This is a genomic window from Desulfovibrio intestinalis, from assembly GCF_014202345.1.
Taxonomy (GTDB): Bacteria; Desulfobacterota; Desulfovibrionia; order Desulfovibrionales; family Desulfovibrionaceae; genus Desulfovibrio; species Desulfovibrio intestinalis.
Genome location: NZ_JACHGO010000001.1, coordinates 169,733 through 227,403, shown reverse-complemented (window position 1 = coordinate 227,403; position 57,671 = coordinate 169,733). Strand labels below are relative to the sequence as shown.

Annotated in this window: 40 protein-coding genes (2 of these 40 running past the window's edge); 13 read left to right on the top strand and 27 right to left on the bottom strand. The window is 55.9% G+C overall.

Features of this window, described 5'->3' with window-relative positions:
• The 21 genes from HNQ38_RS00990 to hutW form a co-directional block, all read right to left on the bottom strand.
• On the bottom strand, positions 1–405 hold the 5' portion of the coding sequence (locus HNQ38_RS00990; RefSeq protein ID WP_183717379.1) for an MptD family putative ECF transporter S component. Its footprint begins 162 nt before the window's first position; only the first 405 of its 567 coding nucleotides appear in the window; it begins with the start codon at positions 403–405; its stop codon lies off the left edge, out of view.
• A gap of 116 nt (positions 406–521) precedes the next feature.
• The gene (locus tag HNQ38_RS00985) at positions 522–1,133 is read right to left on the bottom strand and encodes a prepilin peptidase (RefSeq protein WP_183717378.1); all 612 of its coding nucleotides are present in this window, start codon (positions 1,131–1,133) and stop codon (positions 522–524) included.
• 482 nt (positions 1,134–1,615) lie between these two features.
• Positions 1,616–3,805 carry an HlyD family efflux transporter periplasmic adaptor subunit gene (locus HNQ38_RS00980; protein ID WP_221277759.1) on the bottom strand — a complete coding sequence of 730 codons (2,190 nt, stop codon included), beginning with the start codon at positions 3,803–3,805 and terminating at the stop codon, positions 1,616–1,618.
• Complete coding sequence (locus HNQ38_RS00975; RefSeq protein ID WP_183717376.1) at positions 3,802–5,235, bottom strand: efflux RND transporter periplasmic adaptor subunit; 1,434 nt, start codon at positions 5,233–5,235, stop codon at positions 3,802–3,804. Before HNQ38_RS00975 ends, HNQ38_RS00980 begins: the two co-directional genes overlap by 4 nt.
• Positions 5,232–6,089, bottom strand: coding sequence for an efflux RND transporter periplasmic adaptor subunit (locus tag HNQ38_RS00970; RefSeq protein WP_183717374.1), 858 nt, complete (start codon positions 6,087–6,089; stop codon positions 5,232–5,234). The genes HNQ38_RS00975 and HNQ38_RS00970 overlap by 4 nt, the downstream gene beginning before the upstream one ends.
• Positions 6,090–6,207: 118 nt before the next feature.
• Positions 6,208–8,118: a TolC family protein gene (locus tag HNQ38_RS00965; protein WP_183717372.1), complete on the bottom strand. Its 1,911-nt coding sequence runs from the start codon at positions 8,116–8,118 to the stop codon at positions 6,208–6,210.
• 146 nt (positions 8,119–8,264) lie between these two features.
• Positions 8,265–19,610, bottom strand: a complete 11,346-nt coding sequence (locus HNQ38_RS00960; protein ID WP_183717370.1) for a beta-propeller fold lactonase family protein — start codon at positions 19,608–19,610, stop codon at positions 8,265–8,267.
• A 96-nt stretch (positions 19,611–19,706) separates the two neighbouring features.
• On the bottom strand, positions 19,707–21,347 hold the full coding sequence (locus HNQ38_RS00955) for a hypothetical protein (protein ID WP_221277758.1): 1,641 nt from the start codon (positions 21,345–21,347) through the stop codon (positions 19,707–19,709).
• 4 nt (positions 21,348–21,351) lie between these two features.
• Entirely contained in the window at positions 21,352–21,930 is a 579-nt protein-coding gene (locus tag HNQ38_RS00950) for a TadE/TadG family type IV pilus assembly protein (RefSeq protein ID WP_183717368.1), read from the bottom strand.
• Positions 21,931–21,933: 3 nt separating this feature from the next.
• Positions 21,934–22,431 (bottom strand): TadE/TadG family type IV pilus assembly protein, encoded by a 498-nt coding sequence (locus HNQ38_RS00945; protein ID WP_183717366.1) that lies wholly within the window; start codon positions 22,429–22,431, stop codon positions 21,934–21,936.
• A gap of 40 nt (positions 22,432–22,471) precedes the next feature.
• A complete protein-coding gene (locus HNQ38_RS00940; RefSeq protein WP_246387948.1) occupies positions 22,472–23,503 on the bottom strand; it encodes a tetratricopeptide repeat protein in 1,032 nt (343 codons plus the stop codon).
• Positions 23,503–24,420 (bottom strand): type II secretion system F family protein, encoded by a 918-nt coding sequence (locus tag HNQ38_RS00935; protein WP_183717362.1) that lies wholly within the window; start codon positions 24,418–24,420, stop codon positions 23,503–23,505. The genes HNQ38_RS00940 and HNQ38_RS00935 overlap by 1 nt, the downstream gene beginning before the upstream one ends.
• A gap of 8 nt (positions 24,421–24,428) precedes the next feature.
• The gene (locus HNQ38_RS00930) at positions 24,429–25,403 is read right to left on the bottom strand and encodes a type II secretion system F family protein (RefSeq protein ID WP_183717360.1); all 975 of its coding nucleotides are present in this window, start codon (positions 25,401–25,403) and stop codon (positions 24,429–24,431) included.
• A gap of 1 nt (position 25,404) precedes the next feature.
• The gene (locus HNQ38_RS00925; RefSeq protein WP_246387921.1) at positions 25,405–26,898 is read right to left on the bottom strand and encodes a TadA family conjugal transfer-associated ATPase; all 1,494 of its coding nucleotides are present in this window, start codon (positions 26,896–26,898) and stop codon (positions 25,405–25,407) included.
• A 20-nt stretch (positions 26,899–26,918) separates the two neighbouring features.
• Complete coding sequence (locus HNQ38_RS00920) at positions 26,919–28,145, bottom strand: CpaE/TadZ family protein (RefSeq protein ID WP_183717358.1); 1,227 nt, start codon at positions 28,143–28,145, stop codon at positions 26,919–26,921.
• 5 nt (positions 28,146–28,150) lie between these two features.
• Complete coding sequence (locus tag HNQ38_RS00915; protein WP_183717356.1) at positions 28,151–28,861, bottom strand: CpaD family pilus assembly lipoprotein; 711 nt, start codon at positions 28,859–28,861, stop codon at positions 28,151–28,153.
• Between the two features lie 21 nt (positions 28,862–28,882).
• The gene (locus HNQ38_RS00910) at positions 28,883–30,415 is read right to left on the bottom strand and encodes a type II and III secretion system protein family protein (RefSeq protein WP_221277757.1); all 1,533 of its coding nucleotides are present in this window, start codon (positions 30,413–30,415) and stop codon (positions 28,883–28,885) included.
• Positions 30,416–30,463: 48 nt separating this feature from the next.
• Positions 30,464–31,393: a Flp pilus assembly protein CpaB gene (gene cpaB, locus HNQ38_RS00905; protein ID WP_183717352.1), complete on the bottom strand. Its 930-nt coding sequence runs from the start codon at positions 31,391–31,393 to the stop codon at positions 30,464–30,466.
• Between the two features lie 33 nt (positions 31,394–31,426).
• Entirely contained in the window at positions 31,427–32,062 is a 636-nt protein-coding gene (locus tag HNQ38_RS00900; RefSeq protein WP_183717350.1) for an A24 family peptidase, read from the bottom strand.
• A 157-nt stretch (positions 32,063–32,219) separates the two neighbouring features.
• Positions 32,220–32,423 (bottom strand): Flp family type IVb pilin, encoded by a 204-nt coding sequence (locus tag HNQ38_RS00895; protein WP_183717348.1) that lies wholly within the window; start codon positions 32,421–32,423, stop codon positions 32,220–32,222.
• A 99-nt stretch (positions 32,424–32,522) separates the two neighbouring features.
• The gene (gene hutW, locus HNQ38_RS00890; RefSeq protein ID WP_183717346.1) at positions 32,523–34,082 is read right to left on the bottom strand and encodes a heme anaerobic degradation radical SAM methyltransferase ChuW/HutW; all 1,560 of its coding nucleotides are present in this window, start codon (positions 34,080–34,082) and stop codon (positions 32,523–32,525) included.
• Between the two features lie 354 nt (positions 34,083–34,436).
• Here hutW and HNQ38_RS00885 point away from each other — a divergent pair, with 354 nt between their 5' ends.
• From HNQ38_RS00885 to HNQ38_RS00850, 8 genes are all read left to right on the top strand, one after another.
• The gene (locus tag HNQ38_RS00885; protein ID WP_183717344.1) at positions 34,437–34,952 is read left to right on the top strand and encodes a metal-dependent transcriptional regulator; all 516 of its coding nucleotides are present in this window, start codon (positions 34,437–34,439) and stop codon (positions 34,950–34,952) included.
• A 523-nt stretch (positions 34,953–35,475) separates the two neighbouring features.
• Positions 35,476–36,798 carry a 2-hydroxycarboxylate transporter family protein gene (locus HNQ38_RS00880; RefSeq protein ID WP_183717342.1) on the top strand — a complete coding sequence of 441 codons (1,323 nt, stop codon included), beginning with the start codon at positions 35,476–35,478 and terminating at the stop codon, positions 36,796–36,798.
• A gap of 104 nt (positions 36,799–36,902) precedes the next feature.
• Entirely contained in the window at positions 36,903–37,991 is a 1,089-nt protein-coding gene (locus HNQ38_RS00875; RefSeq protein ID WP_183717340.1) for a nucleotidyl transferase family protein, read from the top strand.
• Positions 37,992–38,038: 47 nt separating this feature from the next.
• Positions 38,039–38,311: a citrate lyase acyl carrier protein gene (gene citD, locus HNQ38_RS00870; RefSeq protein ID WP_183717338.1), complete on the top strand. Its 273-nt coding sequence runs from the start codon at positions 38,039–38,041 to the stop codon at positions 38,309–38,311.
• Positions 38,311–39,165, top strand: coding sequence for an HpcH/HpaI aldolase/citrate lyase family protein (locus HNQ38_RS00865; RefSeq protein WP_183717336.1), 855 nt, complete (start codon positions 38,311–38,313; stop codon positions 39,163–39,165). Before citD ends, HNQ38_RS00865 begins: the two co-directional genes overlap by 1 nt.
• A 12-nt stretch (positions 39,166–39,177) precedes the next feature.
• Positions 39,178–40,584, top strand: a complete 1,407-nt coding sequence (gene citF / locus HNQ38_RS00860; protein WP_183717334.1) for a citrate lyase subunit alpha — start codon at positions 39,178–39,180, stop codon at positions 40,582–40,584.
• A 66-nt stretch (positions 40,585–40,650) separates the two neighbouring features.
• The gene (citX, locus tag HNQ38_RS00855) at positions 40,651–41,187 is read left to right on the top strand and encodes a citrate lyase holo-[acyl-carrier protein] synthase (protein ID WP_183717332.1); all 537 of its coding nucleotides are present in this window, start codon (positions 40,651–40,653) and stop codon (positions 41,185–41,187) included.
• A gap of 254 nt (positions 41,188–41,441) precedes the next feature.
• Complete coding sequence (locus HNQ38_RS00850; RefSeq protein ID WP_183717331.1) at positions 41,442–42,476, top strand: triphosphoribosyl-dephospho-CoA synthase; 1,035 nt, start codon at positions 41,442–41,444, stop codon at positions 42,474–42,476.
• A gap of 98 nt (positions 42,477–42,574) precedes the next feature.
• Here the strand turns inward: HNQ38_RS00850 and HNQ38_RS00845 are convergent, their stop codons facing one another.
• The 5 genes from HNQ38_RS00845 to HNQ38_RS00825 are packed head-to-tail and all read right to left on the bottom strand — an operon-like array spanning position 42,575 to position 48,326.
• The gene (locus tag HNQ38_RS00845) at positions 42,575–43,213 is read right to left on the bottom strand and encodes an ABC transporter ATP-binding protein (protein ID WP_183717329.1); all 639 of its coding nucleotides are present in this window, start codon (positions 43,211–43,213) and stop codon (positions 42,575–42,577) included.
• Entirely contained in the window at positions 43,210–43,986 is a 777-nt protein-coding gene (locus HNQ38_RS00840; protein WP_246387920.1) for an ABC transporter permease, read from the bottom strand. Before HNQ38_RS00840 ends, HNQ38_RS00845 begins: the two co-directional genes overlap by 4 nt.
• Positions 43,976–45,115: an ABC transporter substrate-binding protein gene (locus HNQ38_RS00835; RefSeq protein ID WP_183717327.1), complete on the bottom strand. Its 1,140-nt coding sequence runs from the start codon at positions 45,113–45,115 to the stop codon at positions 43,976–43,978. The genes HNQ38_RS00840 and HNQ38_RS00835 overlap by 11 nt, the downstream gene beginning before the upstream one ends.
• Positions 45,112–46,197: a class I SAM-dependent methyltransferase gene (locus HNQ38_RS00830; RefSeq protein ID WP_183717325.1), complete on the bottom strand. Its 1,086-nt coding sequence runs from the start codon at positions 46,195–46,197 to the stop codon at positions 45,112–45,114. Before HNQ38_RS00830 ends, HNQ38_RS00835 begins: the two co-directional genes overlap by 4 nt.
• 2 nt (positions 46,198–46,199) lie before the next feature.
• Complete coding sequence (locus tag HNQ38_RS00825; protein WP_246387919.1) at positions 46,200–48,326, bottom strand: TonB-dependent receptor; 2,127 nt, start codon at positions 48,324–48,326, stop codon at positions 46,200–46,202.
• Positions 48,327–48,403: 77 nt separating this feature from the next.
• Here HNQ38_RS00825 and HNQ38_RS00820 point away from each other — a divergent pair, with 77 nt between their 5' ends.
• Together HNQ38_RS00820 and HNQ38_RS00815 are read left to right on the top strand one after the other, a co-directional pair.
• Complete coding sequence (locus tag HNQ38_RS00820; protein WP_183717323.1) at positions 48,404–49,333, top strand: helix-turn-helix transcriptional regulator; 930 nt, start codon at positions 48,404–48,406, stop codon at positions 49,331–49,333.
• A 442-nt stretch (positions 49,334–49,775) separates the two neighbouring features.
• Positions 49,776–50,348 (top strand): GNAT family N-acetyltransferase, encoded by a 573-nt coding sequence (locus HNQ38_RS00815; protein WP_221277756.1) that lies wholly within the window; start codon positions 49,776–49,778, stop codon positions 50,346–50,348.
• A 338-nt stretch (positions 50,349–50,686) separates the two neighbouring features.
• Here HNQ38_RS00815 and HNQ38_RS00810 read toward each other — a convergent pair whose 3' ends face one another.
• Positions 50,687–51,382 (bottom strand): translation initiation factor IF-2, encoded by a 696-nt coding sequence (locus tag HNQ38_RS00810; protein ID WP_183717319.1) that lies wholly within the window; start codon positions 51,380–51,382, stop codon positions 50,687–50,689.
• A 404-nt stretch (positions 51,383–51,786) separates the two neighbouring features.
• Between HNQ38_RS00810 and HNQ38_RS00805 the strand changes: the two genes are divergently transcribed.
• The 3 genes from HNQ38_RS00805 to HNQ38_RS00795 form a co-directional block, all read left to right on the top strand.
• The gene (locus HNQ38_RS00805; protein ID WP_183717317.1) at positions 51,787–53,850 is read left to right on the top strand and encodes an elongation factor G; all 2,064 of its coding nucleotides are present in this window, start codon (positions 51,787–51,789) and stop codon (positions 53,848–53,850) included.
• Between the two features lie 461 nt (positions 53,851–54,311).
• Positions 54,312–54,560: a helix-turn-helix domain-containing protein gene (locus HNQ38_RS00800; RefSeq protein ID WP_183717315.1), complete on the top strand. Its 249-nt coding sequence runs from the start codon at positions 54,312–54,314 to the stop codon at positions 54,558–54,560.
• 381 nt (positions 54,561–54,941) lie between these two features.
• Positions 54,942–57,671, top strand: partial view of an ABC transporter permease gene (locus HNQ38_RS00795; RefSeq protein WP_183717313.1) — the 5' portion only. Its footprint extends 33 nt past the window's final position; only the first 2,730 of its 2,763 coding nucleotides appear in the window; the start codon lies at positions 54,942–54,944; the stop codon falls past the right edge of the window.

The following is a 57,671-nucleotide window of genomic DNA, read 5'->3' as shown; positions in this document are numbered from 1 at the left end:
CTTGCCCGCCACTTCCAGAAAAAGAACGCCTGCCATAAGATTAAAGGCCCGGTGGTATCCCCCCAAGGCGTAAATAATGAATTCGGCCAACACACATGTCAGCAGTGCGCCCGGCGTGTGCAAAACGCCCTGCCCCATAAGCAGCAAAGAAATGAGACTCGACACCAGCACGGCCAGTGTGAGTGTCCACGGTTTTTGCACCTTATGGGCCAGTACCAGCATCAAGGCCGTATAGACAAAATTTTTCAGGGCCAGCGACAGTGGATTCATGCCGCCCCCCACAAAGGCAATGCCCAGTGCAGCCGCCTTGGCCACAGCGGCAAAAATGCCGATAAACACAAGGTCGCGTACCGTAAAATGTGGTTGCATGCCCTCAGGCAACCATGCAAAGGAAGGCTTGCTCATGCCCGCCCCCCCTGCATATGTGGTCCATTTTCTTTTGCCGACATAACACACCTTCCTTGTGCAGATTTGGCCGCCAAGGCGGCCCTGCTGTTTACGATCACTACTGGCATACCAATTCAACTCAGGTAATGGGCATAGGAAATGACGCCAAGTCCAGCCATAGCCAATGGCGGACCAAAAGGGACCTCGGCTTTCAAAGCTTGTCGTGCTCCACGCCAGTTCCAACCATCCCCGTCTTCATTTGCATCTGCCCCCTTGCGCTTCCTGCCCTTCAAAGCCAGCCCCAGAAGAAAAAACAGCACCACGCAGAGTGATGACACCATCAGGATAAGGGGCAAGGCACGCCAGCCTCCCCAGGCTCCAAGCAGGGCCAGAAGTTTGAGATCGCCGCCGCCAATGCCTTCCCGGCCCATGAGGGCGTGATACAATCTGTTAAAACTGAAGAGCAGCAGGTAGCCCGCCACGCAGCCGATCACGGCCTGACCAAATGGCACAATGGCATCAACACAGTTGACAGCCAGACCAAGGGCCATCAGAGGCCAGGTCAGCATGTCCGGCAAAATGCGAAACCGGGCGTCTGCCATTGAAAGCGCCAGCAATCCCCAGCCAAAAGGCAGAAGGATCAGGCCACTCCAGCTGGGTAGAAACAGCCAGACAAGCAGCACACTGCCTGCGGCGCAGCCATAAGAAAGCAGTTTTTCCTGCATGCCGCCGTGTAATTCCGGCATTACAGTTCTCTCTGGCCTGGCGGTACCTGTCTGCTCCAGCTCTGACGCAGAAGCAGCAGTCCAATCAGACGCTGTACTGGCGTATGCGGATATTGCGGCAGATCGTTTGCTTTTATGCCTTTTGCGCATGCCAGATGAAGAAAATGCGGAAAAACCAGATGCCATTTCGTATAGCCAGGGTCCGGCCACCAGAGTGTGCGTCAGACGGCCTGCCAAGAATCCACAAACGGCAACAATACACATAACAATTTGAACATACTGAAGAATACACATAGTAATTTGCAACCTGTAACGTCAGATACAAACCAGTGGTTCAACAAACAAATGCCTAAGGAAGCGCTGATTAAAGAGCCTCCTGAAAACGCGCAGTCATTTCGTTTGGCAAGGCGCGATTTTTTTTGAAGCAGGAGTGGAATCTTTCGTCCTCGGCTGTTTCAAAAAAAGTGAAGCAACGCAGCCAAACGGAATAAATCAGCGTTTCCCTAAAACCCCGTTTCTCGCATAAACACGGCCAGCGCATGCTGCCCAATCCGTCCGGCGGCACTCTGCCGCTCCCCTTCAATTACGGCTGTGCCGCGCAAAACCTGCGGCCGCGCATCACCCATAACCTGCTGCCACCCTTCGGCTGCTCGCAACAAAACCCTGTACTCCCCTTGCTCCGGCACCCACACGCTGCCGTCTGCCCCCAATGTGGCCGCTGCAGCTTCAGAGGCGCGCACTGCGGCTATGGCGCCGCCATTGGGAGAAGCCAGTTCCGGCGCGGATGTCAGGTGACGGCTGGCCGTACGGGCCAGATAGGTTACTTCCAGCGGAATGGAGGGTAACCCCGGGTCTTCAGGAACAAATCTGGCGGCATCTCCCACGCGCAGGCGATGAAGATCCCTTTCATTGACATAGGCCGCCACCTGAAGCCCGGCTGGCTGCGCAAGCGTACCCAGCCATTCCCCGGCGCCGACCCATTCGCCCTTTTCCAGAGGTCTCGCCATTTCAACCATACGGCCTTCAAAAGGGGCACTGATGGCGAGTTGGCGCTCCTGCGCCTCAAGCATGGTGAGCCGCTGCAAGGCCGCCTGCTGCTCCTGCTGCGCCACGGGCACGTCGCTCGCCGTTTTTCTGAGGATAAAAAGAAAGGAAAGCCGCCATTGCAATATAGCTAACTGCTGCCGCAAGCGTTCGATTTCATGTTGCAATTCTGGCGAACGCAGCTGAAACAGCAGGCTACCCTGCCGCACATTCTGCCCGTCTGTTGCCTCAATACTCACAAGCTGTGCGCCCACTGGCGCAAGAAGTTTTACCTGTTGCGCGGCCTGAAGCAGGGCCGGAGCCCTTACAGAAGCGCTCAAAGGCACAAAGGCCATACCAAGCAGAAAAATAGCCGTGGACACAACAAGCACAGCGCGCCTGCTGAATCCATCTGAACGCAGGCGCACGAACCACTCCTTTATTTCCTTATAAATAGGAAGGGCAATAAAAACGCCCATTTCTACGCAAAACAATGCTATGCCAAGGGCTTTGAAAAACATGTGGTAAACAATGAGCGCAATGCCCATAAACAGAAAAAATCTGTAAACCCAGGTGCCAAAAGCGTACGCCACAAGAACACGCTCGCGCCAGGGTTCAAACGTTTCCGGCGGCGGATCGGTAAAAGCGAAAAGCCATTGCCGTATTTTCCATCTGGCCAGTGCAAAGGCCCGGGTTTGCAGATTGGGCACATTGAGGGTGTCAGCCAGCAAAAAATACCCGTCAAAGCGCATGAACGGGCTTAAATTAACGGCCAGGGTCATTATCCACGTGGTTGTGGCAAGCATGAAGGCGGCACTGCGAAAAGGCCCGTCTGGTAAAAAACTCCAGAGCAGGGTGGCCCATGCCGCCACAGACAGTTCAGCCAGCATGCCAGCCGCGCACACAAGAAGCCGCATGCCCTTTTTCCGTAACCGCCACACGCTGGATGTATCGGTGTACAACAGAGGCATCATGACCATAAAAGCCAGCCCCATGCTCGACACCGGGCAGCCAAAACGCCGGGCAGTGTAAGCGTGCCCCATTTCGTGCAGAATTTTTGTGAACCCCAGAGTGACTGCGGCCAGAGCCGCCCCCTCCAGAGTAAAGAAATGCAAAAAGGTATTCTTGAAAGTATCCCACTGCCGGGTGACCAGAAAAAGCCCGGTCACAGCTGCGGCTATGGTAAGCAGCGCAAAGGTGCGGCTGAAAAAGACGCGGTCCACCCACGGAAGGGTGCGCCGCAAAAAAGCATCTGGCCGCAGCAAGGGAATGCGGAAAAACAGATAGTTTCGCAGCAAAAATTTGCCCAAGGGCTGTTGCGTGCGTTGCCTGTGTTCGCGCACAAGGCGCTCCACCATGCCGCTGTCGCGCACAAGGCTGTTGGCTGCCAAAAATTTGCCAAACCGCTCCACTGTTTCAGTGGTGACCGAAAGCGTTGTGCGGGCAGAAATATCCCCGGCAATGGCTTCGGCCCCGGCAAGATGCCAGCAGGCAAGCATTTCAGCCTCAAGCCAGCCCACCTGAAAGAACAGGTTACGCCCCGGGTCTTCCAGCACCCAGGCAGGTGACCCGTCATGCCGGTCAGGGGCGCGGTGCAGCAGCACCTCTTCCCGCAGTGGCGGGAGCACAGCCGTGCCCTCCATCCTACCAGCCAGAGGCGCGCTACTCATAATCCCAGCCAGAGGCGCGCCGTGGCCAACGGCCTGCGCAAAAGATAAGACAACAAAAGGGTGCGCTGCCCGTACAGTTTCGCAGTGCCTTTGAGCCCTATGCGCAGCGTGGATTTTTCGTCTGTTGAAGCGCTGTCAAAGGTTGCGCGGGTTCTGTAGGCCAAGGTTCCGTCCGCTACGGGCACAGCCCGGTACCCCACCCGCTCCAGACTGGCATCAACAGGCGAGGCGGGCGCAGCATTCATGAACAGGCGAACCTCAGCCCCCGGATGCAGAGGAATGGCGTCAGCAAGAGCCACATGGGCCTCAAGTTCCACATCCTGAGGATTGGCTATGACCATAATGCGCTCGCCAAGCGCCACTGGTCTGCCGCTCCACTCCTGCGGATCGTCAAACACGGCAATGCCCGGAACTTCGGCGCGAATCTCCGTGCGCTCCAGCATGCTTTCAAGGTAAATAACATCACTGGCAGCCTGATCTTTTTGCCCTCGCAAAATACCCACCGTGGCCTTGCTGCGCTCGTCAAAAAGAGCCTGCTGTTGTGCCTGGCGCAGTTCGGCCTGAGCCACGGCCAGACTTTGACGGGCAGCCTCAAGCTTTCCCTTGATATCCTGCGCGTCCAGCAACACCAGCAAATCGCCTTTCTGCACGGGAGCATTGGGCTGTACGGTAATGCGGTCAACTACTCCGTGCAGGGAGGCGCGCACGGTGGAAGGATTGCGCGGCACGATCTCGGCAGGAGCCAGCACAGACTGCCGCACGGGAAAAAACGAAACCAGAAGCAAAACCAGAGCCACGGCCAGCTTCCAGCGGGAATGACGCGCCTTTCGCGCAAGGCCTCTCCAGCCAGACTCCATAAATCCGCCGCCCGAAGTGCCACGCAGGGCCAACCATGCGTGAGCGTAGGCGTCTGCCAGAGGTGTCAACAACGATATGTCCTGCTGGGTCCAGGGCTCTTCCCTGCACAGCACAAGTGCCGCCAGCGGAATGGATTTTTTTGTGGCTGCCCCTGCATCGTCACTGGCCTTTGCCTTGAAAGGCAAGGGAAGCCACAAAGCATGCTCTGGCAAATACTGGCGCCACATTTCCTTGTCGCCAGCCTGCGGAAGCAGAAGAGCGGCGCTGTTGTCATTGGCTCTGGCCGCGTTCGATGCTGCTGCGTGGCGGCACAATACTTCTGAAAGCCACATGGTGAAGGGCGCATTTTGTGCAGGATCCGCCAGGCCGGACAAGGCCCGGACAGTAGTGCCTTCCACTCTGCCGTCCACGATCTCTCCCGTCCACAGGACCGCTTGCCTGTAGGCGACGAGGGAATTTGTCTCATTGACCATAACAAAGCCCAGAGCAAGCCTGTCTTCGCAATGGCGGGCGCGCTGCTCCAGTTTCAGGAGCAGCGCCAGCCTGTTGGCCAAATCTGGCTGCATGCTCATGGCCGTTCGCTGCTTTCCTGATTATTGTCGTGTGGCATATCAATTAATATTGTGCCGCTCATGCCGGGCATAAGAGGAGCCTGTCCTTCCGCAGGGGCTTCATTGGCAAGCAGGGCCACTATTTTAACAGACTGGCTCACAGGATCGACCACCCCGGCGATTCGCGAAACAGTGGCAGCGTAGCGCCCCCCGGTTTCGTCCACGGCAATGGTCAGGGCATACCCGGGCCGAAGCCAGGCCAGCCAGCCAGACGGCACGATGGTTTCCACTTCAAAGGCGCTGTCGTCGTAAATGGTGAGCAACTTTGTGCCCTCGGATACGTGTTCCGCAGCCCGGACAAAGGTTTCACCTACACGGCCGGAAAAGGGAGCCGTAATGCTGCAACGGTCCATCATAACGCGCTCTACGCGGGTTTCGGCAGCGGCAACGCCCAGACCTGAACGTGCCTGCTCATAATCGCCCGTACTGATGGAACCAAGCTTGTTCAGGTCACGAGCCACACCGTATTTTTTTGCCGCCGCTGATTCAGCTTGCGCCGCACGGTCAAACCGCGCCTTGAAAAGAGCGCTGTCGAAAGCGATGAGCACATCTCCCTTGTTGAAACGTTCCCCTTCCCTGAAACGCACGGAAGTTATCCTTCCGGCAAGTTCGCTTGAAATGACGGCCTGATTGATAGCCACAAGCTGTGCCCGCTGCCCTTCACCGGGTGTGGCAGCCTGTGCCGGATGCGCCACAGCAATCATTATGACCGCCAGCATCAACGCGGCAGCGTGAATATACGCATACCAGCGCTTGAACGTTGGCGTTGAAGCGGGCATTGAGGCGGATGTGCCGCTGAAAAAAGAAAACGTCATATCTTGTCCTGTTTAATGGTGTTTCGGGCCGCCGCAGCCAGACGGCTGACTGCGGCGGCCCTGCGGACGGCGGGTCCACACTCCGGGCAGGAGGACTTTTACGAAACGTGGATCGGCCTCAAGGATGAGCCGAAAGTGAACCGAGGCTGTCCCACGGCTGACCACGCACCAGATGTACAGCGGGATTCATGTTGGCGTTGGCTGCGGCAGGAGCCACAGACGGCACAGGATAAGCCGTGGCAGCAGGTTGGGGCATTGGCGGCTGATACCCTGCAGGCTGCATTGGGGGATATGTGTTCCCCGCTGGCAGGGATGTTGCCACAGGAGTGACCGGGGCGGCCTGATACGGTGTGTACACAGGGGTAATCCCGCCCACAGGGGGCATATGGCTGGCGGCCACAGGCCTGCCGGTTGCAATGGGTTCAGGCAATGGCACGCCCACAATGGCGGGCTTGTCTTGTTCAGGCTTGCCAACATTGGGAGTTTCCGCCGCCGCATAGGGCTTTTCGGGCAAGGCCGGAACGTACAGGCGGCCTTCTTCGTTCTTGCGGCCCTGTTGGGCAATGGCCGTGGCCAAACCCTGCAGGGAAAGGTCAGCCACCTTTTCGGGAATGCTGTCCATACCCACGGCCTGATATATGGCGTCCTGGGCATTCTGCATTTCTGCATAGCTGAGATCGCGCGCCCGGCGGGCCAGAAGGGTTTCAACCTTGGTGCGCACCAGTTCCAGCTGGGTTTCGGCCTTGCTTGCGGCCGCATTGCTCACCTGGCGGTCAATGGCGGTTTGCAGGCTGCTCATTTCATTGGCTCTTTCAAAAGCCTTTTGGGCATACAGGCGCTGATGCCACGCCACATGCACCTGCGAAAGCACGGTCATGCGCATGGCCTGACGGCGCAGTTCGCCCACGGCTTCCCGCGAATCTCCGGCCTTGAGCACAGAGGGCAGCGAGAACAGATTCAGCAGATTCCAGCTCACCTGCGCGCCCGCGCTGGCCCAGTTGGGATTGACCAGAAACTTGTTGCTGCTGTGGTGCAACCCGCCGAACAGGGAAGCGTTGGGGAACATCTTGAGGATGGACATTCTGGTTTCCAGCACGGTATTGCGGGCCAGGTAACTTTCTTCGCGCAGTTCGGGACGGCGGATCATGGCCAGCACTTCCAGATCTTCAAGCGAATAGGCCAGTTCAGGCTTGCGCAGGCCGTCCGGGGCAGCGGCAAGGGTAAATTCTGTACCGGGAGCAAGATTCATGAGCGCGGCCAGCTGGGCCTTGGCCTTGGCAAGCTCGTTATCCAGCTGTTCAATCTGGCGCAGCAGATTCAACAGGTCACGCTGGTAGCGCAGCGCGGCTACGGGAGCCAGCAAACGGCGCTGCTGCGCTTCACGCGACTGGGCCAGTGCGCCGTTGGCCTGCACAAGGGTTTCGGCAACTTCATTGCGCATTTTTTCTGCTGAAATGGCAGCCCAATAGGCCGCGCGGGTCTGGCGCACAATATCGCCAATGGCGCGGCGGCGGCGTTCCTCCGCTGCAAGGGCCTTGTTGCCCTGCGCCTTGGCTTCCACATAGCTCAAGCCGAAATCCAGAATGCTCCAGGTCATATCCAGGTCAGCCGTGGTTTCTTCTTTCTGACGGCTCTTGGACGGCTCCAGAGATTGCTTGCCTGTGTAGATGGATTCGCTGGACGAGGCGTCTTCGTTGTCACGCACCTTGTAGCCTGCGCCCGCCACCAGCTTGGGCAGCATGCTGAAGCTCTTCACGTCCGAAAGATCATCTTCAAGAGCTTTTTCCATCAAGGCCAGACGGTGGCGCAAGTTGTATTTCACAGCTCTGGCTATGGCCTCGTCCTCTGTAATAGGACCAGAAATCGCTTCCTGATTGCTGTACATAGCAAGCTGGTCAGATTTGGTCAGGGCCATGAGGTCGTCATTGGTCAGGGCTGGCGGCCGGGCCACCGAGCAGGCAGACATGAGCAAGGCCAGCAAAACCGCCATGACGGGGCGCCGCAATCCGGCAGTGGATGGAATCTTCATTATCTTCCTTTCACCAAGATTAAAGGTTGAAACAGCTTGCCGCAGCTCTGCCGGGACCACCCGCCGCACCCGGCCTTTATGGGGCCGGGCGAACTTGTCGCGTGGCTGAAATATTTGTGGTCCCGCAGAGGTTCAGTGCCGCATGCCTAGGCGCTCAAAACTTCAGGAGCAGCCCTTACGGCATCGCGTGAAGAAGCCGCTGACTTGTCAGCAAGGGAATTATCAAGGCTCATGCGCAACAGGCTTCCGAGGGCTGGTTTGCCAATGGCTTCAGCCGTCTGCCCTGCTGCTTCTACAGAAAACCGAAAACTTTCACTGATGGCCGAAGCCGTGTCGGCCTGCGATACACCAAACAAGGCTGTGTGCCCTTGTACGCCAGATTCTACTGTGCCGCCCCCGGCTTCTCTCTGCCCCGCTAGGGGCAGCGCTGTTGCGCCTGATCCGGCCATTTCAGCAGCCACTGTGGCAGCCGAAGCCACTACGGACGTAACAACAGGGGCACGGTCAGCCGTGCCAGTAACAGCGGGAGCCGCAGGAATACCCAAGGCATGCGTCTGGCTTTTCACCTCAACCGGAATGCGCACGGTTTTGCCGTCCACAGTGGTGACCACGAGCAGCAGCCGCACATGGCCGGGGGCCTTGAAGCCCGGTGAAACCAAAGCCCATGCGCTGGCGTCAAACCGGAACTCGCCGCTGGCATCCTTGCCTGAATCTGCGTAAACCAGCGTATATCCGCTGATTTCTCCGTTTATGGCGCGGTGTGCGGCCTGCGGCAGGGCTGCCAGGTAGCGGTTACCGGCAACGTCGTACCCCCAGTTGGAACTGACCTGACCCGGCATGATTTTTTGTGCGGCAGAAGCGTCCGCATGGGTGTCAGCACGGCTTTCACGGGCCCGTGTATCGCCATAGCCCTGACGCCGGGCATCTTCGTTCCACATGGCGTCTACAGTGGCCCAAACATGTGCCACGTCACTCATAACGGCACTGCTCTGCCACTCTTCATCAAATATGCCGGAAGGTTCCGTAGCTGCCGTTACGCCGGAACCCGGAGCAAGCGAGCCGCCACCGTCAACGGAATATTCCGCTATAACGGGTATTACCGTGTTTTCGCTGGCTGGCGGCAGAACCGTCACGGGGGCGGCTTCCACCACCAAAGTCACCGTACGGCTTGCCGAGGCAAGCGAGGGGTCAGTAGCTGTAATGACAATGGTGAAAGTTCCCGAACCTGAAGGCGTGCCGCTGATGCGTCCCGTGGCAGGATCAAAACTGAGCCCCTCAGGCAGGCCGGAAACACTCAGGCTGAGGTTGTCGCCATCCGGATCGGTAAAGAGGTTCTCCGGCAGGGTCAGAGAATAGTTTTCGCCTTCAGTGGCTTGTGGTGGCGTGAATGAAACGTCCGAAGCTGCAGGCAGGCCGTTAGCCTCAACAGTAAGCTCAAAGGTGTGGCTGACCGACTTGCCATACGCGTCTGTAGCCGTGACCGTTATGCTGTTGGAGCCCGTCACCAAAGGCCTGCCTGTGATGGTTCCAGTAGCAGGGCCAAAGGCAAGACCTTCGGGCAGTGAAGTTACCGAATAGGTGAGGGCATCGCCATCCGCATCAGTAAACACGTCATTCAACCGCAAGGTGTAGGGTGCACCTTCACGGGCAGGTGCAAGCGGAACATCCGAAGGAACTGGCGCGGTATTGTCACGCACGGTCAGGGTAAGATTGTGGCTGGCAGAAGCGCCGTCAGGGTCTGTAACCGTTATGGTGATTGTTACGGCTCCGGTTGCATTCACTTCTGCCGGAGTGCCCGAAATGGCGCGGGTGACAGGATCAAAGCTCAACCCCTCAGGCAGGCCGGAAATACTCCAGATGAGCGCATCGCCGTTGATGTCCACAAACATGTCAGCGGGCAGGACTATGGGGGAATATGCCGCGCCTTCAACTGCCTGAGGAAGCTGATACCCGGCATAGTCAGCGCCATTAAAGGCAGGTGCGCTGTTTTCAACCGTAAGCGTTATTGTTTTGGTGGCGGAACCGGGATTGGCAGAATCAGAATCCGTCACAGTTACTTCAAATGTATAGGTGCCGCTTGTGGTGGACATACCGCTGATGGTTCCGTCCGCATTCAGGGTCAAGCCTGCGGGCAGGGAAGTACCACCCGTGAGCGCCCAGGTAAGCGTATCGCCGTCAGCGGGGTTATTCACCAGATCATTCAGATCAACCGAGCCTGTTGCCCCCTTGGGCAAAGGCGGCAAGGTTGTTCCATCCACAAATGCTGGCGGCAGGTTTGCTACAACAAGAGTAACCTCGTGCGTGGCTGTTTTGGGCGCGTCCGAGGCTGCATCGGTGACTGATACAGCAAACGTAAGTGTGCCCGACAAGGAAGGCGTTCCTGAAATGATGCGCGTGGTGGCATTAAAACTCAGCCCGGCCTCAGCCAGCGAAACAAATTCCGTCCCGCCAGACAGTTTAACCATTACACTCCAGGTCAGACTGTCGCCATCAGGGTCACTGAACAAGCTTTCAGGCAATGTGACAGAGTAGGCCGTGCCTTTGTCTGCTGTGGCTTTTTCGCCCAGAGTGTAGGCGGGATCTGCAATTACTGGCGCACGGTTGGGCACATATACGTTAACCACAGAGCTGATATTGCGCGTTGTTGTATCTGTGGTGTCAGACAGGCTGGCCAACGTCACAGTGACGCTTTCGCGCACAAGATTTTCCGCACTGCGGCTGTAGCGCATGCCCTCGACCAACGTCTTTACGGCGTCGACTGACGCGCCGTTCAGCGAGATAGTTATTGTGGCCTTGCCCTCAACTACGGAAACTACGCAGCTATAACCATTGCTGGTGACAAGGCTGTTGTTATTGGTAAGGGCCACTGCCGTGCCGTCGATCACGATGGTGTGCGCCGAACCGGATTTGTCTACCGTAACTACCAGATCTTTCAGGGCTTCATTATCGTCGCCAAGGCCTATCTTGACGTTGTCAAAAAGTTTGGCGCTCTCTGCGGGGGGCGTGCTGCTTTCATCAAAGGCATAGGTGCCGCCGGAAGGGCTAGCCTTCAAGCTTGGGGCAGCATTGGACTCAACCAGAGCAATGGAGCTGGAAACGGATTTTTCACCGTCGCCCACAGTAATGGTCAGCGACGTAAAGGTATTGCTGGTGTTTTTGTAGGTAACCTGATGCAGAACATTGTTGACCACAGTTCCGTTCACCCCGGCCTGGGCCGAGAACGTTATCATAAGTTTGCCATCAGTGACCGTGAATGTGGCTACTTCCACCCCACTGAGCAGTATCTTCCCGCTGTCGAGCGTAAGATTATTGGCTGCCTGAAAACCGAACACATCGTCGAAACTGGCCCCGGAGCCTCGCTCAAAGCTGATGCTCAAGCCGGAATAATCGCCCGTTTTGTCAAAATCCGGGTCGGATATGGTCATATCTTTGCCGATGAGCACTTCCGAGCCGGAATACTTCACTCCGGGCATGGCCGTACCCGCACTCACCCCGGGGAAGAAGCTGTAGGTTCCACTATACAGACTCAAACCGTCAGAGCTGACCGCCAAGTGAGCGCTGCCGCCAGTGCCTGTAACCGCAAGTATGCTGCTGAGGGTCAGCACCCCGCTGTCTTCGTCTATGGAGCAAACCAGAAGATTGCTGCTGCCGTAGGTGCCAACGTACAGATATTTACCGTCAGAGCTGACCGCAAGGTCGCGCAGCATGATGCCGCTCAGCGAACCGGCATTGAACGATTGCACATAGGTAAGATTGCCCGATGCCGGGTCACGGCTGAAAACTGAAACAAGACCCATCGTTCCAGAGGCCACATAAACGAATCCGCCGTCCGGAGTGATGACAATGTCCTGCAACGATTCAAGGTAACGTGTTTCGCCGGGCTGGCTCCCGCTGTTGCTGTCTGCATCAATGGTTGTCTTGTTGATGACGCCCATATACGTCAGCGCCCCGGTATCCGTATTGCGCGAGAATACGCCTATGGATGATCCGGAAGCATTGGCTACGTAAACATTTTTTCCATCGGATGAGATGATGAGCCCGCTGGGATTGTAAACAGCCGGTGTGCCGCTGCCCCCCGTGTAGACACCCACATAGGTCAAGGTGCCATCGGCCTTGACGCTGAATGTTGTGAGATCAGACTGCCCGGTGGTGCCGTGTATGGCTGTGGTGCCGTTAACTGCGTAGAGGGATTTGCCGTCGGCGGAAAGAGCAATGGAGGAAACCGCAGCGTCAAGGCCATTCACACCGCTTACACCTTGTGAAGCCACAATGCCCACGGCCGTAAGAAGGCCAGTATCAGCATTACGTGTGAAGAGGGTGATGGAGTAGGCCGAGGCAGAGCCATTGGCGGCGTATCCGGCCACATAAAGTCTGCCGCCGTCCGCCGACATGGTCATAGTCGATATCTGGTTCAGACCGTTGACTTCAATGGTTGCGGTTGCGGGATTATCGCTGACGCCCTGGGTAAAGGTCTGCAACAGGCTCAGCTTGCCTGTCTGCACATCGCGGGCGTAAACCATAAGTGAACTCGAACCATTGTTATTACTGTCACTGTTACCGCTGACGATCACCGTCTTGCCGTCTTCAGAAACAATAATATCGGTCACATATCCGTTATAGCCTTGCAGCGTGCCGTCACTGTAATAATAACCACTGTCGGGGTCGTTATTGCCCGCGTCCAGCTCAGGCGGCAGATTTATGGCCACATTGACTGTGGACGCGATGGAAAGGTCTGCGCTGTCAGCGCCGCCGCCTGCCGTTCCTCCATTATCCTTGATGTGGGTAATGGTGAAGGTTCGCGTGCCGGAAGCAGCGTCAGCGCTGGTAGTGCCGTAAACGATGCCGTCCACCAGGGCGGCCACTGCCTTGACGCTCATCCCGCTGGCGTGGCCTATGGTCAGCGTTCCAGTACCGCCAGAAACGGTATAACTGTAGGTGTAGCCGCTTGCGGTTGTGCCGCTCGCATTGCTGCCCAGGCTGATGGTTACTCCGTCCACCTTGATATATTCACCCGCAGCGCTTCCAGAGATACCGCTGACAGACATATGCAGTTCAGCAATGCCCTGCCCGGTTTCGCCTGCATCTACAGAAGTTTTGGTAAAGACCTGCACTTCTCCGCCCACGGTAGTGTAGGTACCGTTGTTCTTGGGAGTTGTTGTCAGTTCAGGAGCGGTATTGGTGCCAAGCAAAAGCGTAATGCTCAAAGGAGTGCTGGATTTTTCTCCATCGCTGGCTATCAGAGTCAGCGACACGGCATTTTCAGATGCAGAAGCGCTTTGATTGCGATAACGGCACTGCTGCAAAATAGCGTTGGCATCGGCCTTTGTGACCTCACCGACGAACGTCAGGGTCAGCACGCCGCCACTGCTGCTGAAGGTGGCGACCTTTTCGCCGTTTTTCATAATGTCGCTGCCATTGAGCGTATAGCCGCCGCCCTCCTTAAATGAAAAGACGTCGTCGTTGCTGGCAGTGCCTTCCCGCTGAACAGTCACGCTTGCGCCGTCATACTTGCCTGTGCCATTGTTCAGCAGGTCAAGATTAGCGTCGGAAAGCGTTATTCCATCGGCAAAGGAAATGTCTTCGCCATACAGGCCCATGCGCGTGGCGCTCAACAGGGCTATACCCTGCCCGCCCACCAAAATATCACCGTCACCCGAAAGGCTCAGAGAGCTGGCTCCGTCAAGGCCGGTTATTGTGCGCGTAAGCGTCAGCGCACCGCCCGTATCCACGGAATAAATCCGCAGTGTTCCGTCTGAAAATCCTGCATAAAACGTTTTGCCATCTTCGCTTACCTGCATGCTTGCCAGATCAGGCATGGACGCTTCACTGAGAAGCGTCAGGCGGCCCTCGGCAAAGGAATACACAAAAACCTTGCTGTCGCCGTCAGAAATGTACCCTGCAAAGAGAGTGGAGCCGTCAGCCGAGGCTTCAAACTTGAAGTCGGGCGACCAGTTCCACATATCAATGGCCACGCTGTCCACAATGCCCAGCGTACCGTCAGTAGCGCGCTTGTACACGGTGATTGTAGATTCAAAACCACCGGCTGCGACAAAAACATAGCCTCCCCTGGAATACACGGAAGTCACGTTGGTATTGTCGTCCAGATACTGAATCGCAATCAGGGCGCTGGCGTCATCCACCTTGAAGATGTACAGACCTTCATATGAAGTGGTTACATAGACCTGAGCGCCATCATCGGACACCACAAGCTTCAAGCCCTGAGTCGAAGCTTCGTATCCGTCCGGATTCCACTCCGGCGTTTTAAGAATGCTGACGTCCACACTCTGCGCATCGCCAAGTTTTCCATCTGCCCCGATTTTCAGCACCACAATCTTGTCGCCGCTCATGACATAAAGCGCTGATGCAGTGTCATTGACGGCCATGTCAGTGAATCCATCAAGGTCCGGCACACCAGCCAGACTCTGTATTTCCTTGAGCTTACCGTTGTCACCCACTTCAAACACGCACAAATTGCCATTGCTGTCAGCCGCGTAGGCGTATTTGCCGTCGGCTGACCAGGCCACCTCGCGCACATCACTGAGTCCGGTTCCGTAGATGATCTGGGCCAGATCAAGGCTGCCCTTGTCCACCACATCGGGAGGCATGTTAAATTCACTGGCAACGGTAACTTTGGCCGTGATATCCAGACGGGTAACGTCCTCTGCGCCGCCAGTGGCAGAATCGCCGATGTCGGACAGGCTGGTCAGGGTCACGCCGATGACGCCGCTCTGTATTTTCGTACCGTCCAGAGCGCGATAGGCCATGCTGTCGATAAGGTTTTGCACGGCGGCCAGATCATCACCTTTCTCGTAAAGATCAATGGTTATGATCGCCTTGCCGCCCTGAATGGCAACGCTGTAGCCGTAGTCCCCTATCTGTGTGAAATCCTTTGCAGTCAGGGACACGACCTGCCCGTTAATGCCCAGGGAATGCTCCGCGCCGTAGGTGTCTACGGTGACCACAAGCTTGCTCAGGCTCTGGTCTGAGGTATCTTTTGTAATGCTGACGTTTGCGAACAGATCAACGTCGTTACCTGTGGGTGTGCCGCCCGCATTGATGGGGTAACTGCCGCCCACTGCATCCGCGCTGAGGCTGGGGTCGGTGGGACTGCTGATTCTGATTTTGACAGTATGGCTCGCTTCAAGGCCGTCCGGCTCCGTCACCTTTATGGTTACTGTATACAGGCCGGACGCGGTGGGCGTGCCGGAAATGACGCGAGTATCGGCATTGAAGCTCAGGCCGTCTGGCAGCCCGCTTACGCTCCAGGCAAGCTTGTCATTATCGGCATCGGTGAACAGGTCTGCAGGCAAACGCACGCTGTAGGCTGTGTCCACATCGCCGCTGCCGACCGTGTAGGCAGCATTGCCGAGCACTGGCGCGCTGTTGGGGCCTTCATACATGACGGCGAATTTGCCAGAAGCGGATTTACCGGGCGCATCCGTCACGGTGACAGTAAAATCAGTACGGGCAAGGGTTGTACTGCCCTTGTAAGTGATCTGGTGCAGAACCTGATTGGCAACCTCGCCCGCTACACTGCCAGCAAAGGCCAGGATGAGTTTTCCGTCAGTGACGGTAAATGTGGCTACTTCCACATTGTTATACAAAATTTTTCCGCCATTGAGCTTCAGCGATGTGCTGTCCGTAAAGCCGAAATCATCCGCAGTATTGGCCCCGGCGCTACGTTCAATGGTTACTGTGGTTCCGGCGTAGTTTCCGGCAGTGTCGTAATCCGGGTCGGATATGGTAATACCGCTGCCGATGACCACTTCCGAACCATCGAATGCAATCACGGGCATGGCGCTGGCGATCTGGAGCCCTGAGCTAATATTGTATGTGCCGCCGTAGATATTTTTTCCGTCAGGGCTGACCACTATGTGCCCTGCCTGACCACTAAGAGCCAGCGTACTGGAAAGATTCAATTTACCGGTATTGGGATTGATGGAGTAAAGTTGAATGCTGCTTGCCCCATAGCCGCCAACATACAAGGTCGAATTGTCGGCAGATACAACCAGTTCGCGCACAAAGGTAAACCCTGTCACCACAAAGGATTCCACAAAGTGCAGCGCGCCTGTATCCGCATCACGGCTGAAAACAGATATTTTGTTGCCGCCGTTTACCGCCGCGCTTACATAGACAAAATTTCCGTCTGGTGTGATGACTATGTCCTGCAAGGTGGAAAGAGAACCGCTCACCCACGCGGAGCCATCGCTGTCTGCATTGATATACGCTTCATTGACAGTTACTATGTAAGTCAAATCACCAGTAGCGGAGTTGCGTGCAAATATGCCAATGCAGTTTCCAGAAGCATTCGACACATACGCATAGTTTCCATCAGAAGACAGGACAATATTGCTGGGATTATATATACCCGAGGCCGCATTGCCTCCAGAGTGCATACTTACATAATCTAAATACCCATCTGCGGCATCAACGGAAAAAACTGCAATAGCGCTTTGGCTGGCGCTGTTATGGTTCATAAGCAGGCCATTGGCTGTATAGAGGAATTTGCCGTCGTCAGAGAGCACCAGCTCGCTAATGACCTTTCCAAGGCCGTCTACACCGTCTACCCCCTGCTGTGCCTGTACTCCCTTGAAAACAAATTCACCTGTTGCTGTGTCACGGCTGAAGAGAAGAATAGCCGCCGAAGTGGACGGGTAGTTGACAGCTCCCCAGCTGCCGTCCTGAACTTCGCACGCAGCCACATACAGGGTTTTGCCATCCTGTGAAATGACCGAACTTGTGAATGACGTCAGACCGTCCACATTCAATCCTGACGCACCCAGCGAAAACGTTTGCACAAGCGTCAGTTCGCCAGTGGCAGCATCGCGCGCAAAAACATACAAAGTGCCACTGCCACCGCCATTTCCACCGCTTGTGCCGCAGACAACCACGGTTTTGCCGTCAGCAGAAATATCGATTTCGTTCACATAATCGTTGAAGCCCGCAAGCTTGCCGTCGTTGTAAAAAACCGCAGAATCTGTGTTTCCGCTGTCGATATCCAGCACGGGCGCGCTGTTGACAGCCAGGGTAAGGGTGGAAGCTACATCAAGAACCTTACTGTCCTGTCCGCTGTTGTCAGTGCCGCCAGTATCCTTGATGTGTGTGACAGTAAAGGTTCGCGTTCCCGCAACCCCGTCACTGCCCGAGTAGCCGTACTTCAAGCCGTTAACCAGCGCAGCCAGGCCCGAGGCGCTCATGCCTGAAGCCTGCGTGATGGATAGGGTGCCTACCCCGCCGGAAATCGTATAGGTGTAAACGTAACCGCCGCTGGTGGTTCCACTGGCATTGGCGTTCAGCGCAATGGTGCTGCCGTCCAGCTTGATATATTCACCAGCAGCCACTCCGGAAAGGCCGCTTATGGAGAACTGTAACTCCGCAAGCGTTTGCCCGGCCTCGCCAGCATTGACCGCAGTGTTGGTGAAAAGGTTTACCTCAACGCCAGACGATGTGTATGAACCTTGCGACACAGGGTTTGTCGTCAGTTCTGGGGCGGTATTGACGCCGAGCCTTAAGGCCACTGTAATGGCCTCGCTGTCTGCCTTGCCGTCGTTGGCCACAATTTTCAGGATCACGGCAGTGCCACCTTCAGCCACCGTATTGTTGCTGTAGCGCCACTGGTGCAGAATGGCATTGGCCTGCCCTTTGGTGACTCCGTCGGCAAAGGCTACGGTCAATTTTCCGCCAGCATTGGTTACAGTGGCGAGCGTTTTGCCTTCACTGTCCTGCACGGTAGTGCCGTTGAGCGTATAGCCGTTGCTGCTGGCAAACGCGAAAATGTCTTCAGGATTGGCTCCGCCCGCGCGCTCAACGGTGATTTTTGCCCCACCATAGTTACCCAACCCGCTGTTCAGAACATCATAGTTGGCGTCTGAAATGGTGAGCCCGTCGGCAAAAGAAATCTCACTGCCGTACAAACCTGTCTTGTGCGCAACCAGCAAGGCTATGTTTTTTCCGCCCACCAGCACATTGCCGTCACTATCAAGGCTCAGGGCAGCCGCACCCTCCAGGCCTGCAGCCTGCCCAGTCAAAGAAAGACTGCCGCTGGCATCCACCGTGTAAATATGCACTGAGCCGGAGGATGTGCTTATATAGACGCGATTTCCATCACTGCTGATTTCCATATCAGTGATGCCCGTGGCGCTTGTTTCGCCAAGCTTGGTCAACTGGCCGCTGCTGAAAGCATATGTGACTATTTTATCGCCATAGGCCACAAAAACCTTTGTTCCGTCGGCCGAAGCCCGCATGGCAGTTGCAACCCCAGAAACACCTGTGCTTAGTTGACTGATAAGGCTCAACTCACCTGTGGCGAGGTTGCGGGAATAGACCCACATGCTGCCAGAGCCTGTGGCGAACAGGTACTCCCCGGATGTTGTCACTGTTGTTTGCCGCCCTACGCCACCTTCGTCGAAATGTCCGCCGTCATAAGTAAGCAGCCCACTATCATCGACATTGTATACATACATGCCGTTATACTGGCTGTTCTGATAAACCTGCTTTCCATCGTGCGACACGTGGATTTCATAGGCTTGAGCCTGAAGATTTATTGTCTGCTTGTATTCCAACGTACCGTCGGAGCGAACGTCCAGCACCACAAGCTTGCCGCCATTGACCGCATAAAGTGTTGACCGGGCTTCGTTGAGAGCCAGACCACTCGCGCTGCCAAGATCGGCCACTCCGCTGAGTGACTGAATTTCAGTCAGTTGCCCCCCCGAACCCACACTGAAGACCGAAATGTGACCGGAACTGTCAGCCGCGTAGGCGTATTTTCCGTTAGAGGAATAGGCTACGTCCACCGCGCTGCCGAGGTCGGTTCCATACACGGTTTCTGAAAGGGTAAGCTCATCCTTGTTGCTCAGGTCAGGAGCAATATTGAAACTGCTGTTCACGGCGATGGCAGAGGAAATATTCAGTTCAGCAGTGTCGCCGCCAAAATCGGACAAGCTGGTCAGGGTCACATTGATAGAACCGCCCGCCACCTTGGAGCCGTCAACGACCCTGTAAGAAATACCGTCGATCAGGCTGGCTACGGCCGCAGGCGAGTAATTGAGCCCATTATCCAGATAGATTGTGATATTGGTTTTACCGCCCGTAACTTCCACCGAATAGGTGTACTCGTTGCTGGTGGAGCCAAAGCCTGACGTGGGTGTCAGGGCGATGACTGTGCCGTCAATGACCAGGGCATGGCCGTCGCCGTAGGTATCCACAGTGATTACAAGCGTTGAAAGATCTTCGTTATTGCTGTCAGGGATGACCGACACGCCGCTGAAAAGATCGACATCAGCGGCAGCTGTGCCGTGTTCATCAATACTGACTGCGGGATCATTGCCCGTAGCCGAAACACCCGGCGCGTCGGCGCTGTTTGCGGCCTGAGCAACCGGTTCCGCCTGCGCAGCCACCTCGGCAGCTGTGGACACGGCTGCTCCGTCAAACATCATTCGCGGTTCCAGGGCCAGCGCCAAACCAGAACTGGTGGAAAGTGCGGATTTTTTCATATTGTTGCTCCTGTTACGGATTATTTCAGTATACGGCTTGAGGATGATTCCGGTGCTGCGCTGCGCCGCTGTATCTTCAATGGCGCGCGTCAATTGCTATTCCACCAGCCGCGCAAAACTGCTTTTGTTTTCAAGGCTGGCGGCAATCTTTTCCAGCCTTTCCCTGATATAGCCCTCGCCGGAAGCGAATGAATCGGCGTTCACAAACCCCACATCGCCGGAGCTGCTTTCGCAGTACAGCAGGCCGGGATACCCGTGCTTGCCAAAAATGGCGCGGCCATAATCTTCAGGGTCGCCCGGGCGGACGCCAATGAAGTAAAAAAGAATGTCTTTCTGGCGAAAGCTCTGACAAAGACTTTTGAAGCGCTTTGCCACAGGGCCATAAACCTTGGCTTCTGTATTGCCCTCATCTGTAGGGTCGCCTGTAGAGGTATCGTCGGGGTCGGTTGAACCGCTCTGACTTGAACTCTCGCTGGCAGAACTTTGCCCCACGTAGAAATTATAGGCGTCGGAATCGAACCAGTTGCCCATCGTATTGGCCAGCATGACAATGGCCTTGATGTTTGTGTTGGTTTTGCTGCTGAAATCCAGAGGATGTTCCAGATCACCCCAGCCGCCTGATCCTCTAAAGGCAGGTGAAAGCGCCATGGCGCCCCAGCCCATTGCGATGGCGTAGTTGACGTTGAACTGGCTTTTCATTTCGCCAAGGCGCGTGATGATAGCGTTCATATCATTGGTCAAAGGCAACAGCGGCGCGGCAGGGCAGCCCTTGTCCGCCACAATGTAGCGGGTGTCGGATGTGCCGGTGGCCTCACCGAAGTCAGGATTGGGGCCTGTCCATTGAATATAGGGCATCTGCGGCGCGTTGATGGGCAGATCATGCCTATAGTGTACCTTGAACGAAGCGGCGGGCGGTTTTGTCCAGAAATAGTTGTCGCCGATATTCAGGCCACGGTAGACAGCCAGCAGTTCTTTTTGCAGGTCAGGCATACGGCGGCTGGCGAGGTTGCTTATGCCGTAGCTGTTGCGCATAAACAGGGAGGTCAGCTCCACGGGCTTGAGCGCAGCTGATTCAGCCCATTCACGTATGCGGTTGGTGTTTTTACGGTCATAGACGTTGACGGTCTGGCTGTAAGGCACAAGGGCCATCCAGCGGTCAGGCCTGTCTTCAATAAGCTTTGAGGCAAATTCTTTGCTCAGGCGGCGCAGCACAGCCAGTTCGCCCGCGTCTTCTGCGGAAGTATTTGGCAGAACCAATGCTATTTCCAAAGGATTATACACTGCCACTGCGGCCGAAGACACTTCAACGGGAGTAGTCTGCCCCCCCATTGCCACCGGCTTTGCCTTAAACACGGCGGTGACCCTGAAACCGTCGTATTCTTCCCAGGTCATCGGGGTGACGCTGATTTCCATATCCTTGCCGAGCTGGCTGGAATCCATACCCAGATTGGCCTTGATGTACCGCTCTGCCATCTCATTCACATTTGTTGTGGGATCCTTGGCATAAGCCTGGGCAACGGCCATAGCCGCGGCATCGGTAGCGTGCTTGAGTTGCGCGCTGTCTGAGGTCATGCGCGTGCTGTCTACCGCAAAGGCCACCACGGCAATGCAAGCGCCAAGAAAGCCCACGGCGGTAACGGCTCCGGCCCCGGCCTGCGAGCGCGAAACACCACGGTTTTCTGATTTTCCGCCGCACAGCAGCCGCTGCAAGAATGTGGTAAACGTGACACGCTTCATTTTCTTATTCCTCACTACCGGCTATCCGGTTTTCCTCTTGCAGGCTCTCATCCAGTTCGATCTTCTGGCTCCTGGCCCGGTACAGGCTTTCCACCTGCAGATAGTCCGGCCACTGGATGCCGCCGTAACTGAACATCTTCGACGTATCGCGGCAGGCCTTCACCACCACAAACGATATGGAGGATTCTCCATCAGACTTGTCCTTTTCGTCATCCGGCAGATCTTCGGGCAGATCCGCCGTATAGTAACGCCCGTCGGACGACGGCTCGCACAATCCCTCAGATCCGCCCCTCTCCAGCAGCCAGTTGATGCGCCCTGACAGGTAGACGTTCATGATAAGAATGTCCTGATCTTCGGTATGGCCCTGCATGACGATTTCGGTAAGCGCGTCCAGCCCGTCCTTGGTCAGGGTGTTCTGGGCCGAAATGTTGAGGGCCAGGCTGCTGGCCGTTTCTTCAAGGCGCGTGCGCTCTATGGCCGTTCTGAACATGTCTGCGGCAATCAATCCGGCAAACACAAGAATGGGAATCAGAAGCGCAACCTCAACCGCAAGAGAGCCTCGTTCTTTACGTGGACGCGACACGGGTCATTGGTCCTTTGTTTCGGGCAAATAGCCGAGAACCTGTTCAAAACGATATTCAAATTCATTTTCAGCATAAGCCATCAGCCTGGGCAACGGGGTAAGAAAGGGCTTGCGAATGTCTACCGTCACTTTCCAGGCCGGAAACTTTGTGCCCGTACCGCTGTTTTCATTGGTGCTGTCGGCATCTTCCTCTTCCCCGGTGCTGGTCAGGGAACTGAGGGATGTATAGCGGCGCACATCCACGTTGGTGATGTTGTCTTGTGTCAGATATCCGTGCGACGATTTTACAATTCCCTTGCGCACCACACTTTCAAACGTATCTTCCGTGAGTGTTTCCTCAAGACGCGCCTGCTGCACGGCACTTTGCAGGGCCACATCGCCCATATCTATGGTCAGCACCACATTGACGAATTCAAAGGCTATCATGGCCAGGATGATAAGAGAGGGAAAGGCAAAGGCCGCTTCAACCGATATGACGCCCCGCTGTGAATGCCTGTGCATGTTTTACTCCTTTCCCTGTGAATGCCTGCGTGCGCAAAGCTTACGGCAAATCGTTTTCATCAAGGGCAACACGGCGTACCGGGGTCTGAGTAGCCGGGCCGTCGTAGCTCGACACTTCGCGGCTTTCACGTATTTCGCCGATTATGGGTTCGCTGGGCGCGTCTGTCGGAGGTTGAATTTCCACCAATTTGTTGGCTGCCAGCATCATTTCCATAGGCATTGAAGTTGCGCCCTTGTTGATGCGCTGTTGCATCTGGCCAAAGGAGGTCATGAAACCCTCTGCCTGGCTGGGACGCATCAGGGCAAGCAATTCGTCGCGCGCCCGTTCTTTCTGTTTGCGCATGTACATTGTGAAGGCCAGGTTAAGCTTGATGCTGGTGCTGTCTGAAAGGCTTTTTGCCCTGTTGAACAGCATTTCAGCCTTTTCCATATCGCCGCTGGCCACATAGGAGAGTGCCAGATTGTTGATTATACGCGCGTCTGCCGGAGCGCCCTCACTGGCTTTTTCCAGCATTACCTGCGCCTCTTTGTGTTCGCCCCCTGCGTCCAGCAAAACGCCAAGGGCATTCATGGCCGCCACATCCTTGGGCGAAAGCGCAAGAGCCTTGCGCAGATTCTGCTCGGCCGGACCTGCCTGCCCCAGGCTCATGTAAGCACGGCCAAGCCCGGTATGCAGAACGGCCCTGTCGGCGTCGCTCACTCCCCTGCTCTTGGCTTCAATGGCGCTTTGCGCATTTACAAAGAGGTTCAGAGTCTCACGGGGTGGCTGCACCAGCGAGGCCACGCTGGCATATTCAAGCTTTTCCAGAGGGCTGAGCTTTCCCCTTTCATCAAGGCGGGAATAAATGCTCAACGCTCCTTCAAACCGGCCCTGCTCCCGCAGCAAACGCGCCAGCCGCAACCCCTTGGCGGGCGCGATCTCCTGATCGCCCTTGGCCGAGGCCTGTGCCTTGGGGGCAAAGGTTCTTTCACTCAGGCTGGCCTGTCCGCCTTTGCCGGACGTTGCGCAACCGGACAGGGCAAAGCAGCCAATAAGCAACAAGAAAGCAACGGCTTCACGACGCATATTCATCACATCAGACTCCTTATCACGCGCATGAGGGGCGGAGTGGCAACCAGCGCCACCACCGGGGGCAAAATCAATGTCATCAGGGGAATGCTCAGCCTCGCGGGCAGCTTGCCCGCCTTTTCCTCAAGGCTGAGAATGAGGGTATTGCGGCTTTCTTCAGCAATATTGCGCAAGGCCTGCGCCAAGGGCGTTCCGTAGCGCTCGGCCTGAATGAGTGTGGACACCATACTCTCCACTGTGGGAACGCGCGTACGTTCGGCAAGGTGGCGCAGGGCGTTGCTGCGGTCGGGCAGCAATTGCAGTTCGGCGCTGGTGAAAGCAAGCTCGTCCGCCAGTTCCGGGGCACTCAGTTCGAGGTCACGCGCTACCACCTTGAGTATGCGGGGAAACGGCAAACCCGCCTCGGCGCAGATAACCATAAGGTCCAAGGCGTCAGGCATGCTGCGCATGATGGCATTGAAACGCCGGGCCACCTGCGCCTTGAGCACAAGCTCCGGCAAAAAAACACCCATAAAATAGGCACCAAGCACCAGAGCCACTGTACTCAGGCTGAAACCTTTCTGATCGCCAGAAAAAAGCACGGCCAGCACAAGCACCACGCCCAGAACCGTCTTCACCAGCATGAACAGGCCCAGAGCTTCCTTTTGCCGCCAACTGGCCTGAACCAGCAGTATTTCGAGTTTTTCCCGGCCCTTTCCCTTACCAGCCAAGACCTCACCCCACCCTGCCAGACGCACCAGCCATCCGGGAAGGCTGGTCTGCCCCAGGCCGGGAGCTACGCCAGGCACCGGAGCTGCGTTGTCGGCATCCACATGCTTTTTCAGGCGGTCCACGAGAGGATTGCGCTGTTGCTGGCGACGCAGCACCGCCAGGCAAAAAATACAATTGGCAGCCAGAATTATAACCAGAGTCAGTATCATATACGCACCTACTGTATGCGCCTGACCATAAGCCAGGTTATGCCCAGGCCGGACAGCACGCTTGCCGCCGAATAGCACAGCACCTTGATGCCTGAGGGATCGCTGAACAGAAAATGAAAATCCTGCGGCGCGCTCATATACATATATGCCAGCACGCCGGGAACAAGCATGGCAACGATCTTGATGGAAGCGCGGGCTTCGGACGTTTTGGCCTGTACCTTGAGTGCCAGTTCCGCTCTCGAACGTAAGGTCGAAGCCAGCCGTTCGAGTGTTTCCGCAAGGCGGCCCCCCGACTCCTGGCTGATCATGAGAATGACCGCAAAAAAGCGGTATTCCCGCAGCGGAACCCGGCGGGCGGATTCCTGCAGCACCTGCCGCAAGGGCACGCCCAGCTTGAGCCATTGATCCAGAGCTTGCAGTTCCGTCGACAGGGGGCCGCGCAGTTCTTCAGCGGCAATGACAAAGGAACTTTGCACGGGCACACCGGAACGGCAGATACGTGCTATGGAATCAATAACTTCTGGCAGGGCGCGCCCCAGAGCGGCGATGTGGACACTCATGGCTCTTTGATAGACCACAAGGCAAACCGCCACAAAAACAACCACCCCGCCAACCAGCGTCACAAGCAACGGGGCGGGAGTCATGCGGCCCACAACAGCGCCAAAGACCAGAGAAAGAACAGCCGTAACCAGCAGGCGCAAGCGCAAGGTTGCCGACCAGCCCAAGCTGTTGATGTTCTTCAATGTGCCGTAGTACAAACGCCCCAAGGCAGGAAAACGGGAAGAAGAGCCTTCGGCTTCTATAGAGATGGATTCATCGCTTTTTTCTTCCATCGCCGGGCATTCCCGCGCAATCTGCTGCTCAAGGCGCTGCATTCTTTCAGCAATGGCCTCTTCGCGCAGTTTCTTTCGGCTGAAGGCGCGCACGGTGTACACGCCTACAAAGACCAGAAAAAATATCAGCAGGGTAAGCAGATTCAGCATGCTATGCCTCAAAGAGATGGCTTTTTTCCGTATAGAATCTGGGGCGCAGCCCGCTACCTAAAAACTCCCCGATGACATTGCCGGATGTTCCGATGGAATGGGTGCGAAAGCTGAACAGCTCCTGCGTCTGTATGACTTCCTCTTCCATGCCGCATATCTCGACAATGGAAACAACCCTGCGCGCACCATCACGCATGCGCTCGATCTGCACTATAAGATCAACTGCGCCCGCAAGCTGTCGGCGAATAGCGGGCAGGGGCAACTGCATGTTGGCCATCAGCACCATATTTTCAAGGCGCATAACGGCGTCCCGGGGCGTGTTGGCGTGCACGGTGCACAGGGAACCATCATGCCCCGTGTTCATAGCTTGCAGCATGTCAAAGCATTCGCCACCGCGCACTTCGCCCAGTATGATGCGGTCAGGCCGCATGCGCAGAGCGTTGCGCATCAGGTCGCGCTGATTTATCTGTCCGCCGCCTTCAATGCTTTCAGGCCGCGTTTCAAGGCGCACCACATGCTCCTGCTGCAATTGCAGTTCCGCCGCGTCTTCGATGGTGATGACGCGGTCGCTGGGGCTGATCTTGAATGAAAGGGCGTTGAGCAGGGTTGTTTTACCAGCGCCAGTACCGCCCGAAACGATGATGTTCAGCTTGGCTTCCATTGCCCGCCTGAGCAGTTCCACCATTTCGTGCGACAAGGCTCCCCCGTCTGCCAGAGCTTCAAGGGTGAGCTTGCGCCGCGAAAATTTACGTATGGAAATGGTGGTTCCGTCCAGGGCCAGGGGATGGGTGATGACGTTGACGCGGCTGCCGTCCTGAAGGCGGGCGTCCACCATCGGATTAGCTTCGTCTATGCGCCGCCCCACCCTGGCCGCAATGCGCTGGGCCGTGTTGAACACGTGCTCTTCATCAATAAAAGTCACAGACGAAAGCTCCAGCTTGCCAAAGCGTTCTACAAAAATCTGGCCGCAGCCGTTGACCAGAATATCGTTGACCGTATCGTCGGCCAGCAGGGGCTCGATGGGGCCAACACCAAGCATTTCGTCAAGCATCTGGCCTGCGACGCTTTCCTCTTCCTGTCCTGTCAGTTGCAAACGGTTTGCATCGCAGATGCTTCTGATCAGCGACGAAATCTGCGTTTTCAGGTTTTCCCGGCTGGTGGTGGCCGCCTTGATGGGGTCAATCTGGCTGAAAACCTCGTCATGGATCATGCGCCGCAGCTTAGCCCCGGCAGAATCAGCCTGTGCCTGCGCCTTGGAAACGCTTTTTACCTGTGCCTCAGTGTTGCGCTGCGCAGGTGAGCCGCTGGTGCTGACAGTTCCCTTCATGACTGGCGCATTGGCAAGCACAGGGCATACGCCGGGCTTGGCGCGCACAGAAGACAAAGCGCTTTTTTCCGTATCGGCAACAGGCCTGTGGGCAGGGGCAAATGCCGCGTTGGGTGCAGCTTCGATATGTTTGGCAGCAGGAGCGGAAACGGCTTTTCTTGGCAACATGGCACTATCCCCCTTTCTGGTTAGCGGTTAAGCAAGCGACGGAAAAAGCCGGGCCGGGGAGCCGCCAGTGGCACGGGCCATCCCAGAATGCCGCAGGCCAGTTTTTCCACAGCGCTTTTGAAAACAGCCAGAGACGCCAGGTTGAGGCTGCCCTGCAACAGGGTCTTATCCAGCGCATTCCCCATATAAGGAATTTCAACATCTACCTTGCGCTTCAAAAAATCTTCAAACTGCGAGCGGCTTATGGCCGGGGCGTCGCCGTGCCGGGCGGCGTTGGCAACCAGAAAAAGTCTTTGCCCTCTGCTTTCATCACCAAAATCGGAAAGCAGGATGTGCGCCGCCCTTGCGTTCTGCAGCGTGTAGTCGACCAGGACAACGCGAATGTCGGCATTTTCAAGAATTTCATCGCTGCCTGATGGCCTGTGTGAAGGAATGTCCCATACAGACATGGAAAAAAGCTGGCACAATGCGCCGCCCAGTTGCAGCACCAGCTCCGGGTCCACGTGACTTTCAGGACCGGGACGCTGGGCCAGCAGATGCAGGCGCTGCCCCTTGCCCACCTCAACCTCCTGCGAAAGCAGGGTGCGCTGGATAAGACGAAGGTCCACTTCCGGCGCGCTGAGAATACCCTCCAGACCACTATTGGCTTCAAGCCCCAAAGAAAGAGCCAGGTTACTGCCCCTGCGGTCATAGTCCACAAGCACCGTGGGTATCTTGCAGGCATGGGCCAGGTGTTGCCCCAAAGCCGTCACAACTGTACTCGCCCCTACCCCGCCCACAGCGCCAATCAGGGCGACTGTCTGGCCAAGGCGCACGCTTTCGGCCTGCGGCTGGCCAAGCCATGCATCTTCATCAGCCCGTGAGAGAATTTCCGACACCTGCCCCATGCTTGAAGGCGTAAGCAGATAGTCAAAAATTCCGGCCTGAAGCAGCTTGCGGTACAAATTCACATCCTGCCGACTGCCCATAGCCACCAGACGGCATCCGGGCCCTGCCACAGCAGCCAGATCGTTCAGAGCAGGAACAGGATGGGCAGTCCCGTCAATGTTCACGAATATGGCCGCCGGGGGCGTGGACTCGCCGCACCATTCCGTAGCCTCGTGGGGACCGCCAGCCTTGATGATGCTCAGCGCCCTGCCGAGCCGATTGAAAGTATCGGTAAAACTGTCCACGTCAGCGGGCTGGCAAAAAACCGCCACGCTGTTGCTGTTCATGCCTTCCGAACTCAGAGATGCGCTATCGCTCACTGTAACTACTTATCCCCGCTAAAATTTATGTCGACAAGTTCCCTCGTTTCTCCCTTCTGGTAACGCTCGATAGCCGCTGCCGAAACATTGCCCTCTGCCGGGTCAAGGCTTCTGGGCCGCAGGATGTCACGCGGATCGCTCATCATGAGGGCACGGTTGGCTGCATTGGCCTTGCCCAGTGTGCCCACGGCATAATAGGGGCTGACCGTCCAGAGGTCCGGCTTGGCGATGGTGGTGTCCTGCGCGTGTACGACCAGGGCTTCGGAAACAATTTCAATATCCCAACCCTGTTGCTGATTGGCCAGATCCTGTGCGGCCAACGAGGTTGCGCCACCTGCCACATCATAAGAGCCGAGCTGGGGATTCATTGCCCCGGCACTGGTCAAAGCCTGGGCCAGACGTGGAGCCATTATTTTTCCGGCGGGGCTCAGGGGCACTATGGTAAGAATCTGCCGCCGCAATGGTCCCTGCTCTGTAAGGAGGGCATTGGCCTCTTCAATGGATTGAGCCGTAAAGCCGTTTCCGTCAGGAGCAACCCTGAGGTAGACCCCCTTGGACTGCACCCCTACCGTGGTCGTATCGGAGCTTTCATCATGAAAGTTGGTGGCGCGGGCCTTGTGCACCACACGGTCCAGAGCGCACCCGGAATACAGGGCGCACGCAAGTATCAGACCGCTGGCGCAAATAATCCTGTGTATGTAACTTGGCTTTTGCATTACGTTTTCCACTGCTGGATTTTAGTAGAGGTAGCCCACGGCGGCGCGCTTGGGCTGAAAAGCGTCCACAGCGCTCATTCCCTTGCCCGGCGTTTGCAGAATGCCGGAGGCCACAGGATCCACAACATTGGCGGTCACAATAATGACCAGCTCTGTGTCTTTGACTTCTGTCTGTTCGTACTCAAACAGGCGTCCGAGCAACGGAATACTGCGCAAGCCAGGCACTCCTGAAACCTGCTGGGAGGCGTTGGAACGCAACATGCCCGCCAGAGCGAAACTCTGGCCGCTGGCCAGTTCTACCGTGGTTTCGGCCCGGCGCACCGTAAGCGCCGGGATAGTGGAGCCGCCCTCAAGCGTCACCGAACCTTCGGCAGTCAATTCGCTTATTTCAGGCGCGATATGCAGGCTGATGCGATGTGGTGAAAGAACCGTGGGCGTCATCTTGAGAATAACACCGTAGGATTTGTATTCGATGCTGATGCTGTTGCCCGTTACGATAACCACGGGCACTTCACCGCCGCCAGCGAACGACGCGCTCTCGCCGGACATGGCCGTGAGGTTGGGTTCTGCCAGCAGGGTGGCAAAACCTTCTTCGGCCAGAGCTGAAATAAGCCCGCTCACCGTAAAGGTGCCAAGGTTCATTGCCCCGCCAACAACACCGCCAGATGTGGGCATGTAGCCGGAAAGACCAGCCTTGGTTCCTGCCACATTGGCTAGATTGGTTGCGTTACCGCTGCCGAAATACAAAGGCCCGTTGATGGTATTGAGTACGGCGCGCCAGTTGAAACCCATCTGGCGGGAAAGAGAGCGCGAAACTTCAACCACGCGAACCTGAATGTTTACCTGAGAGGATATTTCAACGCTGAGCTGGTTAACGACGCGAGTGTTGCTGCTCTTGGAGCTGCCGCCACCGCCGCCTCCTCCCCCACCGCCGCCACCGCCTCCGCCTGCCGATTCGCCGCTGACGCTCTTGGTGGAGTTGGCTTCAAGGTAGGTTTCCACCAGTTCGATAACACGTTTGGCGTCCAAAGCGGTTTTGACATTGCCGCGTACGATCATGAGATTGCTCAGGGTGGGTTCCAGACGCACCCTGGCTCCGGGAACAGCGCTTGAAATCTCTTCAGCCAGTTTTTTCAGATTATATTCCACAACCACATTGATGGCCGCTATAACGCCGCCAGCCTCGTCAAGGGCATAAAATGTGGTTCTGCCCACCTGCTCGCCCATCAAAAAGACGCTGTTGGGCGTGGGCATCTGGAACGTGGCTATACCCGGAGCCGCCACCAGTACCTGCGCTGCGGGCCGGGGCAGATTGAGCATGGAGCCTTCACGCACATACAGTTTAATGGTTCCGGTTTCCCTAACGGTAGTCAAAGACCGCGGCAGGCGCGTATTTTCGCCTTTAAGCTCCACAGCCGTCTTTTGCTGGTCCGAAGCCGGTTTTCCCTGTTCCGCCGCCATTCCGTGCCCGCTCATGGCAAATACCAGAATCCACGAAACGGCTACCGTGGCCACAATCCGCAAGGTTGACCAGTAAATATCCAAGCTACGCATCATTCACTCTTTGTTTCGATATATGGTTCTGAATCCGGCGTCCCGGCGCTAAAAATTCACCGCCCCAACCTTGCTGCCATGAAATGTCTGAACCCTCTTGTCTGTCTTGCCTGTAAAGACAGCCGTGGTATCGCGAAGCCGCGTAGTAGGACTGACAGCTGGCACTTGCACCACTTGCACGCCCCTTTCCTTGACCCCGCGCAGTGCTACCTGCAATGACCCGGCCTCGCGGCTCACTGCCAGATGTTCGGCATCCTTGGGGGTCACTTCAAGCGTGATGGTTTCGTAAACCACACGGCGGGCGGGCTGACCTGACTTCTTTGAGGCCTGTTCTTCCTGCACCTGAAGGGCAGGACTGATGCCGTCAGTACTGCTGTTCAGCGCCAGCACGCGCACCTGGCGCAGAATGGTCTGAGCGGCCAGAAAAGAGTGCATGCTCTGGTTATTGCCCTTGGAGGCAAGATCTCTGGCTTCGTCCTTTTCCACACTCAGAATCACGTCTACCCAGTCTCCGGCGCTGACCAGTCCGGCATTGCTGGTTACAGCTGAAACCGGGATGGAAACCGCGCGCATGCCCGGTGCAAGAACCGCGGCAATAAACCCGGGTTCACCCGGACGGAGCAAAACACCACCCACAAGAGGCGCGCCTTCTTCCACAACTTCGCGCACGGTGGCCCCAAAGAGAAAACTTTCATGTTGCCTGCGCTTGCTCACATCTGATTCCAGTATGAGTCCGGCCCTGTTTTCTGACGGCAGAACCTCGTTCCACTCTACGGATGCACCGTCCAAAAAATCTCCCGGCAGCAGCTTTTTGGCAGCCACAAGCGCAAAAACAGGCTTGGGTTTTGGCGCGTCCTGAACCTGAGCGCTCACTTTTGGGCTTGCCGGACTGAGCAAAGCACGGGCTACCAGGGCCGTCATGCCTGCCAGCGATATGGCAAATATCAGCAAAACCACTGATGAAGTTTTCAGCTTCATGGCTTGAACATCCTTTACTGCTATAAAAAGAACTTATGCGAATAATATTTTTGCTACGGACACTATGAACCCAAATGCGATAGCTGGTCCGTATGGAATACCGTCTTTTTCAAATTTTGATGCTGCACCGCCACATATCCGCCAACGCTGTGGAACAAGCAGTGCTGTTCTGGATACAAGATTGAAAAAAACTGTTTCTACCTGTCGCAGTAGCGACAATTGCAAAACAAATATCCCACCCATAATGGAAGTTGCGAATATGAAGAGCGCGGCCTCGTTGCCAGCCCAAAGGCACAGTACGGAGGCAAGCTTTACATCCCCGGCGCCGACCAGCCTCTTGCAAAAGAGCACATAGCCACCGCACAAAACCCCCAAGGCCCAGCCGCCCCCCACGGCTATCTGGGCTGCATTCCATATCGCCACTCCTTTGATGGCCCCCGCCCAAAGCAGTGCAGCGATCCATAAAAGAAGCACCAGCAAAATCATCCTGTTAGGGATACGACGGCAGAACAGGTCACATCCTGCCGCCATCCCCACAAACGCAACAACAAACCATGCAACAACAGGACATATGCCGATCATTGGCGTGTTCCCCGTACCCAAGCTCACATTCGGGTCAGCCCCCGCTGAACCGCTGCAGCTTTTCTGACAAGACAGCGCCTGCGGCATGAACCATTTGCTGTCCTTTGCGGAATTCGCCCCCGAATCCACTCAAGCCGCGCCTGTCTTCCAAAGTTATCTTCTGGCCAGAGCCAGACCAAAGAACTGGCAATGCTGGCTTGTGGTCCAATCCGGCCCGGCCGCCTTACAAATAATGGCAGTAATACTAGTGCTTGACCCCGGTTCCGGCATCGGTGATGTCCGTGGCAATGTCCTGAAACTTGTTCCGCAGGGCAGAAATAAAAGCTCCGTCAGAACTGAAGATATAGCCCACTGCTGCAGCCATTGCGGCAGCAAGAATGCCGTATTCAATAGCTGTCACTCCACTTTCATCCTCAAGAAAACTTTTTACGCTTTTGATGGAAAACATAGCTCCTCCATAAGTTACTACAGGTAATTTCATAGCCGTTTTTGTGGTTGCACTCGCTTAAAGACACAGGCACGGCTTCAGCATCAACAGCACTTCAGATTACTGTGCAACTTTTTCATCAATGTACTCGATAAGTAATTGGGTCATATTAATGTACCAAAACTGTCCGGCCACAGTGAGCCTGCAAGATGTACCGCCGGAAACCAGCAATCCAGCCCGCTCCCACTGCTGCAACAGCGGTTCAAGCAGAGTCCGCAGGCTTTTAGGCGCTTCAAGTTTTGCATATTTTTGCGTTGCGCAAAGGTCTTCAAGGCTGGCAAGATCAAGCACGCCCTGCTCCAGACCGCTACCAAGAGCCTTGTTCAGACGGTGCTTCTCTAAAGGGGCCATCATCATAGCTATGGGCTTGACGCCCTGCTGCACCTGCCCGAGCCACGCTTTATAGTCAGGCTGGTTGTAGGTCATATGGCCGTGCAGATTACCGCCCGCACCGGGGCCGAAGCCCAGGCAGTCAACCCCGGCCTTGGTGTAGGTATTGTACAGATTGCGTTCGCGGGGGGTGCGCCCCCAGTGACTTATGGAGAGCCTGCGGTATTGAGCGTCCTCGAAAAAGCGCGACTGAGCCGCGTACATACCGCCCTGAAATGCCGAACTGGCTGCGGGAGAAACGCTGCCGCGCTCAATGGATTTTTGCAGAAGTGAATCCTTGTGTACGCCAAGCTGATAGCAATCAAGGCCGTCCAGATTCAGGGAATGGGCAGTGCGCAGGTCGTTTTGCCACACCTCCATATCCTGGTCGGGCAAACCATAGATGAGGTCTATAACTACAGATGCCTGGTCATAGGACTGCAACCGGTTGATGGCGCGCGCCATATCCTCGCGAGAACTGCGGCGCCCCATCGCACGCCGAATGCTGGTTTCAAAGGTTTGCACGCCAAGTGAAAAGCGGTTGGCCCCATTTTCCAGCGCGGCCTCGATAAGGGCCTCGTCAAGGTCGGCCACGCTGCCCTCAACTGTGATTTCGCAGTCGTTGGCAAGAGGCAGGCGGCTTCGCACGGCGGACAGAAGACGGCCCAGATCATGTGGAGCCAAGGCTGTAGGCGTTCCACCGCCAAGATACACTGCGTGAAGGGGTGTGGCCTCCTGAATGGCCCGGCCCTGCCAGATACCCAGCTCTGCAATGAGGGCGTCCGTGTAGACTGCGCTTTGTTCCGGCTGGTATTTTTCCTGAAAAAAGCTGCAATAGAGGCAACGCATCTTGCAGAAGGGAACATGAATATAGGCCATGCGCTTGCCCGCTGACTCCCTGACAGTCAGCGCGTCTATGAGGTCAGACTGCCTTTCTCTGGCAACGGGCTTTCCTCCCATACCGGGGTGCACAGTAATCTTGGCCTCAAAGGCTTCGCGTAAGGGATCCACTCCTTCCCGGGCATAGAAGCGGTGCGGGCCTTCCATGTTCCTGCTATGTGGAACAAGAAAGCGCCCGCTCAAGGGTAGCCGATGGTGAGGGTGTCCTTGCATGGCCTCCCCTTTTGCCACGTGCATGTGGGCAGATGACATGATCTGCGCGCTTGAAGAGCGCCCACTCTGATCGGGGGGAACAGAGTGGGACGCCGTGGCATGGTGGGTAATTTTTTCAATATTTTCAGGATGTTTCATTTTAAATACCTATTATTTTTTAGGTAAAGTTCGTATAACCACATAAAATTTATTTAATCATACATAGTTTGGATAAACCGAACTTCACAGCCCCTGTCTATAAAAATAGAAATTCATTGTCAATTTCTTTTTCAATTGTCAGATACTCACATATTTTTATTAACACACTGTTATTTTTAAATAAAACTTAAACACTACTTACTAAGTTCTATATTGTTCATTAAAAACAAACTTTGTTTGGATACTGTTGAAACTTCCACCCTATTATGCTAATGTTGCAGGGAAAATGACTAGACGACGACCAAATCGTCCATCACCCGTAAAAAAGAATTATACTTTCAGGGAGATAGCGTAATGCAGAAACCAGATGTCGCTAAGCAGCCAGCTCTGACGCCTGTGCTGGAAAACTATCTGGAAGTCATTTTTCGGATTGAAGCCAAGGATGGTGCGGTGCGGGCGAGTTCTATCGCAGACATGGCCAATGTTACGCGCTCAACAGTAACTGGCGCTGTTAAACTGCTTAAAGATATGGGCTATGTGGAGTATTCGCCGTACAGCCTGATTTATCTGACAGACAAGGGTAAGGATATCGGACGTAAAATTGCCCACAGACATTTTGTCTTCGGCGCTTTTCTTGAAAAAATACTCATGCTCAACCCCGAAGATGCCGACGTAACAGCCTGTGCTCTAGAGCATGTGGTGCCTGAACATATCGTTCAACGATTGGGCGAATTTGTGCTCTTTCTTAAAAGCCGCCCGGAAATGTGGTCTGATTGGCAGGAAACGTTTAAAAGGGAAAATATTTTCAAATCCAGCCATACGGCGGCCACCATTGCTGAGACCCTTGGCGGAAAGCGCAGAGGCAGCTGATGGCAAACTGAGGCTGATGCAACGGTGATGGCTGTTCCCGAGGGTTTTTCCACGACCAGCCATGCACCTTTTTTAGCCCTGCCGCGCAGGGCGGCAAGGCATCCCCAGCTTTTCATCTGCCATAAAATATTTGCCAGATATGTCCGTTGCCTCATCCATTAAGGATCAGCCATTCCAGATACCAAGCCGTAATATCGCTCACTCATGTTACTTGGGTGTATCAACAGGAAGCCCTGTCCGAATTTTTTTGGACAGGGCTTCACTCTGATTTTATAAAAAATGACTAGCGTATGGCGTGTTGCAAAATCAGTCTGGATACGCTGAATTTACAGCGTTCAGGCAACCGCTGCTATCACTGCCCGGGATCACATTCCGGTAAAATTTATTGCCGGAGGCTACGGCGTAGAATTACATAACTTACATAACTATCAAAACTTCAAAAACATATTATAAAGTTACATAAAAAGATTTCGATGCCTTGCAGGGGTAAACAGATGACAAATACTGTCAGGAGGGTTTACCCATGCAACACGCAGAAACGTCATCCGGCGGCTTGCTGGACAAGTTTTACAGCTTCAAGGTTGGGCCGGTTCCCCTGCCCCTCTACATCTGTTTTGCCATTATCATCTTTGCGGCCTCTTACTACGGCAAATTGCCCAAAGACATGATTGGCGGATTTGCCGTCATGCTGGTTATGGGCATACTGCTTGGCGATATGGGGCTGCGCATCCCCATTCTCAAAGACATCGGCGGCCCGGCCATTCTTTCCATCTTCATCCCTTCAGTTCTTGTTTACTACAGCCTGCTTGACGGCCCTGCCAAGGAAGCCATCATACATTTTACCGCTGGCAAAAACGGCGGCGCTAACTTTCTTTATTTCTACATCGCCTGCCTGGTGACGGGCAGCATACTTGGCATGCTGCGGCAAGTGCTTATTCAGGGCTTTCTGCGCATGTTCATACCGCTCATTCTCGGCACCGTGGCCAGTTGTCTTGTCGGCACAGCCGTGGGCACCATGCTGGGACACGGCCTGTTTGAAACATTTTTTTATATAGTAGTACCCATCATTTCCGGCGGCGTGGGCGAAGGCATTTTGCCCCTTTCTGCCGGGTATGCAGAAATTCAGGGCACCGACCCCGGCAGGTTCATCGCTATGGTGGCGCCCGCCGCCATGCTTGGCAACGTTACCGCCATTATCTGCGCGGGTATCCTCAAGCGCTATGCCCTTAAAAATCCCCATCAGACGGGTAACGGCAAACTTGTGCGTGTGGGCGATGACAATCTCAATCTCACGAAAGAAGAAGAACCCATTGACGTGACCATTCTGGGCATGGGCCTGCTGACTGCCTGCTGCTTTTACCTGTTCGGCATGCTGGTCAACCTTGTTATTCCCATTCCCGCGCCCATCATCATGATTCTCTCGGCTGCCATCGCCAAGGCCACGGGCATCATGCCCAAAATTGCTGAAAAGGCTGCCTACCAGTTTTATCTGTTCGTTTCCAAAAACCTTACCTGGGCACTTCTTGTGGGCGTGGGCGTCTGCTACACGCCGTGGAAGGACGTTGTGGCGGTCATCCAGCCCAGCTACATCATCACCGTTGTCAGCACGGTGCTGGCGATGGTGGGCACAGGCTTTTTCAGCGCCAAATTCCTCAACATGTACCCCGTGGAAGCGGCTCTGGTTACCGGATGCCACAGCGGTCTCGGCGGTACGGGCGACGTTGCCATTCTCTCCGCTGCCGGACGTATGGAACTTATGCCCTTCGCCCAGATATCCACCCGCATTGGCGGCGCGGCCGTGGTAGTTATGGCCGTTATTCTCATGCGTATGTTTTACGCTGGCTAGAGACGTTTTATCTGACAAACTGCCGCGCTTGCATGGCGCTCACCCTTTCCCGCCGCCTCGAATAAAACTCGTAAACGGGGCGGCGGGAAAAAGCAGGAAAGCATATGCAGGGCTACTTTGAAATTATTACAGATTATGACCTCGCCCAGGCTGAAGGCCTGCTTGCAAAGGCGGGGCTGAGTCTGCCCGCAGGACGCACCTACGGCCTCGGCTTTTATGAAGATGGCCGTCTGGCCGCCTGTGGCTTTTTGGCGTACAACGTTCTTTGCGGCTTCTGCGTTGCGGAACACGCCCGCGAAGGCGGATTGGCCACCTCCATTCTGAGCCGCCTTGTGCTGCACGGCAGGCAAGAAGGCGTGAGCCATTTCTTCATCTTCACCAAGGCATCGGAAGCTCCGAAATTCAGGGATTCCGGCTTTGATCTTTTGGCAACGACAGAAGACGCCGCTTTGCTGGAACAAGGACGGCCCAACTATGCCGACTGGCTCAGTGCCACGCGAACAGCCATAAAAGATCACAGCTGGAAAATGTCTGACACTGAGGCGTCTACCACCACGGCCCCTTCTTCTACCGGAAGGCTGGGGGCCATTGTCATGAACGCCAACCCCTTCACGCGGGGGCACGAATATCTGGCGCGCACGGCAGCCTTGGCCTGTGAGAAACTGCTTGTCTTTGTGGTTGAAGAAGACGTTTCGGTCTTTCCCTTTGCCGTGCGCTTCAATCTTGTCCGCAAAGGTCTTGCTGATGTGGACAATATTCTTGTGTTGCCCGCTGGCCCGTACATGGTTTCGCGCGCCAGCTTTCCAGCCTATTTCACGGCAGATGCAAAGGTGGGATCAGTTCACGCCACGCTGGACTCCACCATCTTCGCCACACGCATAGCCAAGGATTTGGGCATAAGCCTGAGATTCGCGGGAACCGAACCTTTTGATCCCGTTACCGCCGCCTACAATGCCGCAATGACCTCAGTATTTGAAAAACACGGCATCACGTTGCAGGAAATTCCACGTCTGGAAGCATCCGGCCAAAGTATCAGCGCTTCAAAAGTGCGGGCGTATTTCAAGACCGATGTTTCCGAAGAGTCCTGGCAGGATCTCGCAAAAATGCTGCCGCCGGTGACCCGGGATTTTCTGCATTCAAGCGAAGCCGCAGCAATACGGCAAAAACTCAGGGATCACGTTGGGCGGCATTGATATTTTATAGTTCCCAAATGGCGGATTTACCGCCACAGGAGATCGCAATGGATAAACAATGCAGTGCCGTGGCAGGCACACTGGAATCAAACGACATTTTTATCACCATTACAGCTGTTGGCGGAGCAGACACGTCCATCAGCCTGTCCAGCATCGTCATGAACCAGTTTGGTGAAGCCATACGCGCGCTTGTTGAACAGTGCATGGCGCAATCCGGCCTCACGGGCGTGGAAGTGGCCGTGCAGGACAAAGGCGCGCTGGAATGCACCATCAAGGCCCGTATGGAAACAGCCATCGCCCGCTTCAAGGAGAAAATGTAATGCGCAACAGAACCTTTCTTTTCATGCCGGGCAACAACCCCGGTATGCTTGCCAGCGCGCAATGCCTGGGAGCGGATGTTGTCATTTTTGACCTCGAAGACGCCGTGGCGCAAACAGAAAAAGACGCTGCACGCATTCTGGTGAGCCACGCCCTGACAGAACTGCGCCCGCAAGGCGTAGGGGTGACCGTACGCATTAACGGCCTGGATACGCCTTACTGGCAGGCTGATATGGAAGCCGTTGTCGCTGCCGGTACGGATTTTGTCATGGTGCCGAAAATTGAAAGTGCGGATCAGATGCTGCAAGTGACTACGGGCATAGAAAGCGCGCGGCAAAAATGCGGCAGCACCGCCACCGTCAAGGCGCTTGCCATTATCGAAACGCCTCTGGGGCTGGAAAATGCCCATGCCATAGCCTCTGCCAGCAAAATTCTGCACGGTATTCTTCTTGGCGCTGAGGACTTTACCGCTTCAATGGGCGCCCAACGCACAGCTGATGGGGCAGAAATCGCCTACGCGCGTTCGCGCCTGCTCACTGCCTGCAAGGCTGCGGGCGTTCTGGCCATTGATACGCCCTTTCCCTTTGTGGCCGACCTTGAAAGGCTTGAAAAAGATGCCGCCTTTGCCGTGCAGCTGGGCTTTGACGGCAAGGCTGTCATTTCGCCCCACCACGTACACAGGGTCAATCAGGCCTTCATGCCCGCGCCGGAAAAGGTCAACTGGGCGCAGCGCGTTATGGCGGCGGCCCGCAAGGCCAGCGAAGAAGGCAAGGGAGCCGTTTCACTGGACGGAATGATGATTGACCTGCCCATTATCAAACGGGCAGAACGCATCCTGCTTCTGGCTGATGCATAAGGGGGCACTGTAATGAAACGCAAATATATATCTACCATTGCCGACACGCTGCGTGAATGCGGCCTCAAGGACGGCATGACCCTGTCCTTCCACCACCACCTGCGCAATGGCGACCATGTGGTCAACATGACTATGGACGCTGTGGCCGCTCTTGGCGTCAAGGGCATCACCGTAGCCTGCTCATCGCTTTTTCCCGTGCATGAGCACCTGATCGGGCATATCAAAAGCGGCGTCATCACCGGGCTTGATACGGATTATATGAGCGGCCCCCTGGCCAAGGCCATCACGGGCGGCATTTTGCCCACACCCGTCATGTTCCGCTCGCACGGCGGGCGTCCCCGCGCCATCGGCGAGGGTTCGCTCAAGATAGACATTGCCGTTGTTGCAGCACCCGCTGTGGATGCAATGGGCAATATCACGGGCACCGAAGGGCCGTCTGCCTGCGGCTCGCTGGGCTATATCATCCCCGACACGCAGCATGCCGCAAAAGTCATCGCCGTGACCGATCATGTGGTTGAAGGCGGCCTCAGCCGCATAAGCATCCCCCACGATGTGGTGGACCATGTGGTGGTTGTGGATAAAATCGGCGATCCCGCTGGTATTGTCTCCGGGTCCATCAGCCTTACGCGTGACCCAGTGGCCCTGGCCATTGCCCGCAACGCCCAGTCCGTCATCAGGGCTTCCGGCCTGCTGCAAGACGGGTTTTGCTATCAAACGGGCGCTGGCGGGGCTTCGCTGGCGGCATCACTCTTTCTGCGTGAAGACATGCGGGCCATGAACATACACGGCGGTTTTCTGCTGGGCGGCATCACCAAGTATATGGTTGAAATGCTCGAGGAAGGCTTGTTCGACAACGTATTCGACGTACAGTGCTTTGACCTGAGCAGCGTTAAATCCATTGCCCAGAACCCGCGCCACGTTGAAATATCTGCCGACACCTACGCCAATCCCAACAGAAAGAGCAACTGCGTGGATTTTCTTGACGCAGTTTTGCTGGGCGGCACTGAAATTGACCTTGATTTCAACGTCAACGTCACCACGGATTCCAACGGAAACATCATCGGCGGTTCAGGCGGCCATAATGACGCCGCAGCGGGAGCCAAGCTGACCATTATTGTCGCACCTCTTGTGCGCGCCCGTCTGCCCATTGTAGTAGAAAAATGCACAACACTGACCACCGTAGGCTCCACTGTGGATGTTCTGGTGACGGAGCGCGGCATTGCCGTAAATCCGGCGCGTAAGGAACTGGCAGACAAACTGCGTGACGCGCGCCTGCCCGTATGCGGCATCGAAGATCTGCACGACCAGGCCGTGCGCATGACTGGCAAGCCCCGCCCCTATGAGCGTGGCGACAAGGTTGTGGGTACGATGGAATACCGCGACGGAACCATTGTGGACCATATCTACGCCACAAAATAGCAGGCGTAAGCCTCGCATTCCGGCGCGGCGGAAGCCATAACACGCCGCGCCGGAAACGGAGTTTTCATGAGCCAGACTGCCATTCTTGCCGCCATCCTTGCTGAAAGGGAAGCACGCTGGAACATGCGCCGTGAATTTGCCTCAGAGCACGGGCAGGCTGTGCTTTCACTCACGCTCAACATCCCCGGCGCAGATAAAAATCCGGCAGGGTCGGCAGAGGCCTTCGCCAGCCTGCAACAGAGCCTGCGCCACAGGATTGAGCAGAGCTGCGGCCATACTGGCTGCATACTGGCTGAAGAAGAACGCGCGGGAGTCGACGGCCCCTGCTGGGTAGCCGCTGTAAATCTTGACCCGCTGGCACTCAAGGCCCTTTGCGTGGCTGTGGAAGAAGAGCATCCCTTGGGCAGACTGGCTGATGCAGACGTTCTGGATGCGCAGGGCCAACCTGTGAACAGGGCAGACATCGGGCATGAGGCGCGGCGCTGCTTTTTGTGCGAAACCCCGGCAAGTCTTTGCCGCAGGCAGGGCAAGCACAGCCCGGAACAGATTGTGGAGTATGTGCGCGAGCTGCTGGAGCATGCCCGCTGTGATGGCGATTGCTGATGTGTTCAGCACGCAGCTTCTTGGGGCAAACCGACAGTTTGCGCTCGCGTCACACGCCACACGTGCACGTCTGGCGCTATGGCGAAGATTATCAGCCTTACAAGGAATTTCGTATGTCTGAACATTGTTGCCTTCATCCGTCTTCAGCACTACTGGCTCCGGCAATGTTGGCCTCACCAATGCCATTTTCCCCAGCGTCAGCTTCAATAAGGCCAGACTCGCCAGTGCCAGTTTCTGTAGTGCCAAATTCCACAATGCAAGCCCTCGCAGTGCTGGCCCCTGTGCCCTCGCTGCTGGAACTGAAGCATTTTCATACATACGCCCCCACGCGGCAGCATACGCCGCGAATGTCATCGGCCCGAGTCGGCGAACTGGCAACGCGGGCAGCCATTCTTGAAGCAGCCGCCGGACCCAAGCCGGGGCTGGTTTGCCGCAATAGCCAAGGTTCACATGCGGACATGGATTACACTACCTTTGTGCGCAGCGCTCTTGCCCTGCAAGGGTATTTTACCCAAGCGCATGCGCTGGGCACTGCCACAACTGCACTGGAACCGCCTACTGTATTCCCCCGCCTTCGGGCGCTGGGCCTCAAGGCCGAGCAGGATATGTTCGCAGCCACCAAGGGCGTGAACACCCACAAGGGGCTGATTTTTTCTCTCGGCCTGTTCTGTGCGGCCTTGGGAAGACTTGGCAGCGCCACAAGCGTTCAAAAACTCTGCCACACGGCAGCCTCGTTTGTGCAGGGCATCACCGGAACAGACATGGCTGCCCTGCCCTGCGGCCCGCTGGCGGCAAAGCAGGCCATACCCGGCTTTTGCCCTGAAAAAGCAAGGCATGCACGGCCCAAGGCCATGCGCCCCCTGCTGGAGAATGGTTTACAGCGCAACCTGACCCCCGGCGAGGTCATCTATATCATGTATGGCATGCACGGCGTGCGTGGCGAGGCAGAACAGGGATTTCCCGGCGTGGCCCTTGCCTGTGAACGCCTGGAGCGGCATGGCGCTGGCGTAAATATGAACAGGGCCACGGTCCATACCCTGCTGGAACTGCTGGCCCATGTTGAAGACAGCAGCCTGCTCTGGCGTGGGGGCGGCAGGGGATTTGCTCTGGCCAGAGCCTACGCTGCCGCAACCCTGGCTGCTGGCGGGCAGGATACCGCTGATGGCCGCCATATGCTCAACCGCATGGGCGCGGCCTTTGTGCGCCGCAAACTCAGCCCCGGCGGCTGCGCCGACATGCTTGCCACCGGAATTTTTCTGCATTTGTTACGGCGGCATGGCAACTGCTAAAAGCCTGCAAACCCCAAGCTATCAGCCATGCGCGTTGCAGGTCATCCCGCATACCGGACAGTGCATGCCCTCGGGCACACTTTTGACAAAATCGGCTCTCATAGCAGGCTGCCTTGCCCGGCGGTCAATGCGCCGTGTTCCAGCCGAAATTGCGCGCTGGTATGCCGCAAAATGTCATGCTGATGGTGCGCCACCTGAACCACTGCCATGCCCGCCCCGCTCTGCCCGGCGCACACCAAACGCTCTATCAGCGTTTTCATTTCTTCACGCAAAGCGCCATCCAATCCTGTAAACGGTTCGTCAAGAACGAGAAAATCGGGACGAACCGCCAGAGCGCGCGCCAGAGAAACCCGTTGCCGCATACCGCCGGACAATTCCTCGGGCAGTAGAGCCGCGGCATTTGCCAGACCAACGGCCTCCAGCATCTCAAGGGCGTATTCTTTCATTTTCGGATTACGCCCATCGCAGGGCAACAGAACATTTTGCAGGGCCGTGCGCCACGGCAAAAGGCGAGGCTCCTGAAAAACAAATCCCACGCGGCGGGCATTGAGTTTCACTGTGCCTTCCTGCGGGTGCAACAGCCCCGTCATAATACGCGTCAGCGTAGACTTTCCTGTTCCACTTGGCCCGGTGAGCACCACGCATTTGCCAGCCTCAAGCGTAAAATTAACGCCGCGCAGCACTACATGTGCGCCGAAGCGGTGCCCTACGTTACCAAGTGTGAGCAATGGTGTCATGGTCTGCCTCCGCAGCACAGCTTGTTGCGCAGGCAGCGCAGAAACGTGGCTTCAATGGCGCTGACCAGCAGCATGCTCACCAGGGCCACGGCGTATAGCATTGGCGTGTTCAGATCAGCCCGCGCCAGAGCCAGCGTATAACCCAACCCCTGCGAAGCGCCCAAGGTTTCCCCCAGAATCGCCACGCGCATGCCACCGCCCAATGCCACAACGCAGGCAGACACCAGAGGCGCTGCCACTGCTGGCAAGTAGAGTTCTGTAAACCGTTTACGCAAAGTGACCCTGTAGGCGCGCGCCATTTCGCAAAGGGCCGGGTCAACAGCGCGCAGCCCTTCCTGAAGCGCCATATAGATGGTGGGCGCACAGGTGAGCGCCACAATCAGGATAATCATGCCCGACCCCACGCCGCACCACAGCATGGCCAGAATAACCAGCACCACACCCGGCACGCTTGAAAGCACCCAGCGAAAGGGCAACAGCATAAGCCCGGCCTCTGGAAAAATTCCGGCTGCCCAGCCCAGCAGCCCTCCAGCCAAAAATCCCACTGCGAACCCTGTTAGCACACGGCCTAGGGTTGGCAGCATGCCTTGCGTCCAAAACCACGGCTGTGCAGCCAGATCGGCAAGCGCAGACCAGGTTTCCAGAGGCGAAGCCAATGCCAGCCCGCCGCCACGCGCCGCAACCCACTGCCATGCGCCAAGAAAAAACACTATTCCCAGCAGGCGCCACAGCAGATTGCTACGCAAATTCATGCCCAGCAGGTTATTCTTCATGACCCATATCCCAAAAATCATTTGCAGGCAGGTTGCCGCCCACAGAAGCCGGGTTAAGCCCCATCAGCCGTTGCAGCATGAAGAGCGCGGCCTTTCTTCCCCTTTCGCCCGCTAAAACTGATGAGGACAGAAATAGCTGCCCGTCATTCGAAGTGCGCTCAAGTACGGCGCTCAATTCGGGGCTGTATTTCTTGGCCGCAACAAGGCTGGCTTGCGGATTTTTTTCCATATCGCGCATACCTTCGACAAAGCCTTGCCGCAGCAGCGTGCGCAAGGCCGGATCATGCGCCGTTGGGCCTACGGCCATAAAGCACGCCGTGGGCATATCTGTATGGTCAGGAAAGGTTGCGGCCCACACTTCACGCAAGTCCAGCAGCCGGACAATGCCGCCTTCCGTTGTGGCCAATGAAACAGAAGGCTCCGGCAACAGTGCCGCACCGCCGCGTCCAAGGCGCAGCAGGTTGACGGCTTCCAGAGCGCTGCCGCAATGACGCAGAGGGCAATCTTGGCCGCCCTGCGCTGCCAGCACGCGCAAGGCCAGTTCAGGCATATTACCTGGGCCGAACGGCAACAGAATTTCCCTGTCGAGCAGCCGCCGGAATGTATCCAGGGGGTGCTCGCCCTGGCGGACAAGATCAGACGGCCCCACCAGCCACAGAGGCGCGGCATAGGCCGCCAAGACCACGCAGGACACGCCGCGCCGCGCAAGAACCGCCGCTGTGGGCAAAGCCGCCACCACTGCGTCCACTTGCCCGTTGGCCACAAGGGCGCGCAGTTGCTCGGGCGAGCGCCACAGGCTGAAAGACGTATCGACCCCGGCCTGTTGGAACAACGCGCTTTCTCCGGCGCGCAGCAGGGGCAATGCCTGCGGCACCAGCGGCGCAGCCAGCCGCAAATGCCCTTTCAGACGCGGCCCTGTTTTTTCTGACAGATCTGCCACATATGCCGAACCTGCCTGATTTGCCGGGCCTACCAGTTTTGCCGAGACTGCCTGATTTGCCGGGACTGCCAGTTTTGTTGGGTTTGCCGGGTTTGTCTGCCCCGCCGGAACTGTTGCATATGCCAAAGCCAGAATGGCCCACCCGGCCACAAAAATTGCGCACGCCGCCAGCAACGTCAGTGTCTTCATGCGCCACCGTCCTTGCTGACCGCATAGGGCTTTTGAAACACTTCCATATCCGCTTCGCCAAACAGCATGGGAATGGACTGCACACGGATGCGTTCCAGCCCTGCCGAGGCTGCGGCTGTAGCCATTTGCCCGTGCCTTAAAGACACATCCTGCCCTTCCATAGCTAACGAAAGGCGCGAAAGAACCAACACCGCCGGAGATACCCCCTCGCGCACGCCCTCATGCACGCTTACAAACAGCCCGCCGGGGCGCAGCGCAGCGCACACCCGCGTTAAAAACGCGTGCAGATCCGTAGCGTAGTACAAGCTTTGGCAGGCCCATACGAGATCGTAACCGTGCCCCAGCTCAACCGTATTGAAATCACCGTGGCGTAGCCCTATGCGCCCGGCCATACCACTGGCTTCAGCCTCGGCTCTGGCCGTGTCCAGCACCACAGAAAAATCGCAAAGAGTTACATGCAGTTTTGGCAAAAGCGCCGCTGCCCGCAAGGCCGTGATCCCCGGCCCGCAGCCCAGATCCAGCATGGACGAAAACTGTTCCGCGCCGGGCAGCTCAGTAACCAGCCGGGCCAGAGCATCCGCCGCACCTGCTTTTTGATAGGCGGCAAGACCAGCCAGTGAGCGTTTCCAGTGGCCCTCGTCGCGCAGCTTGGTTTCCGGTTTTACCTCGCCTGCCGCTGCATCAGATTCCCCGGCAAAAAGCCGTTCGCGCAGGCAAGCCAAATTGCGGTGCTGCATGCCCGTCAGCGAAGCGACCAGATCACCCAGAAAAACAGGTGATCCCTTGCGCAAATATTCTTGGGCAAAATGGCTGTTGCTGTATGTGCCGTCTTTTTTGCAGGCCAGACCAGCAGCGGCCATGCCGTCCATAAGACTTGCCAAGCGGGATTCGTCTGCCGGGCGGCCGCAGTTTTTTTCCAGACAAGCGGCAATGCCGGGCAGGCTGTGAGCATTTGCCAATATGTCAGGCAGTTCCAGTTGCAGAGTCAGGTTGAGCAGAGCCATGCGCACCGGGGCTACCAGCCAGTCAGACAAAGAGCCGAAAGGCAGTTCGCCCAAAAAGTTTTCTTGGTGGGTGGTCATGACTAGAATCTCCAGCCTACAGTGACGCCAAAGGTCATAGGCGCGCCGTCTTCCACAATGGTCTGGCCGCTGCTGGCCAGCTTTTTGGTGGCATAGCGGGCATCCATAATATTTTTGCCCCACAGCGAGACATCCCAGTTGTCGCCGTGGTAGCCCACCTGCGCGTTAATGGTCTGATAGCCGGGATCGCTGAGGTTGTTTTCAGCGTCAAAATACTGCTTGCCTGCGCCAAACAGATCCACCTGCGCAAACAGACCCGTTTCGTGCGTATAGCCAACACCTATGTTGTAGGTCAGGTCAGGTGCCCAGGGCAGACGCTTACCGCTGAAGTCTTTCTTCACGCCGTTAACTGTTGTGGTCCAGTCGTCAATGATCGAGCGGGCATACCCTACGCCGCCGCGCAGTTCCAGGCCCGCAAGCGGATACGCCTTCAACTCGGCCTCAAACCCAGACGAATGCGCCTGTGCGGAGTTGGTGAACTTCCAGGTGCCCACGCCGCCCGTGGGATCTTCTTCACGCACCTGCTTGTCGCGGATTGTGGAGTAAAAAGCAGACACATTGGCCAGCAGCTTGTCGTTGAGCCAATGCGTTTTCAATCCTGTTTCATAGTTGGTGCTGTATTCCGGCTCATAATAAAAATTGCCCCGGTTGCTGGCGGAAAAGATGTTGAATCCGCCGGGCAGATACCCCTGCGACCAGGAAATATACGGAGTTATATTGCTTGTGGCATCCCACGAAAGTGAAGCCATAGGCAACAATTCCGTAAAGGTTACATCCTTGGTGTAGTGGCGGCGCACGGCCAGGGTATTGTATGACTGTTCGCCGTTAAGGCGCGTGTTTTCTGCACGCAGGCCCACGGTCAGCCGCAGGCCTTCCACAATGGACCATGTGCCCTGCCCAAAGAGCGCCTGCGTGTCGCTGGTGTAGTCCGTATGCAGGTACGAGGTTGCCGCGGCACGCTGCATCAGGCGGTCCATGTCTGTTTTTGTTCTTGAAGCTCCAACGAACGCGCCCGTCACCCACGAAAGACGGGACTTGCCCACCGAGGCCAGCCGCAGTTCCTGAGTAAAATTGCGCTGGTCAATCTTCATGTCTGAAACCCCAGTGGGAAGCGGGGTTCGGTCGATGTCGCTTTTCATATCGTAGTTATAGGCCATATAGCTTGTTATGGATGTAAGCTTGGCCGCATCGCCCGTGTAGCTGGCTACCAGCGCTGGCAAGGTGAACGTTGCGGAAGACGAGTCGGCGGCGTTGGAGCGCACCTCCCACCTGTCAGACCGGTAGGGGCCAGTATACATCCGCATGGTGCCCACGCCAACATCCTGACGGGAGGCATCCACTGAAAAACGCAGGTCCACTTTTTCCGTGGGGGTCAGGCGCAGCATGCCGCGCCCGGAAGTGGCGTCATTTCTGGCAGCGCGGGTGCTGTCCTTGTACAGATTGTCCACATAGCCATCACTTTGATGGCGTAAAAAACTGCCGGAAAAATAGGCTTTGTCTTCAAGAATCGGCGTTGAGACGGACGCCCCCAGCCGATAGGTGTTGTATGTGCCCCCTTCTGTAAAAATATGCGCCCTAACGTCGTTGCCGGGCACCTTTCGCACCAGGTTGACCACACCGGACTCACTGTTCTGCCCGAACAGGGTTCCCTGTGGGCCGCGCAGAACTTCAGCGCGCTCCATATCCATAAGATAAAGATTCTGCATGTAGGAAAGCGGATAAGGAATTTCATCCACATACAGCCCGGCGGGCGATTGCAGGGCCGTGTCCCAGGTGGAAAACCCGCGGATAACAATTTCATTGCCCGAGCTGGTGCTTTTCATGTGCACGTTGGGGAAAAGACGGGTCGCGTCTTTCAGCGTTTGGGCTGCGCTGTTTTCCAGATCAATATCCGTGGCTGTTGAAATGCTTGTGGCAATCTCCTTGACCTTCTGCTCCCGCTTGGTGGCCGTAACGGTGACGGTATCCAGCGTGTAATCAGAAGCTTTTGGTGTTGATTCGGCTGATGCTATCGGCACCGCTGTTACCGACGTTACACCCAGGCACAGCGCAAGGGCTGCAATATACAGGGTAAAGTAGCGCATGGTTGATAATCCTGCCTGCTTGTTGAAATTGAATGTACTTTTCAATACACTCCACCCAACAAGAGGGCTAACCCTTTAAGGGTCAAAAACTATCCCCGGCGGGGAGCAGGTTTTCGTGCGCTATGAAGCATAATCCAGATACAGCGGCTTTTGCCGCTTCAGAAGTGTACCGGATGACGGGCACCACTCCTCTGGCGCTCAAGCCGGGGCTGGCGCTGCAATTTGCTCATGTGCCTGCGGCGGTGCGTTGCCAGTCGAAGTTTGCCATTGAACACTCGCCCGTAATTTTCGGCTTCATGCTGGCGGGCTTGAACTGCTGCCGCTATGTGGACGGAGCGCTCAGGCGCACCCAGTGCGTACATACAGGCGGCAGCAACCGCATCACCTACTTGCCGGAAACCAGCGGCATACTGGACTGCAAGGGCGGCATGCAGCGACTGAGCATCCTGGTTGCGCCCGAATTTATTGAAGAATATCTGGAGCTGGAACAGGCAAAACTGCCCAAGGGCCTGGCAGACGCCCTGGCTGGCAAAAAATCGGCCTTTCAGTGGACGGGCAGGCAATGCCCGCAAAAAATGCGCATCGTAGCTGACGTTCTGGGGGCTGCGTACGCCGGGCCGCTGCGCAAAATGCAACTGGAGGCGCGCACCCTTGAGCTCATCGGCATGCAGCTTTCAGAATATCTTTCTCCTGCTTCGCCCCTGCCCGTGCCCAAACTTGCTGCGTCGGACGTGACCCGCATCAGAGATGCAAGAGAAATTCTGCTTCAGGATATGGAAAATCCACCATCCATTAACCAACTATCTAAAATGGCAGGGATAAACGAAAAGAAACTGAAGTACGGCTTCAAGCTGGTTTTTGGCATGCCAATATTTGAGTATTTTAGAAGTTATCGGCTGGAAATGGCGCGGGATCTGCTGGCATCGGGCATAATGAGCGTCACGGAAGTGGGCATGCAAATCGGCTATCAAAGCCTGAGCCATTTTAGTGAGGAATTCAGAAAGAAATTCGGGATGACGCCCAAGAAATTTCAGAACGGAGGAAAGCAGTAACATACCGCCGCTGACATTTGCTCATGGCAGTAATGAGTACATCTGGATGCGGCTCTTAAAAAATTGCAGAAAGCTTATCTGCAAGAAAAAATCGTACACTCCAGCCGCGAGGGTATGAACCGCCCTCTGCCCACAACACCGAAAAAGCCCGCAATCCCGTACCCCAATGAGCTTAATGAAACCTGCCGCACGCAAAAAAGGCAGCAGGCGCAGCAGCCCGGAATAGTTCCGTCTGCATACTCCTTTTGGCGGCTTCACAATAAAAGTGATTCCACATAATATGCCCTCGCGCCGCCTGCGTAGCACTCTCGTGTAACGTTGAAGCATTTAATTTTTTTCAAAGGTAAAATGCTCTGATCGCATCACACCAGCCATGCGCGGGCACGCCTTCATCTGCCGGACATGTGGCAGCACAGCGGCATTTTCAGTAATGGAGAAAATCATGACGGTCATAAGATTTGCCACACCCGCAGACAGTCGTAAACTTTTAAAAATTTATGCACAGTACATGACAACGCCCATCACTTTTGAATGCGTGCTGCCGTCTGAACAGGAGTTTTCAGAGCGTATTACGCACATTTCCGGCTCGTACCCCTACCTTGTATGTGAAGAAGACGGCCAGATTACCGGATATGCCTATGCCCACAGGCATATGGAGCGTGAAGCATACCAGTGGAACGCCGAACTTTCGGTCTATCTGGATATGGATGCCACTTCAAAAGGATTGGGCAAACGTTTGTACGGCGTGCTCATGAGCATTCTTGCATTGCAGGAAATCAGAAACGTATACGGCTGCGTAACCTTGCCCAATGCCAGAAGCGAGGCTTTGCACAAATCATTGGGGTTCCGCACAGTCGGCGTCTACAGCAATGCCGGATACAAAAACGGTAAATGGCACGACGTCGGCTGGTTTGAAAAATCTATTGCCACCTACGATTCTCCTCCAAATCCTTTTGTATCCATAAACAACCTGCCAAAGGAAAGTCTGCTAAAAATCATGACAAACGCGCTGTAATGCTGTTTATGCATTAACCGCGCTCTTTGCCAGCAACACCGTACGACAACGCATAGTATGGCAGCATCAGGTAGGGCTTCGTGCAATTTGACTTCAGCGTTGGCGCCACTACATGAAAATTCATGACTAACAACGGCTCCCAAGCAGCTTACCGTTTAGATACGCACGTTAAGATGCAAGACACGCTTGCTTCAGCGTTTACCAGCACAAACCCGTAACAGATACAGAGCACCGCAACTTCAGCCGTAACGCCTTGCGTAACAAGGGCTAAAACTGCGGGTGAATATCCTCGGCTGGCGTCTGTTCGCGCTTACTTCCGGGCAGATCAAAAAAAAGTTCTAACGGCTACCGAGCTTGAGTGGCGGGGGTGGAGGGCTTTTTTTGCGGGCAGTGACGCTTTGGGCACGAGATCGGGAAAATCTCCGGGCAAGGTGCTCTTTTTCCGGCGGCACACTTTGCGGCAAATTCGCTGCGGTATTGCCGCCTTCCAGACCGGAGGACTCGGGCAAGTCCAATACTCCCGGCGTATGCAACCCCGGGCCAGAAGAAATTCCGCTGCGCCTCCGCAAATGATTGTGCAGCGCACACATGAGCCGGGGCAGATCTGCATATTCTTCATGGACTTCAGAGCCGTACAAATGCCAGCGGCCCTGGCCGTGGGCCACCTTGTGCACGGCACGCAACTGACGTTCGCGCATGCTCAGGCTTATACGCCAATCGCCGTCGGGCGTGTGCAGCACCAGGGTCTTTTCTCTGGCCGCACCATTACTTTCTTTCGCCGCTTCAAGCCAAAATCCAGAAGGATAGTCTGCCAGACGCAACATATCGCGCAGGCCTGCCAGGGCAATGTGCAGGTGCTCGCTGGAAGGCATATTTTTTTGATCCTGGCGAACCTGCTCTTCCATAGTGCGAATGCGCTCGTCACACCGGGCGCGTTCGTCCTCCAGCGTGGTAAGGCCGCTCTTCATAAGGCGTACGCAAAACACTATGACTACCAACAGCACTACGCCTGCCGCGATCCATTCCCAGGGCATATATCCTCCACCCGAGCCTGAGCCCGGTTTATCAGGTAAAGTTTCACAGCAGCGGTGCCGTCTGTCAAGACAACCACAAGGCATTTTATAAACGGCCAGATCTCTAAGCTTGTCCGGCTCTTCCCTTTTTTTGGTCAAGTATGTATCGTGGAAAATAATAGCATATGGAACGCACGTTTTTCCCAAGAGCCGTCAAGGTTCCGCAAGCGGAAAATGCCCGCAGGCCGCCGCAGCCCGGCGGCCCGTTCCGGAAATTCCGCCTGACGCGGCCAAGCGGAAGCATGCCTTCAAGGCTGCCCTTTGTGCCCGTCCTTCTCTATGGGAGCTTACGTTCCTTCCCCTGGTTTCGTTCACCCGGCCCGCGCCGCACGCGCCCGCCACATCGCTTACTAAGGGAGAAAACCATGCCTACCCCACTGGAAATGCAACGTACCTTTGCACTCGTCGGCACTGGCGGTTGCGGCAAAACCTCTCTGGCCGAGATGTTGCTGTTCAACGCTGGAGCTGTCACACGCATGGGCGCCGTTGAAGACGGCACCACAAATCTTGACTATGAGCCTGAAGAAATCCGTCGCCGCGGTTCAATACAGCCCGCATGCGCCACCTATGTGTGGAACAAGAACCGCCATTTCCTGATGGATGTTCCTGGTGACGGCAACTTTACCGGTGATATGGAATGCCTGCTCAAAGGCGTGGACAGCGTGGTTTTCGTGCTGGACGCAGTGGACGGCGTGCGCCCCCTGGCAAAAAAATTCTGGAGTATCGTGCGCCAGGCCTCGCTGCCTGCCATAATCGTCATTAACAAGCTTGACCGTGACCGCGCCGATTTTCAGATGACCTTTGACAGCATTTCAGCTCTGGGCATCAAGCCTGTAGCCTTGCAGCTGCCTATTCGCCAGGGTGAAAAATTTCTGGGCGTGGCCGATGTGCTTTCCGGCAAGGCCCACATGTTCAAGGGTGACGGTGATTCCGTAGAAGCTGAAATTCCCGCTGGCCTGACCGACGATGTCAGTCTTCTGCGTGAACTTACGGTAGAAAACATCGCAGAAAGCGATGAAGTCCTTATGGAAAAATATCTGGAAGAAGGCAGCCTGTCTCTGGAAGACCTGCACTACGGCCTGCGTTCAGGCGTGGTCAAAGGCGAACTGATTCCCGTGCTGACCTGCTCTGCTCTTGAAAACAAGGGCGGGCAGGCCCTGCTGGCCGCCATTGAAGCCCTGCTGCCGTCTCCGCTGGACCGCCCCGCCTTTGAGGGCGAAGGCGAGGCCAAGCGTTCTCCCGATCCTGACGGCCCGGTGGCCTGCTTTGTTTTCAAGACACTGGCCGACCCCTTTGCCGGACAATTGTCTCTTCTGCGGGTTCTTTCGGGCACCATCAATGGCGATGTGAACCTCAAGAACATGCGTAATGAAGAGAATGAACGCCTGGGCAACCTGCTTTATCTGACGGGCAAAAACCAGACGCCTTGCAAGGAGCCTGTGGGCCCCGGCGCCATCGTAGCCGTGGCCAAGCTGAAAAATACCCGTACTGGCGACACGTTGTGCGACGAAAAGGCTCCCTTTGTCCTGCCCATGCCGCAACTGCCGCCCCAGCTCATCACCTACGCGCTGGCTCCCAAGGAAAAAGGCGAAGAAGACAAGGTCTACGCAGCCATGCAACGCCTGCTGGACGAAGACATCACCCTGAAACTTGGCCGGGACGAAGAAAATGGCGATATCCTGCTTTCAGGCATGGGGCAGCTGCATATCGAACTTTCCGTTGAAAAGGCCAAACGCCGCTTCAAGGTAGATATTGTACTCAAAACTCCCAAGGTTCCTTACCGTGAAACCATACGCGGCAAATGCCAGGTGCAGGGCCGCCACAAAAAACAATCCGGCGGTCGCGGCCAGTTTGGCGACTGCTGGATCGAGATGGAAGGTCTGCCGCGTGGTTCGGGTTATCAGTTTGAAGACGCCATTGTGGGCGGCGTTGTACCCCGCCAGTATATTCCCGCCATCGACAAGGGTGTTCAGGAAGCAGCCGCGCGCGGTTTTCTGGCTGGCTGCCAGGTAGTGGATTTTCGTGTGAAAGTTTATGACGGCAGCTACCACACGGTGGACTCTTCTGAAATGGCCTTTAAGGTTGCTGGCTCTCTGGCGTTCAAAAAGGCTATGGAAACCCTTAAGGCTGTGCTGCTGGAACCCATTGTTCTACTGACGGTTTCAGTGCCGGACGAAAGCATGGGCGACGTTATTGGTGACCTTTCTTCCCGCAGAGGCAAGGTGCTTGGCTCCGACTCGCAAGGCGGCAGCACCGAAATCAAGGCCCACGTTCCCATGAGCGAAGTGCTGCGCTACGCGCCTGACCTGCGTTCTATGACTGGCGGGCAGGGCTTTTTCACTATGGAGTTTGCCCATTATGAAGAAGCGCCGCAGCCTGTGGCAGAAAAGGTAGTGGCCGAGTACCAGGCGGCAAGAGCAAGCGACTAGAGCAGAGTAACTTTGAAATGTATGACATTTCAAGGTTGTGATTTTGCCGAAGAATGCGATTTTCTGCGGAATCCACAACGAGTTCGGCGCGCTGCCCTCTTGCGCACCGCTAGAGCTTTTAAACCTTTTCAAAGGTAAAATGCTCTAGCCAGTCTCCACAAACATCCTCCACAATTCTACAGTAGCCGAAACCCCATCAGGTTTCGGCTACTTTTTTTTAAATTTGTCTGTTATATATTTGACTTGCTGAAAAACATCCTTTTTATTATCATATAACAATTATAGAAAACGTAACATTTTTAGTTGTGATTCTATATTTTGTTTTATGAAATCATTGCCCAAGGCTATCAACGCTTCACGTTATTTCTTAGTAATGTGATATGGAATAAACAAAATTTGACTTACTGATTTTGTATGCAATCGCATACTCAATTTAGTTATAAAAGTTATACACATACTATATGCAGATTTTACCTGGGCTGAATACAGCCATTGCCAAGACTGTACGTAATGTACGCATGAAAAGTGGGCTGTCACAAGAACAGTTTGCTGACTTTGCTGGCTTGTCTCGCGTTTATATCGCACAGTTGGAAACTGGGGAGCGTGGGGCGTCGCTCAACGCGCTTATTCTTATTGCCCGCTCGGTGCGCATGACGGGTTCAGAACTTGTCATGCTCATTGAAGAAGAACTTAAAAATTTTTCTCGTTGATCCCGCCTTTACAGCCCTCGTACGCCACACCAGTGAACTTGCATATTCTTCACCACAAGGCTGCCCGCAAGAGTAATTTGCTCGACCTGACATCAATTCTTTGATAACCATTACCCATAACATCTACCACACCTCGCGATGGGGTATTCCGGGCTCATTATAAAACTGGCCTACGGCTGTCTTTAGAGCAGAACAGCTTTGAAATACTTCATATTTCAAAGCTGTCATTCTGCCGAAAAATGCAATTCCGGCAGAATCCACGCCACGTTGTGGCGCGCTGCACTCTCGCCAACGCTGGAGCATTTAAACTTTTTCACAGCTAAAATGCGCTAGCCTAATATATTACAGAAGCACGCCTTCTTTTATATAAATGGATAGTATATGCCCGCACACACTGACAAATCTTCCTCAGATACAGCAGCTGCCACAGTCCCTTCCGGCCCCGCATTTACCTTTCGCCGCATGGCCGGCCTTGATCAGGCTCTTTTGTCCACCGATGCGGAATGGCAAAATCTGGGCAAACTTGATCCCAAGCTCTGGATGGCTCTGAGCTGCCCCATACACGGGCTTGAGTTTGATGCTCAAACCCTGGCCCTGCTGGATGTTGATAACGACAAACGCATACGCGCCAAAGAAATTCTGGATGCCGTGGCCTGGCTTTGCCAGCGTGTAAGCCACCCCTCGCAGCTCAGGGAGCGCCGCGCAGAGCTTCCTTTGGCCTTGCTGCGCGAAGACACGCCCGAAGGAGCAAGTCTTTTGGCCGCAGCCCGGCTGGTGCTGGACAAGACCGATGCCGCCGACAGAACGCAGATCGACCGCCACCAAACGGCGATAGCACTCAATGCTGCAGCCGGATACGCCTTCAATGGCGACGGCATAGTGCCTTCCACCTCGGTAGAGGCGCAGGATGCATCTGGTGAGGCGGTTCGCCACTTTATTCTCACAGGCCTCAAAGTTGTGGGCGGCATGCGTGACGATTCTGGCACGCCGGGTCTCGACGCCGCTCTTGCCGCACGGTTTCGTGAAGTGCTGCATGAGGTTCTTCAGTGGCGGCAAAAAACGCACGAAGCAGAACTGCCCCTGGGCCGCGACACTGACGAGGCCTGGAGCCTCATGCAGCGGCTCGGCCCCAAGATTGATGACTATTTCGCCCGTTGCCGCATGGCGGCTTTTGCACCGCAAACCCTGCCCGCACTCAATGAAGAAAATGAGATTGGCCTGCAAGAAAGCGCCGAGGCCGGGCTCTTTTCAATGGAGCACCTCGGCCGCCGCCCGCTGGCCAGAATTGCCGCCGGGCAGCCTCTTGACCTGCAAGCAGGCATCAACCCCGCGTGGGAAAAGGATATGCGCGCCTTTCGGCGTCTTTTCGAGGCTGTGCTGCCACTGACCAAGGACGGCCAGAGCAGTGAAGACGCTGCCTGCTCCCTTGATGAAGACACATGGCACGCCATTCAAAACCGCTTTACCCCCTATGCCACGCTGCTGGCGCAAAAACCAGACTTTTCCCGAGCGCCGGAAGACGCCACGCCGTTCAATGCGTCAGGGCAGCCGCCTCTTGCGCTGGCCCCCGCTGACGACCCTCTTGGCAGAGCCTTTTTGCCCCTGAACCCAGAAGAAGTGGTAGACAAACTTTCGGATGCAGATCTGGACGCGCTGCTCTCCACTGACACTGAAGAAGCTTTTGATTTTTATGTTAAGCGCGACCTGGCCGCCCCCCGTATGGACGCCATGCGCGATCTGGAAAAGCTTATTCTGCTGCACGCCAATCTATACACCCTGCTCATGAACTTTGTTTCCTTTGCCGACTTTTACAAACCCGGCAACAAGGCCATTTTTCTGGCGGGCACCCTTTACTTGGACAGCCGTTCCTGCTCGCTCTGCGTGCACGTTGATGCTGTGGACGCCCATGTGCGCCTTGCCACGCAAAGCCACCTGTGCCTGCTCTACTGCCTGTGCGTCCGCAAAGGCTCCAACGGCGAGGAGCAGACTGCCACCATCGCTGCGGCCCTTACCGCAGGCACAGCCGATGATCTTATTGAAGGCCGCCACGGTATTTTTGTAGATAACGCCGGGCAGGTCTGGGACAGCACCCTGCTGCGTATCGTACGAAATCCCATCACTCTGCGCGAGGCCATGTGGGCCCCCTATATCCGTTTCGCCAACCTCGTGGGCGAGCAGCTGCACAAGCTGGTAGCCGCCAAGGATACGGCCATTGCCGATGCGTCTTCAAAGCTGGCCGGGTCCGTAACCGAGGGAAAACCAGAGGCTCCGGCCAAAGCCCCGCCCGCAAAACAGCCTTTTGACATTGCCAAGAGTGCAGGCATTTTTGCTGCCGTTAGCGTGGGCATAAGCATGGTCAGCGCGTCATTCACCTATATTGCCAAATCCCTGTTCTCGCTGGGCTGGTGGTGGCCTATGGCGTTGTTGTGTGTGTTCATTGTCATCTCCGGCCCTTCGATGGTGGTTGCGTGGTTCAAACTGCGCCGTCGCAGCCTGGGCCCGTTGCTGGACGCCTCTGGCTGGGCCGTCAACACGGGTGCGCCCATCAACTTCACTATGGGCGGCACGCTCACCGCTGTGGGTGAAATGCCCCCCGGCGCGCAACGCTCGCTGGACGATCCCTATGGTCTGCCTGCCCGCCTTGGTCATTCCCGTACACGCCGTATCGCCGTCAGCATTCTGGCCCTGCTGCTTCTGGCAGCTGCTGGTCTTGGCGGCTACTGGGCATGGAAAGGAGAAGCCCCCTCATGGATAAAATTTTGGCAAAGTGCTACATCTGTTACCAGCACCAGCGGCGGTAAAGGCGTAGAAAAAAGCGGGCAGTCCAACGCTGCCAAGCCAGCGTCGCCGGAAGCCCCGGGCAAAGCCGCCGACAAGGCACAGCAAGGCAAAGACACTACCGCCAACTCTCCCGCCAAAGAGGCTTCGCCCTCCGAGGCGAAGCAAAAAACTGGCGATCAGAGCCAAGACAGCAAAAACGCAGACGACAAGGGTTCCGCCAGTACTACCGACGTCCAGTCCAAGGCAGGCGCGGCTCAAGCGCCCTCTTCCGAGGCGGCTCCCACCCCCAAGCCAGCCTCCATACTGGAAGCTCTTGTGCCAGGTGCAGGA

What these genes read in the sequence shown, in the direction of transcription:
- HNQ38_RS00965 (WP_183717372.1), bottom strand. Translation starts at nt 8,118, where the DNA reads ATGAAGATTCCATCCACTGCCGGATTGCGGCGCCCCGTCATGGCGGTT.
- HNQ38_RS00895 (WP_183717348.1), bottom strand. Translation starts at nt 32,423, where the DNA reads ATGTTTTCCATCAAAAGCGTAAAAAGTTTTCTTGAGGATGAAAGTGGA.
- citX (WP_183717332.1), top strand. Translation starts at nt 40,651, where the DNA reads ATGAGCCAGACTGCCATTCTTGCCGCCATCCTTGCTGAAAGGGAAGCA.
- HNQ38_RS00865 (WP_183717336.1), top strand. Translation starts at nt 38,311, where the DNA reads ATGCGCAACAGAACCTTTCTTTTCATGCCGGGCAACAACCCCGGTATG.
- HNQ38_RS00975 (WP_183717376.1), bottom strand. Translation starts at nt 5,235, where the DNA reads ATGAGCATGCAGCCAGATTTGGCCAACAGGCTGGCGCTGCTCCTGAAA.
- citD (WP_183717338.1), top strand. Translation starts at nt 38,039, where the DNA reads ATGGATAAACAATGCAGTGCCGTGGCAGGCACACTGGAATCAAACGAC.
- HNQ38_RS00800 (WP_183717315.1), top strand. Translation starts at nt 54,312, where the DNA reads ATGCAGATTTTACCTGGGCTGAATACAGCCATTGCCAAGACTGTACGT.
- HNQ38_RS00850 (WP_183717331.1), top strand. Translation starts at nt 41,442, where the DNA reads ATGCAAGCCCTCGCAGTGCTGGCCCCTGTGCCCTCGCTGCTGGAACTG.
- HNQ38_RS00815 (WP_221277756.1), top strand. Translation starts at nt 49,776, where the DNA reads ATGACGGTCATAAGATTTGCCACACCCGCAGACAGTCGTAAACTTTTA.
- HNQ38_RS00935 (WP_183717362.1), bottom strand. Translation starts at nt 24,420, where the DNA reads ATGATACTGACTCTGGTTATAATTCTGGCTGCCAATTGTATTTTTTGC.
- HNQ38_RS00970 (WP_183717374.1), bottom strand. Translation starts at nt 6,089, where the DNA reads ATGACGTTTTCTTTTTTCAGCGGCACATCCGCCTCAATGCCCGCTTCA.
- hutW (WP_183717346.1), bottom strand. Translation starts at nt 34,082, where the DNA reads ATGAAACATCCTGAAAATATTGAAAAAATTACCCACCATGCCACGGCG.
- HNQ38_RS00820 (WP_183717323.1), top strand. Translation starts at nt 48,404, where the DNA reads ATGAAGCATAATCCAGATACAGCGGCTTTTGCCGCTTCAGAAGTGTAC.
- HNQ38_RS00835 (WP_183717327.1), bottom strand. Translation starts at nt 45,115, where the DNA reads ATGAAGACACTGACGTTGCTGGCGGCGTGCGCAATTTTTGTGGCCGGG.
- HNQ38_RS00805 (WP_183717317.1), top strand. Translation starts at nt 51,787, where the DNA reads ATGCCTACCCCACTGGAAATGCAACGTACCTTTGCACTCGTCGGCACT.
- HNQ38_RS00980 (WP_221277759.1), bottom strand. Translation starts at nt 3,805, where the DNA reads ATGAGTAGCGCGCCTCTGGCTGGTAGGATGGAGGGCACGGCTGTGCTC.
- HNQ38_RS00960 (WP_183717370.1), bottom strand. Translation starts at nt 19,610, where the DNA reads ATGAAAAAATCCGCACTTTCCACCAGTTCTGGTTTGGCGCTGGCCCTG.
- HNQ38_RS00830 (WP_183717325.1), bottom strand. Translation starts at nt 46,197, where the DNA reads ATGACCACCCACCAAGAAAACTTTTTGGGCGAACTGCCTTTCGGCTCT.
- HNQ38_RS00940 (WP_246387948.1), bottom strand. Translation starts at nt 23,503, where the DNA reads ATGAATATGCGTCGTGAAGCCGTTGCTTTCTTGTTGCTTATTGGCTGC.
- HNQ38_RS00930 (WP_183717360.1), bottom strand. Translation starts at nt 25,403, where the DNA reads ATGCTGAATCTGCTTACCCTGCTGATATTTTTTCTGGTCTTTGTAGGC.
- HNQ38_RS00885 (WP_183717344.1), top strand. Translation starts at nt 34,437, where the DNA reads ATGCAGAAACCAGATGTCGCTAAGCAGCCAGCTCTGACGCCTGTGCTG.
- HNQ38_RS00880 (WP_183717342.1), top strand. Translation starts at nt 35,476, where the DNA reads ATGCAACACGCAGAAACGTCATCCGGCGGCTTGCTGGACAAGTTTTAC.
- HNQ38_RS00910 (WP_221277757.1), bottom strand. Translation starts at nt 30,415, where the DNA reads ATGCGTAGCTTGGATATTTACTGGTCAACCTTGCGGATTGTGGCCACG.
- cpaB (WP_183717352.1), bottom strand. Translation starts at nt 31,393, where the DNA reads ATGAAGCTGAAAACTTCATCAGTGGTTTTGCTGATATTTGCCATATCG.
- HNQ38_RS00915 (WP_183717356.1), bottom strand. Translation starts at nt 28,861, where the DNA reads ATGCAAAAGCCAAGTTACATACACAGGATTATTTGCGCCAGCGGTCTG.
- HNQ38_RS00925 (WP_246387921.1), bottom strand. Translation starts at nt 26,898, where the DNA reads ATGTTGCCAAGAAAAGCCGTTTCCGCTCCTGCTGCCAAACATATCGAA.
- citF (WP_183717334.1), top strand. Translation starts at nt 39,178, where the DNA reads ATGAAACGCAAATATATATCTACCATTGCCGACACGCTGCGTGAATGC.
- HNQ38_RS00985 (WP_183717378.1), bottom strand. Translation starts at nt 1,133, where the DNA reads ATGCCGGAATTACACGGCGGCATGCAGGAAAAACTGCTTTCTTATGGC.
- HNQ38_RS00875 (WP_183717340.1), top strand. Translation starts at nt 36,903, where the DNA reads ATGCAGGGCTACTTTGAAATTATTACAGATTATGACCTCGCCCAGGCT.
- HNQ38_RS00845 (WP_183717329.1), bottom strand. Translation starts at nt 43,213, where the DNA reads ATGACACCATTGCTCACACTTGGTAACGTAGGGCACCGCTTCGGCGCA.
- HNQ38_RS00840 (WP_246387920.1), bottom strand. Translation starts at nt 43,986, where the DNA reads ATGAAGAATAACCTGCTGGGCATGAATTTGCGTAGCAATCTGCTGTGG.
- HNQ38_RS00955 (WP_221277758.1), bottom strand. Translation starts at nt 21,347, where the DNA reads ATGAAGCGTGTCACGTTTACCACATTCTTGCAGCGGCTGCTGTGCGGC.
- HNQ38_RS00810 (WP_183717319.1), bottom strand. Translation starts at nt 51,382, where the DNA reads ATGCCCTGGGAATGGATCGCGGCAGGCGTAGTGCTGTTGGTAGTCATA.
- HNQ38_RS00945 (WP_183717366.1), bottom strand. Translation starts at nt 22,431, where the DNA reads ATGCACAGGCATTCACAGCGGGGCGTCATATCGGTTGAAGCGGCCTTT.
- HNQ38_RS00900 (WP_183717350.1), bottom strand. Translation starts at nt 32,062, where the DNA reads ATGCCGCAGGCGCTGTCTTGTCAGAAAAGCTGCAGCGGTTCAGCGGGG.